The sequence below is a fragment of the Streptomyces cyaneofuscatus genome (assembly GCF_033109485.1).
Classification (GTDB): Bacteria; Actinomycetota; Actinomycetes; order Streptomycetales; family Streptomycetaceae; genus Streptomyces; species Streptomyces cyaneofuscatus.
Map to the genome: position 1 here is coordinate 2,869,494 of NZ_CP137002.1, position 54,172 is coordinate 2,923,665.

At 71.6% G+C, this 54,172-nt stretch carries 59 protein-coding genes (2 of these 59 only partly in view); 33 read left to right on the forward strand and 26 right to left on the reverse strand.

The genetic code is table 11. From position 1 onward, the window contains the following. The 6 genes from R2B67_RS12080 to R2B67_RS12105 all read left to right on the forward strand — a co-directional run. Window positions 1-581, forward strand: partial view of a DNA alkylation repair protein gene (locus R2B67_RS12080; RefSeq protein WP_317817829.1) — the 3' portion only. The gene continues 175 nt to the left of window position 1, outside the view; the window shows 581 of its 756 coding nt (coding positions 176-756); its start codon lies beyond the left edge, outside the window; the stop codon is at window positions 579-581. Next, on the forward strand, window positions 578-1,627 hold the full coding sequence (locus R2B67_RS12085; protein WP_317817831.1) for a BtrH N-terminal domain-containing protein: 1,050 nt from the start codon (window positions 578-580) through the stop codon (window positions 1,625-1,627). The genes R2B67_RS12080 and R2B67_RS12085 overlap by 4 nt, the downstream gene beginning before the upstream one ends. Next, a complete protein-coding gene (locus R2B67_RS12090; RefSeq protein WP_018510360.1) occupies window positions 1,627-2,019 on the forward strand; it encodes a pentapeptide repeat-containing protein in 393 nt (130 codons plus the stop codon). The genes R2B67_RS12085 and R2B67_RS12090 overlap by 1 nt, the downstream gene beginning before the upstream one ends. 97 nt (window positions 2,020-2,116) lie before the next feature. Then, window positions 2,117-3,904, forward strand: a complete 1,788-nt coding sequence (locus R2B67_RS12095) for a carbamoyltransferase family protein (protein ID WP_317817834.1) — start codon at window positions 2,117-2,119, stop codon at window positions 3,902-3,904. A 219-nt stretch (window positions 3,905-4,123) separates the two neighbouring features. Next, a complete protein-coding gene (locus R2B67_RS12100; RefSeq protein ID WP_317817836.1) occupies window positions 4,124-4,747 on the forward strand; it encodes a GyrI-like domain-containing protein in 624 nt (207 codons plus the stop codon). 200 nt (window positions 4,748-4,947) lie between these two features. Beyond that, entirely contained in the window at window positions 4,948-8,214 is a 3,267-nt protein-coding gene (locus R2B67_RS12105) for a tetratricopeptide repeat protein (protein ID WP_317817840.1), read from the forward strand. A 30-nt stretch (window positions 8,215-8,244) separates the two neighbouring features. On the opposite strand, the gene R2B67_RS12110 is transcribed toward R2B67_RS12105, so the two are convergent. Together R2B67_RS12110 and mca are read right to left on the reverse strand one after the other, a co-directional pair. Further along, window positions 8,245-8,469: a hypothetical protein gene (locus tag R2B67_RS12110; protein ID WP_317817841.1), complete on the reverse strand. Its 225-nt coding sequence runs from the start codon at window positions 8,467-8,469 to the stop codon at window positions 8,245-8,247. A gap of 1 nt (window position 8,470) precedes the next feature. Continuing rightward, entirely contained in the window at window positions 8,471-9,352 is an 882-nt protein-coding gene (mca, locus tag R2B67_RS12115; protein ID WP_026241164.1) for a mycothiol conjugate amidase Mca, read from the reverse strand. Between the two features lie 122 nt (window positions 9,353-9,474). On the opposite strand from mca, the gene R2B67_RS12120 reads away from it, so the two are divergent. Together R2B67_RS12120 and greA are read left to right on the forward strand one after the other, a co-directional pair. Continuing rightward, window positions 9,475-9,891: a DUF4307 domain-containing protein gene (locus R2B67_RS12120; protein ID WP_317817843.1), complete on the forward strand. Its 417-nt coding sequence runs from the start codon at window positions 9,475-9,477 to the stop codon at window positions 9,889-9,891. Between the two features lie 202 nt (window positions 9,892-10,093). Further along, window positions 10,094-10,591 (forward strand): transcription elongation factor GreA, encoded by a 498-nt coding sequence (gene greA / locus R2B67_RS12125; protein WP_030561462.1) that lies wholly within the window; start codon window positions 10,094-10,096, stop codon window positions 10,589-10,591. A gap of 83 nt (window positions 10,592-10,674) precedes the next feature. Here greA and R2B67_RS12130 read toward each other — a convergent pair whose 3' ends face one another. The 3 genes from R2B67_RS12130 to ilvA form a co-directional block, all read right to left on the reverse strand. Continuing rightward, window positions 10,675-11,538: an ABC transporter permease gene (locus tag R2B67_RS12130; protein WP_317817844.1), complete on the reverse strand. Its 864-nt coding sequence runs from the start codon at window positions 11,536-11,538 to the stop codon at window positions 10,675-10,677. Beyond that, window positions 11,535-12,506 carry an efflux ABC transporter ATPase subunit, DrrA-related gene (locus R2B67_RS12135; protein ID WP_317817845.1) on the reverse strand — a complete coding sequence of 324 codons (972 nt, stop codon included), beginning with the start codon at window positions 12,504-12,506 and terminating at the stop codon, window positions 11,535-11,537. Before R2B67_RS12135 ends, R2B67_RS12130 begins: the two co-directional genes overlap by 4 nt. 128 nt (window positions 12,507-12,634) lie before the next feature. Continuing rightward, window positions 12,635-13,864 carry a threonine ammonia-lyase gene (ilvA, locus tag R2B67_RS12140; RefSeq protein WP_317817846.1) on the reverse strand — a complete coding sequence of 410 codons (1,230 nt, stop codon included), beginning with the start codon at window positions 13,862-13,864 and terminating at the stop codon, window positions 12,635-12,637. Between the two features lie 157 nt (window positions 13,865-14,021). On the opposite strand from ilvA, the gene R2B67_RS12145 reads away from it, so the two are divergent. The 7 genes from R2B67_RS12145 to R2B67_RS12175 all read left to right on the forward strand — a co-directional run bounded on the left by R2B67_RS12145 (window position 14,022) and on the right by R2B67_RS12175 (window position 20,393). Next, window positions 14,022-14,552: a MarR family winged helix-turn-helix transcriptional regulator gene (locus R2B67_RS12145; RefSeq protein WP_317817847.1), complete on the forward strand. Its 531-nt coding sequence runs from the start codon at window positions 14,022-14,024 to the stop codon at window positions 14,550-14,552. A gap of 128 nt (window positions 14,553-14,680) precedes the next feature. Further along, window positions 14,681-15,532, forward strand: a complete 852-nt coding sequence (locus R2B67_RS12150) for an STAS domain-containing protein (RefSeq protein ID WP_317817848.1) — start codon at window positions 14,681-14,683, stop codon at window positions 15,530-15,532. After that, window positions 15,529-15,903: an STAS domain-containing protein gene (locus R2B67_RS12155; RefSeq protein ID WP_018510373.1), complete on the forward strand. Its 375-nt coding sequence runs from the start codon at window positions 15,529-15,531 to the stop codon at window positions 15,901-15,903. Before R2B67_RS12150 ends, R2B67_RS12155 begins: the two co-directional genes overlap by 4 nt. Then, on the forward strand, window positions 15,900-16,322 hold the full coding sequence (locus R2B67_RS12160) for an ATP-binding protein (protein ID WP_018510374.1): 423 nt from the start codon (window positions 15,900-15,902) through the stop codon (window positions 16,320-16,322). The genes R2B67_RS12155 and R2B67_RS12160 overlap by 4 nt, the downstream gene beginning before the upstream one ends. After that, window positions 16,319-17,404, forward strand: a complete 1,086-nt coding sequence (locus tag R2B67_RS12165) for an ATP-binding SpoIIE family protein phosphatase (protein ID WP_381074685.1) — start codon at window positions 16,319-16,321, stop codon at window positions 17,402-17,404. Before R2B67_RS12160 ends, R2B67_RS12165 begins: the two co-directional genes overlap by 4 nt. Next, window positions 17,401-18,783 carry a sensor histidine kinase gene (locus R2B67_RS12170; RefSeq protein ID WP_317817853.1) on the forward strand — a complete coding sequence of 461 codons (1,383 nt, stop codon included), beginning with the start codon at window positions 17,401-17,403 and terminating at the stop codon, window positions 18,781-18,783. Before R2B67_RS12165 ends, R2B67_RS12170 begins: the two co-directional genes overlap by 4 nt. Next, window positions 18,780-20,393 (forward strand): SpoIIE family protein phosphatase, encoded by a 1,614-nt coding sequence (locus R2B67_RS12175; RefSeq protein WP_317817854.1) that lies wholly within the window; start codon window positions 18,780-18,782, stop codon window positions 20,391-20,393. Before R2B67_RS12170 ends, R2B67_RS12175 begins: the two co-directional genes overlap by 4 nt. A 55-nt stretch (window positions 20,394-20,448) precedes the next feature. Here the strand turns inward: R2B67_RS12175 and R2B67_RS12180 are convergent, their stop codons facing one another. Then, entirely contained in the window at window positions 20,449-21,594 is a 1,146-nt protein-coding gene (locus R2B67_RS12180; RefSeq protein ID WP_018510378.1) for a cystathionine gamma-synthase, read from the reverse strand. Between the two features lie 66 nt (window positions 21,595-21,660). Here R2B67_RS12180 and R2B67_RS12185 point away from each other — a divergent pair, with 66 nt between their 5' ends. Together R2B67_RS12185 and R2B67_RS12190 are read left to right on the forward strand one after the other, a co-directional pair. Continuing rightward, window positions 21,661-22,764, forward strand: a complete 1,104-nt coding sequence (locus R2B67_RS12185) for a hypothetical protein (protein ID WP_317817855.1) — start codon at window positions 21,661-21,663, stop codon at window positions 22,762-22,764. 88 nt (window positions 22,765-22,852) lie between these two features. Next, window positions 22,853-23,668, forward strand: coding sequence for an alpha/beta fold hydrolase (locus R2B67_RS12190; RefSeq protein WP_317817856.1), 816 nt, complete (start codon window positions 22,853-22,855; stop codon window positions 23,666-23,668). Window positions 23,669-23,743: 75 nt separating this feature from the next. Here the strand turns inward: R2B67_RS12190 and R2B67_RS12195 are convergent, their stop codons facing one another. Next, window positions 23,744-24,952, reverse strand: coding sequence for an MFS transporter (locus tag R2B67_RS12195; RefSeq protein ID WP_317817857.1), 1,209 nt, complete (start codon window positions 24,950-24,952; stop codon window positions 23,744-23,746). Window positions 24,953-25,113: 161 nt separating this feature from the next. On the opposite strand from R2B67_RS12195, the gene R2B67_RS12200 reads away from it, so the two are divergent. Both R2B67_RS12200 and msrA read left to right on the forward strand, forming a co-directional pair. Beyond that, the gene (locus R2B67_RS12200; RefSeq protein WP_317817858.1) at window positions 25,114-26,010 is read left to right on the forward strand and encodes a LysR family transcriptional regulator; all 897 of its coding nucleotides are present in this window, start codon (window positions 25,114-25,116) and stop codon (window positions 26,008-26,010) included. 90 nt (window positions 26,011-26,100) lie between these two features. Beyond that, window positions 26,101-26,766 (forward strand): peptide-methionine (S)-S-oxide reductase MsrA, encoded by a 666-nt coding sequence (msrA, locus tag R2B67_RS12205; protein ID WP_018510383.1) that lies wholly within the window; start codon window positions 26,101-26,103, stop codon window positions 26,764-26,766. A 93-nt stretch (window positions 26,767-26,859) separates the two neighbouring features. Here the strand turns inward: msrA and R2B67_RS12210 are convergent, their stop codons facing one another. Beyond that, window positions 26,860-27,576: a TetR/AcrR family transcriptional regulator gene (locus R2B67_RS12210; protein WP_317817859.1), complete on the reverse strand. Its 717-nt coding sequence runs from the start codon at window positions 27,574-27,576 to the stop codon at window positions 26,860-26,862. Between the two features lie 104 nt (window positions 27,577-27,680). On the opposite strand from R2B67_RS12210, the gene R2B67_RS12215 reads away from it, so the two are divergent. Further along, window positions 27,681-28,595: an alpha/beta fold hydrolase gene (locus tag R2B67_RS12215; protein ID WP_317817860.1), complete on the forward strand. Its 915-nt coding sequence runs from the start codon at window positions 27,681-27,683 to the stop codon at window positions 28,593-28,595. A gap of 98 nt (window positions 28,596-28,693) precedes the next feature. Next, a complete protein-coding gene (locus R2B67_RS12220; protein WP_317817861.1) occupies window positions 28,694-29,128 on the forward strand; it encodes a VOC family protein in 435 nt (144 codons plus the stop codon). A gap of 57 nt (window positions 29,129-29,185) precedes the next feature. On the opposite strand, the gene R2B67_RS12225 is transcribed toward R2B67_RS12220, so the two are convergent. The 4 genes from R2B67_RS12225 to R2B67_RS12240 form a co-directional block, all read right to left on the reverse strand. Then, complete coding sequence (locus R2B67_RS12225; protein WP_317817862.1) at window positions 29,186-29,947, reverse strand: isocitrate lyase/PEP mutase family protein; 762 nt, start codon at window positions 29,945-29,947, stop codon at window positions 29,186-29,188. A gap of 38 nt (window positions 29,948-29,985) precedes the next feature. Next, window positions 29,986-30,378, reverse strand: coding sequence for a helix-turn-helix domain-containing protein (locus R2B67_RS12230; protein WP_317817863.1), 393 nt, complete (start codon window positions 30,376-30,378; stop codon window positions 29,986-29,988). Between the two features lie 152 nt (window positions 30,379-30,530). After that, complete coding sequence (gene gdhA / locus R2B67_RS12235) at window positions 30,531-31,922, reverse strand: NADP-specific glutamate dehydrogenase (protein ID WP_018510389.1); 1,392 nt, start codon at window positions 31,920-31,922, stop codon at window positions 30,531-30,533. A 188-nt stretch (window positions 31,923-32,110) separates the two neighbouring features. Next, window positions 32,111-32,464 (reverse strand): hypothetical protein, encoded by a 354-nt coding sequence (locus R2B67_RS12240; protein WP_317817864.1) that lies wholly within the window; start codon window positions 32,462-32,464, stop codon window positions 32,111-32,113. Window positions 32,465-32,728: 264 nt separating this feature from the next. Between R2B67_RS12240 and R2B67_RS12245 the strand changes: the two genes are divergently transcribed. Further along, window positions 32,729-33,214 carry an RDD family protein gene (locus R2B67_RS12245; protein ID WP_237329565.1) on the forward strand — a complete coding sequence of 162 codons (486 nt, stop codon included), beginning with the start codon at window positions 32,729-32,731 and terminating at the stop codon, window positions 33,212-33,214. On the opposite strand, the gene R2B67_RS12250 is transcribed toward R2B67_RS12245, so the two are convergent. Beyond that, complete coding sequence (locus R2B67_RS12250) at window positions 33,181-33,573, reverse strand: DUF1330 domain-containing protein (RefSeq protein ID WP_317817865.1); 393 nt, start codon at window positions 33,571-33,573, stop codon at window positions 33,181-33,183. The genes R2B67_RS12245 and R2B67_RS12250 overlap by 34 nt on opposite strands. Window positions 33,574-33,860: 287 nt before the next feature. Here R2B67_RS12250 and R2B67_RS12255 point away from each other — a divergent pair, with 287 nt between their 5' ends. Continuing rightward, window positions 33,861-34,376, forward strand: a complete 516-nt coding sequence (locus R2B67_RS12255; protein ID WP_317817866.1) for a GNAT family N-acetyltransferase — start codon at window positions 33,861-33,863, stop codon at window positions 34,374-34,376. Between the two features lie 82 nt (window positions 34,377-34,458). Beyond that, window positions 34,459-34,557 carry a divalent cation tolerance protein CutA gene (cutA, locus tag R2B67_RS35995; RefSeq protein ID WP_381074674.1) on the forward strand — a complete coding sequence of 33 codons (99 nt, stop codon included), beginning with the start codon at window positions 34,459-34,461 and terminating at the stop codon, window positions 34,555-34,557. A 119-nt stretch (window positions 34,558-34,676) separates the two neighbouring features. Here the strand turns inward: cutA and R2B67_RS12260 are convergent, their stop codons facing one another. The 3 genes from R2B67_RS12260 to amcB form a co-directional block, all read right to left on the reverse strand. Next, window positions 34,677-35,351, reverse strand: a complete 675-nt coding sequence (locus R2B67_RS12260; protein ID WP_317817868.1) for a pentapeptide repeat-containing protein — start codon at window positions 35,349-35,351, stop codon at window positions 34,677-34,679. 66 nt (window positions 35,352-35,417) lie between these two features. Then, on the reverse strand, window positions 35,418-35,681 hold the full coding sequence (gene amcA / locus R2B67_RS12265) for a multiple cyclophane-containing RiPP AmcA (RefSeq protein WP_317817869.1): 264 nt from the start codon (window positions 35,679-35,681) through the stop codon (window positions 35,418-35,420). Then, on the reverse strand, window positions 35,659-36,771 hold the full coding sequence (gene amcB / locus R2B67_RS12270; RefSeq protein ID WP_317817870.1) for a cyclophane-forming radical SAM peptide maturase AmcB: 1,113 nt from the start codon (window positions 36,769-36,771) through the stop codon (window positions 35,659-35,661). The genes amcA and amcB overlap by 23 nt, the downstream gene beginning before the upstream one ends. A gap of 240 nt (window positions 36,772-37,011) precedes the next feature. Here amcB and R2B67_RS12275 point away from each other — a divergent pair, with 240 nt between their 5' ends. Further along, window positions 37,012-38,232: a helix-turn-helix domain-containing protein gene (locus R2B67_RS12275; RefSeq protein WP_317817871.1), complete on the forward strand. Its 1,221-nt coding sequence runs from the start codon at window positions 37,012-37,014 to the stop codon at window positions 38,230-38,232. Between the two features lie 148 nt (window positions 38,233-38,380). Here the strand turns inward: R2B67_RS12275 and R2B67_RS12280 are convergent, their stop codons facing one another. Then, window positions 38,381-38,590, reverse strand: a complete 210-nt coding sequence (locus tag R2B67_RS12280) for a DUF397 domain-containing protein (RefSeq protein ID WP_317817872.1) — start codon at window positions 38,588-38,590, stop codon at window positions 38,381-38,383. Continuing rightward, the gene (locus R2B67_RS12285) at window positions 38,590-39,474 is read right to left on the reverse strand and encodes a helix-turn-helix domain-containing protein (RefSeq protein ID WP_317817873.1); all 885 of its coding nucleotides are present in this window, start codon (window positions 39,472-39,474) and stop codon (window positions 38,590-38,592) included. Before R2B67_RS12285 ends, R2B67_RS12280 begins: the two co-directional genes overlap by 1 nt. A 214-nt stretch (window positions 39,475-39,688) precedes the next feature. Here R2B67_RS12285 and R2B67_RS12290 point away from each other — a divergent pair, with 214 nt between their 5' ends. Next, window positions 39,689-40,009, forward strand: a complete 321-nt coding sequence (locus R2B67_RS12290; protein ID WP_317817875.1) for a recombinase family protein — start codon at window positions 39,689-39,691, stop codon at window positions 40,007-40,009. Beyond that, window positions 40,006-40,575, forward strand: a complete 570-nt coding sequence (locus R2B67_RS12295) for an ATP-binding protein (RefSeq protein WP_317817877.1) — start codon at window positions 40,006-40,008, stop codon at window positions 40,573-40,575. Before R2B67_RS12290 ends, R2B67_RS12295 begins: the two co-directional genes overlap by 4 nt. Window positions 40,576-40,662: 87 nt before the next feature. On the opposite strand, the gene R2B67_RS12300 is transcribed toward R2B67_RS12295, so the two are convergent. Both R2B67_RS12300 and R2B67_RS12305 read right to left on the reverse strand, forming a co-directional pair. After that, window positions 40,663-41,931, reverse strand: coding sequence for a L,D-transpeptidase (locus R2B67_RS12300; protein ID WP_317817878.1), 1,269 nt, complete (start codon window positions 41,929-41,931; stop codon window positions 40,663-40,665). A 236-nt stretch (window positions 41,932-42,167) separates the two neighbouring features. After that, window positions 42,168-42,572, reverse strand: a complete 405-nt coding sequence (locus R2B67_RS12305) for a hypothetical protein (RefSeq protein WP_317824829.1) — start codon at window positions 42,570-42,572, stop codon at window positions 42,168-42,170. 153 nt (window positions 42,573-42,725) lie between these two features. On the opposite strand from R2B67_RS12305, the gene R2B67_RS12310 reads away from it, so the two are divergent. Continuing rightward, complete coding sequence (locus R2B67_RS12310; protein ID WP_317817879.1) at window positions 42,726-43,046, forward strand: hypothetical protein; 321 nt, start codon at window positions 42,726-42,728, stop codon at window positions 43,044-43,046. 70 nt (window positions 43,047-43,116) lie between these two features. Here R2B67_RS12310 and hutH read toward each other — a convergent pair whose 3' ends face one another. The 5 genes from hutH to R2B67_RS12335 form a co-directional block, all read right to left on the reverse strand. Further along, window positions 43,117-44,667, reverse strand: coding sequence for a histidine ammonia-lyase (gene hutH / locus R2B67_RS12315; protein WP_317817880.1), 1,551 nt, complete (start codon window positions 44,665-44,667; stop codon window positions 43,117-43,119). A 78-nt stretch (window positions 44,668-44,745) separates the two neighbouring features. Next, the gene (locus R2B67_RS12320) at window positions 44,746-45,900 is read right to left on the reverse strand and encodes a GGDEF domain-containing protein (protein WP_317817881.1); all 1,155 of its coding nucleotides are present in this window, start codon (window positions 45,898-45,900) and stop codon (window positions 44,746-44,748) included. 91 nt (window positions 45,901-45,991) lie between these two features. After that, entirely contained in the window at window positions 45,992-46,804 is an 813-nt protein-coding gene (locus tag R2B67_RS12325) for an enoyl-CoA hydratase/isomerase family protein (RefSeq protein WP_073879011.1), read from the reverse strand. 113 nt (window positions 46,805-46,917) lie between these two features. After that, window positions 46,918-48,117 (reverse strand): adenylate/guanylate cyclase domain-containing protein, encoded by a 1,200-nt coding sequence (locus R2B67_RS12330; protein WP_317817883.1) that lies wholly within the window; start codon window positions 48,115-48,117, stop codon window positions 46,918-46,920. A 191-nt stretch (window positions 48,118-48,308) separates the two neighbouring features. Beyond that, window positions 48,309-49,220 (reverse strand): biotin--[acetyl-CoA-carboxylase] ligase, encoded by a 912-nt coding sequence (locus R2B67_RS12335; protein WP_018510401.1) that lies wholly within the window; start codon window positions 49,218-49,220, stop codon window positions 48,309-48,311. A gap of 220 nt (window positions 49,221-49,440) precedes the next feature. Between R2B67_RS12335 and R2B67_RS12340 the strand changes: the two genes are divergently transcribed. The 4 genes from R2B67_RS12340 to R2B67_RS12355 all read left to right on the forward strand — a co-directional run bounded on the left by R2B67_RS12340 (window position 49,441) and on the right by R2B67_RS12355 (window position 52,128). Next, window positions 49,441-51,021 (forward strand): acyl-CoA carboxylase subunit beta, encoded by a 1,581-nt coding sequence (locus R2B67_RS12340; protein WP_317817885.1) that lies wholly within the window; start codon window positions 49,441-49,443, stop codon window positions 51,019-51,021. A 33-nt stretch (window positions 51,022-51,054) separates the two neighbouring features. Continuing rightward, on the forward strand, window positions 51,055-51,261 hold the full coding sequence (locus R2B67_RS12345) for an acyl-CoA carboxylase epsilon subunit (RefSeq protein WP_018510403.1): 207 nt from the start codon (window positions 51,055-51,057) through the stop codon (window positions 51,259-51,261). A 77-nt stretch (window positions 51,262-51,338) separates the two neighbouring features. Continuing rightward, entirely contained in the window at window positions 51,339-51,467 is a 129-nt protein-coding gene (gene mmpB / locus R2B67_RS12350) for a morphogenic membrane protein MmpB (protein ID WP_018510404.1), read from the forward strand. Window positions 51,468-51,516: 49 nt separating this feature from the next. Next, a complete protein-coding gene (locus R2B67_RS12355; protein WP_026241174.1) occupies window positions 51,517-52,128 on the forward strand; it encodes a nucleoside triphosphate pyrophosphatase in 612 nt (203 codons plus the stop codon). Window positions 52,129-52,158: 30 nt separating this feature from the next. Here R2B67_RS12355 and R2B67_RS12360 read toward each other — a convergent pair whose 3' ends face one another. After that, a complete protein-coding gene (locus R2B67_RS12360) occupies window positions 52,159-52,596 on the reverse strand; it encodes a hypothetical protein (RefSeq protein ID WP_317824830.1) in 438 nt (145 codons plus the stop codon). 354 nt (window positions 52,597-52,950) lie between these two features. Between R2B67_RS12360 and R2B67_RS12365 the strand changes: the two genes are divergently transcribed. After that, on the forward strand, window positions 52,951-54,172 hold the 5' portion of the coding sequence (locus tag R2B67_RS12365; RefSeq protein WP_317817888.1) for an acetyl/propionyl/methylcrotonyl-CoA carboxylase subunit alpha. It continues 533 nt past the right edge of the window; only the first 1,222 of its 1,755 coding nucleotides appear in the window; the start codon lies at window positions 52,951-52,953; its stop codon lies beyond the right edge, outside the window.

The following is a 54,172-nucleotide window of genomic DNA, read 5'->3' on the forward strand; positions in this document are numbered from 1 at the left end:
CGCCCGTGGACCGGCTGGCGATCGCCCACACCCTCGTCGAGCAGTCGAAGCACCACGAGGAGACCCTCGCGGGTTACGCCCTTCTGTACGGGATCGCCGGACGCCGGCTGGGCGGGGAGCTCCTCGACCACGCCCGCGTCTGGCTCGACCTCCATGTGACGAACTGGGCGCAGTGCGACGACCTGTGCCTCAAGCTGCTCCACCCCTACCTCCTCGGTCATCTCGACGAGATCCCCCGCACCCGCGAGTGGCTCGACGGCGGCCCGTGGGCGAGACGGGCGGCGAACGTGGCACTGGTCAAGCTGGTGCGCCGCCGGGTGGGCAAGGAGGTCTACGAACTGCCGCTCACGCATGTGTTCGACAACTGCACGGTGCTGATGGCGGACGACGAACACTACGTCCAGAAGGGCGTCGGCTGGCTGCTCAAGGTCACCGCACGGGAACACCCGCGGGCCGTAGGGGAGTTCCTGAGAGCCTGGCACCCGCGGATGCGGCGCGACACCTTCCGGTACGCCCTCGAAGGAATGGGCGCCGACGACCGGCGTGCCCTCATGGCTCTCTACGGAGGTGCGCGCGCATGAGCGACGGCAACGGCTATGTGCACCGGGCCGGTATCCACAGCGAGAGCGCCTGCCAGCGCAACGTCCTGGCCGCCCTCGGGCACGACATCGACGAGCACGTCGTGTTCGGCCTGGACGGCGGCTTCGGCTTCTCGTACTTCCCGACCCGGGGCAACACGCCCGACATCATCGTGGGGAAACAGGTGGTCATGCCGCTCAGGGCGGCCCGGCTCCTCGGTGTCGCGGTCCACGCGCACACTCCGCGGTCCGCCGCGGGGCTGGCGGAGATCCTCGGCACCGTACCGGCCGCCACCACGCGGGTCGACATCGGACTCCTGCCGTACTGGGGTCTGGCGGGCCGGGCCTCCTTCGGCGGGTACTTCGTCAACGTCGTCCGTGCCACCGGACAGGGCGAGTTCGAGGTCTCCGACCCGGCTCGCGACAGCACGGTGCTGGTCCGCGCCGACGACCTCACCGCGGCCCGGGGCAGTCGCAACTCGCCGCCCCTGAACCCCAACTGGCGGGTCTACACCTTCGGTTCGCCGCGCAACTCGCCCCGGCTCGACCTGGTCGCCCCGGTCGCGGTGTGTACCCTGAGCCGGGAGGTCCTCAAACCGGGCAGCCGGAGCCTCGGGATCCCCGCCATGAAGGTCCTGACGGCGACCGCCCCGTCCTGGGCGACCACCAAGCGGGGCGAGGTGGAGGACGTCGACCTCCAGGGCAACGTGATCACCACGACCGCGCTGGCCCGTCAACTCCTGCACCTGGGACGGCAGATCGAGTCCTTCGGCACCGGGGGCGGGATGTTCCGTCCCATGATCGCGCGCTTCCTCACCACCCTCTTCGAGCACTGCGACAACCCCGGGTACGCCGAGGCCGCCGACCTCTTCGAACAGAGCGCGGAGCACTGGACCGGGCTCGGGAAGGCGCTCCTCGCCCGAAGTGCCTGCGCCGACGACTCCGAGCTGGCGGGGCTCGTCGACGCGGTCGTCACCTCGGTGCGCGCGTCCATGGAGCTGGAGAAGCGGGCCCTGGCCGGACTGACCGCCATCCAGGGGAGAGGCTGATGGAGACGGACGAAGCGGTCCTGCGGAAGGGCCCCGCGGAGTGGAACGCGTACGTACGGCTCCGCAAGGCCGAGGGCGTACGCGCGGACCTCCGCGACGCGGACCTGTCGGGCGCGGACCTGAGCGGGGCGGACCTGACACACGCCGATCTGCGGGGGGCCGTGCTCACCGGGTCGTACCTGATGTCCGCCGATCTGCGCGGGGCGGACCTCGACGGCGCCGATCTGAGCGAGGCGTACCTCATCCTGGCGGATCTGGCGAACTCCCGGCTGGTCGGCGCGGTTCTGGAGGGTGCGGACCTCAGCGGGGCCGACCTCACGGGGGCGTGTCTCGATCCGTCGTTCGCACGGTCGCAGGTCATCTCGGACATCCTCACCATCTGGCCGGACTGAGCGGCCCTCGCGGCCGCCCGCCGCGCTCACGCCCGTCTTCCCCGGCCCGTCCTCCCCGGCCCGCCACCCCGGCCCGTCCACAGACAAGGAGTTCCCCATGATCGTCCTGGGCTACAACGGATTCGGTAAGGCCGCGGAACTCTTCGCCCGGCTCTACCGGGCCACCGGCATCGACCGCCATCTGCTGTTCGGCCACGACTCCGCCGCGGCCCTGATCGTCGACGGCTCGCTGGTGGCGGCGGTGGAGGAGGAGCGCCTCAACCGGGAGAAGAAGACGTCGAAGTTCCCCTCGAACGCGCTGAACTGGTGTCTGGAATCGGGGGGCCTCACGCTCGACGACGTCGACGTGTTCGCCTTCTCCTGGCAGTTCTCCGACGACGTCATGGGCCGGATGATCGCCGAGATCACCGAGGACGCGTCGGCGAGCGCGGCGGAGAAGCTCTCCCGGCTCGGCCGGCTCGCCGAGACCCACGCGGCCCTGTTCGGCCGGGAGGCGATCCTGGCCGACTTCCACGAGCACACCGGTCACCACCTCGACCCCGGCAAGCTGACCCAGGTGCCCCACCACCTCGCCCACCTCATGACCGGCTACCACCTGGCCGGCGGCCACGACACCGCCTTCCTGGTCAGCGACGGCCGCGCCGAGTGGCTGTCGGCGATCGCGGGCGAGGTCCGGGGCGGCGAGATACGGATCTTCGACGAGCTGAGCATCGACTCCCGGCACTCCCTCGCGATGCTCTTCTCGGTGGTGACCCGCTACCTCGGGTTCGTACCGAACAACGACGAGTACAAGGTCATGGCGCTGGCCGGCTACGCACCACCCCCGCAGGCCAATCCCCTGCTCGACCACGTGGTCACCGTGCGGCCCGACGGCACCTACGAGATCCCCTACCCCGCGAGCGCCGTGCCCGCCTACTACGCGCTGTTCGACCGCGTCTTCGACGGCGCCCCCGACCGGCGCGAGGACTTCGCGTTCCGCGTGCGCGTCGCCGGTGCCGCGCAGCAGATGATCGAGGTCCTGACGGCCGCGCACCTGGGCGCGGTGGAGCGCCGCAGCGACGAGTCCCGGCTGGTCTTCGAGGGCGGGCTCGCCCTGAACTGCGTGAACAACACCAAGCTCCTGGAGGGCTCCCGTTTCACCGCCATGGACGTCAGCTTCGGCGCGTCCGACGTCGGGGTGGCGCTCGGTGCCGCCCTGTACGCCTCCCGGGAGGCCGGTGACACACCCCGTACGGGCAAGTCTCCCTATCTGGGGCCGGAATTCAGCCGTGAGGACATCCTCGCCGCCCTCGACAAGTTCTCGCAGCAGGTCGAGTGGCGGGAGGTCGAACCGGGCCGGGTTCCCGCCGAGACCGCCGCGCTGCTCCAGGACGAGAGCGTCGTCGGCTGGTTCCAGGGCCGGATGGAGTACGGGCCGCGCGCCCTCGGCAACCGCAGCATCCTCGCCAACCCGCGCTTCCCCGGCATGAAGGACCTGATCAACGAGCGGATCAAACAGCGCGAACCGTTCCGGCCCTTCGCACCCGTCGTCCTGGAGGAACTCGCCCCTGAGGTCTTCGAGACCGGCAAGAAGGACGACTCGCCCTACATGACCTTCGTGTTCCCGGTGCGTCCCGCGTACCAGGAGCTCATCCAGGGCGCCTGCCACGTGGACGCCACGGCCCGCATCCAGACGGTCACCGACGAGAGCAACCCGCAGCTGGCACAACTGCTGCGCCGGTTCAACGAGTTGACCGGAGTGCCCTGCCTGATCAACACCTCGTTCAACGTGGCCGGGGAGCCGATCGTCTGCTCACCGGTGGACGCGCTGGCCTGCTTCCTGAACACGGACATGGATCATCTGGTCCTCGGCTCCTTCCTCGTGCGGAGAACGACGGACTCCTGAGGGCCCGTACAGGTGGTCGGCGCGGTGCGTCCGTACAGGGTTTCGAGCGCACCCCCTTCGGGGCGGATCCGCGCACAGCCCCGCCCTCCGGAAAGGGGCGCGTGACATCCTGAGGATTCCCCCTACGGTGGTGGCCGAACCAGCTTCACCGGTGCGGTCATCGGCTCGGACCCGTGCCCGCCGCCGCCTGTCGTCTCCCGGGAGCGGAGTCCTCACCCCATGCAGAACTACGACGTCAAGAAAGATCTGCGGAGCTTCTTCACCGCGAAGAAGGACTTCGAGGTCGTCGACGTACCCGCCATGAACTTCCTCATGGCGGACGGCGAGGGCAGCCCGAACACGTCACAGCTCTACAAGGACGTCGTCCAGGCGCTGTACGCCACCTCCTACGCCGTCCGCGCCCTCGCCATCGAGCAGCTCGGCAGGAAACACACCGTCGGGCCGCTCGAAGGGCTCTGGTGGTCCGACGACCTGAGCGCCTTCACCACCTCGCGCGACGAGGACTCCTGGCGGTGGCGCCTCATGATCGTCCAGCCCGAGTGGATCACCGACGAGCTCTTCGCGGAGGGGCTCAAGCGCGCGATCGACAAGAAGGACCCCGCCGCCGCCCACCTGGTCCGCTTCGACGCGTTCCACGAGGGCCGCTCCGTCCAGGTCCTCCACATCGGCCGCTACGACCAGGAAGCCCCCACCATCGCCCGCATGCACGACGAGTACATGCCCGAACACGACCTCAAACCCCGCGGCACCCACCACGAGATCTACCTCTCCGACGCCCGCCGCACCGACCCGGCCCGCCTGCGCACCATCCTCCGCCAGCCGGTCGAACCGACGGACGCCTGAACCGGACCGCAAGCCCCCGGCCCCGACCCGGCGGGCGGCGGCGACATGGCCGACCGAGCCCGCACCCCCTTCCTTGACCGTCCCCTTGCCCGGTGGCCCTCGCGTCGAGACGTCGTACGCAGGACACTTGGTCCTGCCGCCGGAGTCACCGACGCCCGGCGCGGGACGACTTCGGACGCGGCTCTCGGAGGGGGACACACATGCGGGACAGCCATCGGGCGGACGGCGAAAGGCTGTTGGTGCGGGCCGTGGAGGAGGAGGCGCGCCGCACGGGCGGCCGGAGCGACTCCGGTGTGCTGCTGGCGCGGGCGCGGGCGGCGTTCGACACCATCGCGGCGGGCGCGAGCGAGGAGTACGCCGCGTACACACAGGCGCTCGACGCGGCGGCGGCCGGTGACCGGCCCCTGGCGGAGCGGCTCAGCCGGGAGAATCTGTCGACGCCCCTGCTGGTGACGGGAGTTGCGGCCGTCGCCGCGTTCGGGGCGGACCTGGCGTTCGGCACGGCCACCGGTCCCGCCCTCGGCGCGGGCGCGGTCGTCGCGGTGGCCGGCGCCGCGACGACGGTGGCGAAGGTGACCGCCTCGCACTGGCCCGCCGCCCACCGCCGCGCCGCGGCGGCCGGACAGCCGGGCGGCGCCGAGCAGTTGCGCCTCCAGTGGCTGACCGCGCTGGAGGTACGGGGCATCCGCCCGTACCTCGACCAGCAGCGGATGCTGACCCCCGCCACCCGCACCCCGAAGAAGCAGGCCGCCCCGGTGGTACGGCAGTTGCGCGGCGGCGACCGCAGTGCGGCGGCCCGCACCCGGGTGGTGCTGGAGCAGTCCTTCGGCCAACTGCCTAGTGTGGACGGACCGTTCACCGGACGCCGGGCCGAACTCGCCAAGGTCGCCCAGTGGGTGCACGCCGCACGCGCCGCCACGCAGACCCGGCCGGTCGTCGTCGTGCTGCACGGCGAGCCGGGGTCCGGGCGCACCACGCTCGCGGTGCGGGCGGCGCACGCGCTCAAGGACCAGTTCAAGGGCGCCTGCGTGGTCGACCTGCGGGGCCAGGTCGGCGGGGAGGGCCCGCTGCCGACCCGGGACGCCCTGCTGCACCTCCTCAACCGCCTGGGCGCCCCCCGCGAGCAGCTCCTCTTCCGGGACGGGACCACCCCGGGGGCCGCCGGCGGTACGCAGCCGCAGCCGTACGGGAAGTCCGCCGCCGAGCAGCATGTGCGGCGCCTCGGCGAGCTGTACCACCAGCACCTCACCGGCACCCCCGTCACGATCGTCCTCGACGACGCGACCGACGCCGAGCAGGTCCGCACCCTGATCCCGGAGCGCTCCGACAGCCTGGTGATCGTCACCGCCCGGGAGCCGCTGGAGCTGCCGGAGGGCGTCCCGGCCTGGGTCCACCACCTGCCGGTCGGCCCGCTGGACGCGGCGGGCGCCGAGGAGCTGCTGCGCGAGGTGGCCGGGGGCGAGGAGGCGGGGCCGTACGACTACCCGGCCACCGACGCCGTCGTGGAGCTGTGCGGCGGGCTGCCGCTGGCGCTGCGGGTGGCCGCGTCCTCGCTCGGGGAACGTACGCGCAGCGCGCTCGCGGAGGATCTGCGCGCGTACGGTCCGGTCTCCCCGGTGGACCGGGCCCTGTGGCTGCGCTACACCGACCAGCACGAGGCGGCCCGCCGGCTGCTGCGGCGGCTCGCGCTGGCGGGCCGGGCCAGCCTCGGCGCCGCGGCCGCCGCCGCCCTGCTGGCCGCCGACGAGCAGGAGGCCGGGCGACGGCTGGAGGAGCTGACCCGGGCCGGGCTGCTCACCCACGTACGGGGCTCGCGCTACCGGCTCCACGACCTCGTCCGCGGCTTCGCCCTGGCCCGGCTGCTCGACGAGGAGGAGCCCGCGGAGCGGGCCGCCGCCCATGAGCGGCTGCTGACCAACTACGCCGAGCTGGCGAACGCCGTGATCCGCATGGTCGACGGGAAGATGTCGACCCGGGCCGGCCAGTTCGGCGCGCACGGCTTCGGCTCGCTGGACTCGGCGCTGCGCTGGCTGGACGACGAGTCCAGCTTCATCACCTCCGCGCTGCGCCACAGCGAGGGCGTCGACCAGTCCACCGTCCTGAACCTCCTGGGCGCCCTGTGCGACTACTGCCTGCTGCGCGGCGACCTCTACCGGCTGGGCGAGATCAGCGAGCTGACCCGCTCCGTCGACCAGGGGCTCCTCGAGCGGTCGGTGCAGTGGCGTACGGGAATCGCGGCCCGGCAGCTCGGTGAGCTGGACAAGGCCCGCACCACGCTCTCCTCGGTGGTCGGCCTCTACCAGGAGGCGCACAACGACGCGGGCGCGGCGCTCGCCCTCTGCTCGCTCGGCATCACCCTGCACCACCAGGGCAACCTCACCGAGGCCGCCGCACGGCTCGGCGAGGCGCTGGAGCTCCAGGCCTCCGACGCGCAGGCCGAGGACCGGGCCTGGACCCTGCACGCCCTGGCGGCGGTCGAGCGCGACCGGGGCAACCTGGCCCGCGCCCTCACCCTGCTGGACACCGCGCTCGCCCTGCACCGCGAGGGCGAGTCGCTGCACGGGGAGGCCTGGACGCGCTTCCAGCTCGGCCAGGTCCGCCTGCGTACGGGAGAGGTCGCGGCGGCCGAGGAGGCCCTCTCCACCGCCCTGGAGCTGTACGGCCGCACCCGCGACGGCCGCGGCGAGGCGTGGGCCATCACCCAGCTCGCCCGCGCCCGGCTGCTGGACGGCGACCCGGGGGCCGCCCTGGAGCAGCTCCGCGACGCGCTGGCCCGGCACCGGGACAACGAGGACGCGCGCGGTGAGGCGTGGACGCTGTACTACCTGGGCCAGGCGCTGGAGGAGGACGGCGACGCGGTGGAGGCCGTACGGGAGCTGGAGCGGGCCCGGACGATGTTCTCCCGGATGCGCGACGTGTACGGGCTGGCCTGCGCCCGCCACCACTCGGGCCGGGTCACCCGCGACCAGCGGGCCGCGCAGACGGGGAACCTGCGCAATTCCGGCTTCGCCCGGCAGCTCCTGATGGACGCGCGGGCGGACTTCCGGCGGATCGGGGTGGCGCACGGCGAGGCGTGGGCCTGCCTGGAGCTGGCGCTGATCGACGCGGGCAACGGCCGGGCGGCCCAGGCGCTGGCGCTGTGCGGCGAGGCGGCGGAGCTGTTCGCCTCGTACGGGGACGAGCGCGGGCGCGACTGGGCCCGGTTCCTGCGGTGCACGCTGCTGCCGTACGCCTCACCGGGCGGCAGCGAGGTGGGCACGGTGGTGGCGCAGCAGGAACTGACGGAGCTCGCCGCCGCCCACCACCCGTCCCGGGACCCCGGTCTTGAGCGGTGCGCGGAGGCGTTCGCGGTGGTCCTGGGCCGGGGCGTGGACCTGGAGGACGGCTGGCAGGCCTGGCGCCTGGGCCTGACCCCCACCCGCCACTCGCGAGAGGTGATGGGCCACCCCAGCCCGTCCGGCGTTTGAGGACGGAAGCCCGCGCCCCGGGGCCCCGGGCTACTTCTCGGCCGGAGCCCCGGAGGTCCCACTCTTGGCGGCCGGGTCAGGGGCCTCCTCGAAGTTCACCCGCCCCATGTGCCGGTTCATCGACTTCATCAGCTGCCACACGCCGACGGCGAGGGCCGCGAAGACGAGGAAGCCGAGAACACCGGGGGTGACCTTGTTCTTGTCGAGCTCGGCGGCGAGCGGGACGACGTGCGTCAGTGCCTGGGTCGCGTACATATCAGGCATTGTCGCGGATGCCCGCGAAGAGGTCGCTCTCGGGGAGGGAGGTATCGACCAGAGACTTCGCCAGCTCGTACTCCTCGGTCGGCCAGACCTCCCGCTGGACCTCCATCGGAACGCGGAACCAGCCGCCCTCCGGATCGATCTGCGTGGCGTGCGCGATCAGCGCCTTGTCACGGATCTCGAAGAACTCGTCGCAGGGAACGTGCGTGGTCAGCGTGCGCTCGACCCGCTCGAACTCCTTCCACCGCTCCAGCCATTCCCCGTACGGCGACTCCAGCCCCCGCGCGAGCAGCGCCTCGTGCAGCGCGACGGTGCGCGGCCGGTTGAAGCCCTGGTTGTAGTAGAGCTTCTTCGGCTCCCAGACCGGCCCGAACTCGTCCTCCGGGAAGGCCTCCGCGTCCGCCGCACCGTCGAACGCGATCATCGAGATCGTGTGCGTCATGATGTGGTCGGGGTGCGGGTAGCCGCCGTTCTCGTCGTACGTGGTGATGACCTGCGGCCGGAACGCGCGGATCTTCGCCACCAGCCGGCCCGCCCCGACCTGCGGGTCCTCCAGGGCGAAGCAGCCCTCGGGCAGCGGCGGCAGCGGGTCGCCCTCCGGAAGCCCGGAGTCCACGAAGCCGAGCCACTCCTGCTGGACGCCCAGGATCTCCCGGGCCTCGTCCATCTCCTTCTTGCGCACCTCGTGGATGTTCTTCTCGATGTACGCGTCGCCCTGGAGCTTCGGGTTGAGGATGGAGCCGCGCTCGCCTCCCGTGCAGGTCACGACCAGCACGTCCACCCCCTCGGACACGTACTTGGCCATGGTGGCCGCGCCCTTGCTCGACTCGTCGTCGGGGTGGGCGTGAACGGCCATCAGTCGCAGCTGCTCAGTCAAAGCTCGATCCTCAGTGATGTGGTCGCGATGTGGGGCGCGGTCGGATGACGCACGGGCGACTTCTATAGTGACCGAACGGGAAGGTGGAAAATTCCTCGTTGCCCGGACCGGAGGGAAAGATCATGACGGCGGTTCGCGAAGCCACGCCCGAGGGGCGGTACGGCAGGAGCGATGATCAGCGGGCGGACCGCAAGCTGAAGATCGTCGGTTCGGTGCTGGGCGTCGCGCTGCTCGGTGTGGTCGGCTGGATCGGCTGGGGTTACGTCACCGGCGAGGGCATCAGCGCCGAGCTGATCAAGTTCGACATCGTCTCCGACACGCGGACCGAGGCCCACCTCGAAGTGCGCAAGGGCAGCGAGACCGACGGCTACTGCACCGTACGGGCGCTGAGCAAGGACGGCAGCGAGGTCGGCCGCAAGGAGACCCGCTTCGCCCCGGGCGCGAGCCGGATCGACGAGCTGGTGGTGATGCGGACCCGGGACCGGGCCACCGCCGTCGAGCTGACCGGCTGCACGGCCGGCGACTCTCCCGCCGGCTGACTTCTTTCCGCGTCTCTCCCCCTCCGCACCCGCTCCGACCTGCGCTCCTACGGCGCCGACGCGGCCCACCCGGACGTGTGACGGTTTACCTTCTCCCCCTTTTCCTGGGGAATTGTTAGGCTCGTGGTTTCGCCCACCCGAGGAAGCACATGCTTCCGGGTAGGGCGATGCTTTGTATTCCCAGTACCGACGAGGAGCACCTGTGACCCAGACCAGCGAAAACGTCACCTGGCTCACGCAGGAGGCGTACAACCAGCTCAAGGCCGAGCTGGAGTACCTGTCTGGTCCCGCGCGCACGGAGATCGCCGTCAAGATCGCGGCGGCCCGTGAGGAGGGTGACCTCCGGGAGAACGGCGGGTACCACGCGGCCAAGGAGGAGCAGGGCAAGATGGAGCTGCGCGTGCGCCAGCTCACCCAGCTCCTGGAGCACGCGAAGGTCGGCGAGGCGCCGGCCGACGACGGCGTGGTCGAGCCCGGCATGGTCGTGACGATCGCCTTCGACGGCGACGAGGACGACACGACGACGTTCCTGCTCGCCTCCCGCGAGTACGCCAGTGGGGACATCGAGACGTACTCCCCGCAGTCCCCGCTCGGTATCGGCGTGAACGGCAAGCGGACCGGCGACAACGCGGAGTACGAGCTGCCGAACGGCAAGACGGCCACGGTGAAGATCCTGGCGGCGAAGCCGTACACGGGCTGACGCCCGCCCCACCACGACGGAGCGACATACAGGAGCCCCGGCCCTCATCGAGAGGGCCGGGGCTCTTGCATGCCGGCGGTGCCTCAGGCGGTCGCCGAGCGGTACTTGCGGACGGCCAGGGTCCGGAAGACCACGATGATCAGGATCGACCAGAGGACCGAGGCGAGGACCGGGTGCTCCATCGGCCAGGCGCCGGTGACCGACTTCGGCACGCCGGGCATCGTGTTCCCGAAGAGCTCACGGGCGCCCGCCACCGTGGCGCTGAAGGGGTTCCACTCGGCGACGTGCTGGAGGAACGTCGGCATGTTGTTGACCGGCACGAAGGCGTTCGAGATGAACGTCAGCGGGAAGAGCCAGATCAGCCCGCCGGAGGTGGCCGCCTCCGGGGTCCGTACGGAGAGGCCGATCAGCGCGCCGATCCAGGAGAACGCGTAGCCGAGCAGGAGCAGCAGCAGGAAGCCGCAGATCACCTTGCCGAGGTTCTCGTGGGTCCGCCAGCCGACGAGCAGCGCGACGCCCGCGAGGACGACGAGCGTGAGCGTGGTCTGGACGAGGTCGGCGAGCGTCCGTCCGGTGAGGACGGCGCCCCGGGCCATCGGCAGCGACCGGAAGCGGTCGATGAGCCCCTTGTGCATGTCGTCGGCGATGCCCGCGCCGGCGCCTGCGGTGGCGAAGGTGACGGTCTGGGCGAAGATGCCCGCCATCAGGAATTCCTTGTACAGCTGCGGGTCGGTGGAGCCGCCGATGCTGATCGAGCCGCCGAAGACGTAGGTGAACAGCACCACGAACATGATCGGCTGGATCAGCCCGAAGATCACCATCTCGGGGATCCGGGCCATCCTGATCAGGTTCCGCTTGGCGACGACGAGCGAGTCCTTGACCGACTGGACCACGCCCCCGGAGGGGCGGGGGGTCAGGACGGGGGCGTCCTTGGTGGTGGCGCTCACGGGGTCTCCTCCTTGTCCTGCTCGTCCGCCTCGGCCGCGTGGCCGGTGAGCGAGAGGAAGACGTCGTCCAGGGTCGGGCGGCGCAGCGCGATGTCGTCGATCTCCACGCCGCTGCCGTCCAGCTCGCGGATGATCTCGGCGAGCAGCTTGGCCCCGCCGCTCACCGGGACGGTCAGCTTGCGGGAGAGCCGTACGACGGTGACCTCGCCCTTGCCGAGGGTGGTCAGCACGGACCGGGCGCGCTCGATCTCGTCCGGGCGGTGCACGACGACCTCGACGCGCTCGCCGCCGGTGCGGGCCTTGAGCTCGTCGGAGGTGCCGCGGGCGATGACCTTGCCGTGGTCGATGACGCAGATGTCGTTGGCGAGGCGGTCGGCCTCTTCCAGGTACTGCGTGGTCAGCAGCAGCGTCGTACCGCCGGCCACCAGGTCCTCGATGACGTCCCAGAGCTGCTGCCGGTTGCGCGGGTCGAGGCCGGTCGTCGGCTCGTCCATGAACATCACGGGCGGCGAGACGACCAGGGCGGCCGCGAGGTCGAGGCGGCGGCGCATACCGCCGGAGTACGTCTTGGCCGTACGGTCGGCGGCGTCGGCGAGGTTGAACCGCTCCAGCAGGACGCCCGCCCGGGCCTTCGCGTCGCGGGCGCTCATCTGGTAGAGCTGCCCGACCATCTGGAGGTTCTCGCGGCCGGTCAGATACTCGTCGACGGCGGCGAACTGTCCGGAGAGCCCGATGGAGCGGCGTACCTCGTTGGGCTTCTTCAGGACGTCGATCCCGGCCACGAGCGCGGTGCCGCTGTCGGGGCGCAGGAGGGTGGTGAGGACCCGTACGGCGGTCGTCTTGCCCGCGCCGTTGGGTCCCAGGAGCCCGAGGACGGTGCCCTCGGGGACATCGAGGTCGACTCCGTCCAGGGCTCGTACGTCACCGAAGGTCTTCACCAGACCTTCGGCATGGATGGCACCTGGCATAGAGGGACTCCCCCGTCGCTCGCTCGCGGTACGTGCTTGTCACGTGGTTTCGGGAGCGATCCTAGGATCGGCGGGGCCTCACCGCGCGGTGAATATCGAGATCCGGCCACGCGTCGGGAACCGGACGGTCAGCCGATGACTCGGTACCCCTCCGCGCGCAGCGCCGCCTCGACCTCTTCGCAGTGGCGGGGGCCCTTGGTCTCCAGATGGAGGTCGACCTCCACCTCGGTCAGGCCGAGGCGCGGGTCGGTGCGCACATGGCCGATATCCAGCACATTGGCGTCGGCGACGGTCAGTGCCGCCAGCAGGGTGGCCAGCGCCCCCGGCCGGTCGGTGAGCCGCAGCCGGAGGCTGAGGTAGCGGCCGGCGGCGGACATGCCGTGGCGCAGGACGCGCTGCATGAGCAGCGGGTCCACGTTGCCGCCCGACAGCACCGCCACCACGGGCCCCCGGAACGCCTCCGGGGTGCTGAGCAGTGCGGCCACCGGGCTCGCCCCGGCCGGTTCCACCACGAGCTTGGCCCGCTCCAGGCAGAGCAGCAGGGCGCTGGAGAGCTCGTTCTCGGTGACCGTGCGGACTTCGTCGACCAGCTCCTCGATCACCGCGAACGGGACATCGCCGGGGCGCCCCACCTTGATGCCGTCGGCCATGGTGACCGGGTTGTCGAGGGAGACCGGGTGGCCGGCGGCGAGCGAGGGCGGGTAGGCGGCGGCGCCCTCGGCCTGGACGCCGACGATCCGGATGTCGGGGCGCAGCGCCTTCACCGCGACGGCGATCCCGGCCGCGAGGCCTCCGCCGCCGAGGCCGACGACGATGGTGCGGACCTCCGGGCACTGCTCCAGGATCTCCAGGCCGACCGTGCCCTGGCCCGCGATGATGTCGGGGTGGTCGAACGGGTGGATGAAGACCGCGCCGGTCCGGTCCGCGTACTCCTGGGCGGCGGCCAGTGTCTCGTCGACGACCTGTCCGTGCAGCCGCACCTCGGCCCCGTACTCCTGGGTCGCGGCGACCTTGGGGAGCGGGGCGCCGACGGGCATGAAGACGGTGGAGCGGACACCGAGGAGGGAGGAGGCCAGCGCGACGCCCTGGGCGTGGTTCCCGGCGCTGGCGGCGACGACCCCGGCCGCCCGCTCCACCGGGGAGAGGCCAGAGATACGGACGTACGCGCCGCGCAGTTTGAAGGAGCCGGTGCGCTGGAGGTTCTCGCACTTGAGGTGGACGGGGGCGCCGATCAGCTCGCTCAGGTGCCGGCTGCCCTCCAGGGCGGTCACTCTGGCCACCCCGGACAGCATTTTCTGCGCGCCCCGGACATCGTCGAGGATCAGGGCCGGGTGTCGAACGGTCGCGCGGAACGTCATGCCCGCAAGTCTTGCAGCTCGGGGCGGTCGCGGCAGACTTGTCTCATGGCGGCCTGCGGTGGTGTCCGCAGGTTTGTGCGGCACTGGTACGCGTTGCCCCGGGGCCGCGTACTCTGTCCCCCACCTATCCGACACCGCACGAAGAGAGCTTCCAGCCATGCCCCCTCAGGACATGACGACTGCTGCGTCTCCTTCCGGGGGCGCCGCCCCCGAACACCCGGGCCCCGACCACCTGCTGGACTCCCTCCAGCACCAGGTGGCGGTCTTCGCCCGCCGTGCCGAGCAGACGCGCCTCGGCGGTGTCGGCCAGGTCCGCAACTCGATGGACCGGGCGGCGTACCTGCTGCTGAACCGCCTGGACAAGGAAGGCCCGATGGGCGTCAAGGCGCTCGCCGCGGGCATGGGGATCGACTCCTCGACCGTGACCCGGCAGGTGGCCCCGCTCGTCGACACCGGGCTGGTCAAGCGGACCTCGCACCCGGAGGACGGCCGGGCCGTCGTGCTCCAGCTCTCCCCGCGCGGGCAGGCCCGCCTGGAGGAGGTCCGCGCCTCGCGCCGTGAGCTGATGTCGCAGGTGACGGACGGCTGGACGCAGGAGGAGCGGGACACCTTCTGTGCGCTGCTCACCCGGTTCAACGGTTCGCTGGCCGCCCGTCAGGCCGCGTACCAGCCGATGCAGAGCGACTGACCCTTTTCCTTACGCATCCCTTACGCTTCCCTGAGGCCCCTGTCCCCGCCGGGCGGCAGGGGCCTTGCCGTACGCTTCGCCAAGAGTTGCCACATGGATACTTTTTACCTCCCAAGGAGTGCCTGACCATGGCGAAGCAGGACAGAACGAGCGACCTGGTGGGACTTCTGTCCGCCGACCGCGAGCGGGTCGAGAGCGAGTGGATCGACGGCGTCGCGGGATCGCTCAAGGGCCGCATCAGCAAGGCCGAGGTCGACCGGGAGCTGCGTGAGCTGTACGCGGCGCTGGTGGAGGCCCTCGCCTCGGGCGGGGAGGACGCCCGCGGTGACAACCTCTCCGAGACCCGGGCGCTGCTGACCGAGCTGTCGCGCAACCGGGCCCGCCAGGGCTTCACGCCCAGCGAGACGGCGATCAGCGTGCTCGCGCTCAAGAAGGCGCTCGAACCGGCGCTGGCGGACGGATCGGCCCAGGACACCGCCGGGTACCTGCGGCTGAGCCGCGTCCTCGACGACCTGGCCCTCTTCACCATCGAGACGTACACCCGCGCCCGCGAGGAGATCATCAGCTCGCAGGCCGCCCAGCTCATGGAGCTGTCGACCCCCGTGGTGAAGCTCTGGGACGGGGTCATAGCCGTGCCCCTCGTGGGCACCCTCGACTCGGCCCGCACCCAGGTGGTGATGGAGAAGCTCCTCCAGGCGCTGGTGGACACCGGCTCCGAGCAGGCCATCATCGACATCACCGGTGTCCCCGCCGTCGACACCCAGGTCGCGCAGCACCTGCTCAAGACGGTCGTGGCGGCCCGGCTGATGGGCGCGGAGTGCACGGTCTCCGGCATCCGTCCGCAGATCGCGCAGACCATCGTGGCGCTGGGCATCGAGTTCGGTGACATCGTCACCAAGGCGACCCTCGCCGACGCCCTCCAGCACGCGCTGAAGAAGTCCGGCGTCGACCTCGTCGCGCACCAGGGCGGCGGACGATGACCGAGCGGGTTCCGGTCCTGCGGATCGGTGACATCCTCCTCGTCTCGATCCAGGTGGACCTGGAGGACCAGACGGTGCTGGACCTCCAGGAGGACCTGGCCGAGCAGATCGTCGCGCGGGCGGCCCGCGGGGTCGTCATCGACATCACCGCGGTCGAGATCGTCGACTCTTTCGTCGGCCGCATGCTGGCCACGATCGCCTCCATATCCCGCCTCCTCGACGCCGAGACGGTGGTCGTGGGCATGCGGCCCGCCGTGGCCATCACCCTCGTCGAGCTGGGACTGTCGCTCGGCGGCGTCCGTACCGCACTCGACCTGGAGAAGGGACTCGCGCTGCTGCGCCGGTCTACGACCGGTGCGGAACTGCTGTGATCGTCCCCTGGGCGGTGGAGGCACCACCGCAGACGCAGCCGATCACGCAGAACGACGACGTCGTCCGCTCCCGCCAGCAGGTCCGCACGTTCGCGCAGGCGTGCCGGCTCTCCCTGGTCGACCAGACGAAGTTCATCACCGCCGCCAGCGAACTCGCCCGCAACACCCTGGTGTACGGCGGCGGTGGCGAGATGCGGGCCGGAGCGGTGGAACGGCACGGGCGGCGCGGGGTCGCGGCCGTCTTCGCGGACTCCGGGCCCGGCATTCCCGACACCGAACTGGCCCTCACCGACGGCTGGACCTCCGGCGGCGGGCTCGGTCTCGGGCTGAGCGGGGCGCGGCGGCTGGTCGACGAGTTCTTCCTCGACACCGAGGTGGGCCGCGGCACCACCGTCACCATCATCAAGTGGGCGCGATGACGGCGCTGACGGTCCTGGACCACGAGAACGTGGAGTGGTTCCGGGCCGCCGACGAGATGCCCTCGGCGGCCCGCGGCGCCGCCGCCACCCTGGCCCGGCGCATCGGCCTGGACGCCTACCGGTCCTCCGAGGTCGCCCTCGCGGTCACCGAGGCCGCGACCAACCTCCAGCGCCACGCGAGCGACGGTGCGCTGCTGCTCCGCGTCCTGCGCACCCCGGAGCAGGCGGGCGTCGAGTTCGTCACCGTGGACACCGGCCCCGGCATGGCCGACGTGGAGGCGGCGCTGTCGGACGGCGCGTCCTCCGCGGGGACGCTGGGCATCGGGCTCGGCGCGGTGGCCCGGCTCGCCGACGCCTTCGACATCCACTCCCTGCCGGGCCGGGGCACGGTCGTGGCCGCGCAGTTCTGGGCGCGCGCGGCCGGGGCGGCGCCCACCGGCGGTGTGCCGTCGGTGGCCTCGGGGCTGACCCGGCCCATCAGCGGCGAGACGAGTTGCGGCGACGCCTGGGCCGTACGCGTGGACGAAGGCGGTACGGAGGGGTCGCGCCCGTCCCCGGGCGGCTCCGCCCCGTCCGCCGACCCGGCGATCCTGGCCATGCTCTGCGACGGGCTGGGGCACGGACCGCTCGCCGCGCTCGCCTCCGAGGCGGCGGTCACCGCGTTCCGACGGAGCGCGGCCCGCCACCCGGAGGGCCTGCTGCGCGACATCCACGCGGCGCTGCGCGGCACCCGGGGCGGCGCGGTGGCGGTGGCCCGGATCGAGCCGGGCCGGGGGCGGCTCCTGTACTGCGGCATCGGCAATGTGAGCGGCGTCCTGCTCGGCCCGGAGTCGCGCAACGGCCTGCTCTCCGCGCCGGGCATCGTCGGGCAGCAGATGCGGAGCCTGCGCACCTTCGAGCTGCCGCTGAAGCCGGGCGGCGCGCTGGTCATGCACTCCGACGGGCTGACCGAGCGGTGGAAGGCCGACGACCTGCCCGGTCTGCTCCGGCACACCCCGGCCGTGATGGCGGGCCAGCTGCTGCGCGAGGCCGGGGTACGCCGCGACGACGCGGGGATCCTGGTCGTCAAGGGGGCCTGGTGAACGCGGGCGTACCGGACCCGGCCACCCTCGCGGCGTACGAACTCACCACCGCGCAGGACGTCTTCGCCCTGCGCCGCACCGGTCAGAGCGCGGCGGCGGCCCTGGGCATGGACCGCCAGGACCAGGTGCGCATCGCCACCGCGCTGAGCGAGCTGGGCCGCGACCGGCTCGGCTGCACGGGCCTGACCGTCTCCTTCGCCGTGCCGGCGGGCCGCGAAGGGGTGCTGTCGGTCGTCTTCGCGTGGACGGGCGGTACGAAGGCGGATCCCGATCTCGAACCGGCCGCCCGGCTCCTGCACCGCGTCCGCCACGAGCCCGCCGCTCCCGGCGGGCGGATCGTCGCCGAGCACCCGCTGCCCACGAGCTGGTCAGACGGCCCGGACGCGCGGCGCGGGGTGCGGGAGGCGCTGAGCCGGCACGCCTCCCCGACCCTCGCCGACGACCTGCGCTCCCAGACCCGCGACCTGATCGCCACCCTGGAGGAGACCCGGGCCCAGCGCGAGGAGATGCGCCGGCTCAACGAGGAGCTGGAGGAGACCAACCGCGGCGTCCTGGCTCTCTACACCGAGCTGTCGCAGGAGCTGGAGGAGACCAACAGCGGGGTCGTGGCCCTCCACGCCGAGCTGGAGGAGAAGTCCGCACGGCTGCGCGAGACCAGCGAGGCCAAGACGCGGTTCTGGCGCAACATCAGCCATGAGCTGCGCACCCCGGTGAACGCGGTGGTGGCCCTCACCCGGCTGCTGTTGGCCCCCGGCTCCGCCCCGCTCACCGACGAGCAGCGCCGCCAGCTCTCCCTCATCGACACCTCCGGGCAGTCCCTGCTCTCGCTGGTCGGCGACCTGCTGGACGTGGCGAAGGCGGAGGCGGGCCAGCTGGAGATCAGCGCGGCGCCGACCGACCTGCGGGCGCTGCTGGCCCAGTCAGGTGCCGTGATGCGCGGTACGGGAGCGCCCGGCGTCGCCCTGCTGATGCCCGAGCCCACCTCCTTGCCGGTGGCGGTCACCGACGAGGCCCTGCTGACGCGGATCCTGCGCAACCTGCTCTCCAACGCCCTGAAGTTCACCGAGGAGGGCGAGGTCCGGCTGGAGTTCCGGGTGGACCCGCCGTGGATGGCCTTCACCGTCACCGACACCGGTGTCGGTATCCCCGAGGACGAACTGGCCCGGGTGTTCGAGGAGTTCTACCAGGTACGCGGGCCGCTCCAGCGGGTCCACCGGGGCACCGGCCTCGGGCTCCCGTACGCCCGGACCCTCACCGAACTCCTCGGCGGCACCCTCCGGTTGTCGAGCACCCCGGGAGCGGGTACCCGGGTGGAGGTCGAGCTGCCCTTCGTGCCCGCCCCCTTGACGTCCGCACCCGCACCGGAGACCGCCCCGTGACCGAGACCGCCCGCGTCGACAGTGCGCCAGGAACCGTCCTGGTGATCGACGACGACGAGACCAACCGCTACATCCTCACGAGCTGGCTCACCCGCGCCGGGCACACGGTCGTCGGCGCGGCCGACGGCACCGAGGGGCTGGCCCTGCTCACCTCGGCCGGCTGCCCGCTGCCGGAAGCGGCCGTCATCGACGTACAGCTCCCCGACATGACCGGCTTCGAGGTCTGCGAGCGGATCAAGGCCGACGCGCGCACCGCCTATCTGCCGGTCATCCACGTCTCGGCCGTCGCCGTGAACGCCGAGGACCACACGGAGGGGCTCAGCCGCGGCGCGGACGCCTATCTGGACCAGCCCATCGACCCGGACGAGTTCCTGGCGACCGTCACGGCCGCGCTGCGCTACGCGCGGGCCCGGCGCCGGGCGGAGCAGCTGACCCTGCGGCTGGCCGCGCTGAACCGGGCGACCCTGGACGTCTACCGGGCCGTCGGCTTCCACTCCTTCAGCGCCGCGGCGACCGGTGGCGCCGCCGCCCTGATGTCCGCGCCCGCCACCGCGGTCTTCCTGAGCCCGCAGGGCCAGCCGGTGCACAGCCACGCCTCAGGACCCGACGCGGCCCCGCTCTCCGGGCCGGCGGGCGCAGAGCTGCTGGACCGGCTGGCCTCGTACACCCTCGGCAGCGACACCGGGGCCGAGGTGCGGGTGATGCCGCACAGCCAGTGGAAGGCGCTGCTCCCCCTCGACCCGATCGAGGGTGACGTCGTCCTGGTGGTGGCCCGGACCAAGCGCAACCGGCCGCCCGTCTGCGTCGCCGTACCCGCCGGCGCGGCCGGCGGCACCGACGAGCGCGAGCTCCTCCAGCAGCTCGTCAACGCCTGTGCGCTGGCCCTGGAGGCGCTGCGCACCTTCAACGAGGAGCACGCCCTCGCGCTCGCCCTCCAGCGCACCTTCCTGCCGGACCGGCTGCCGTCGGTGCCGGGCGTCTCGCTCGCCGTGCGCTACCTCCCGGCCTCCGACCACGCGGAGATCGGCGGCGACTTCTACGAGGCCCTGGAGACGCCGGACGGGCTGCTCCTGGCCATCGGGGACGTGGCCGGGCACTCGCTGGTGGCCGCGACGGTCATGGGCGAGATCCGGCACGCGCTGCGCGCCTACGCCCTGGAGGGCCACCCGCCGCACCACGTGCTGGAGCGGCTCGACGCCCTCCTCGCCCACACCCGGCCCGGCCTCACCGTGACGCTCTGCCTCGTCCTGGTCGACCCGGACGGCAGCCGGATCCACGTCGCCAACGCCGGTCACATCCCGCCCCTGCTGCTCGCCCCCGACGGCGCCGCCGCCTACCTCCACGAGCACGGCCCGCTGCTGGGCCTCCGCCTCCCGCACCCGCCCGCGCGCGTCCACCCGGTCACCCCGGGCACCCGCGTGCTGCTGATCACCGACGGCCTGGTGGAGGTGCGCACCCAGAACCTCGACGACAGCCTGGCGGCGTTCCGCTCCGCGACGCTGGAGGGCCCCCGGGAGCTGGAGGCGCTCTGCGACGCCCTCCTCGGCTCGTTCGGCGAGGACAAGGAGGACGACATCGCGCTGCTCGCCCTCCAGCTGGAGGAGCGGTGAAAGGTGCCGGGGGCCCACCCTGCGCCGAGCGGGCCCCCGGGGTTCTGTCTCCCGGTCAGCCCAGGGCCTGGGTGAGGTCGGCGAGCAGGTCGTCGCCGTTCTCGATGCCGACGGAGAGGCGGACCAGGTCGGCCGGGACCTCAAGCAGGGAGCCCGCCACGGAGGCGTGCGTCATCCGGCCGGGGTGCTCGATCAGCGACTCGACGCCGCCGAGGGACTCACCCAGCGTGAAGAGCCTGGCCCGGTTGCAGACCTCGACCGCCGCCTCCTCGCCGCCCGCGACGCGGAAGGAGACCATGCCGCCGAAGGACTTCATCTGCTTGGCGGCGACCTCGTGGCCGGGGTGCTCGGGGAGCCCCGGGTAGAGGACCTGGGAGACCTTGGGGTGCCGGGTCAGCAGGTCGGCGACCTTGGTGGCGTTCTCGGTGTGGCGGTCCATGCGGACGGCGAGGGTCTTGATGCCGCGCAGCACGAGCCAGGCGTCGAAGGGGCCGGAGACCGCGCCCATGGCGTTCTGGTGGAACGCCAGCTCCTCGGCCAGTCCCGGGTCGCTGACGACGAGCGCGCCGCCGACGACGTCGGAGTGGCCGCCCATGTACTTGGTGGTGGAGTGCACGATGACGTCCGCGCCGAGCGCCAGCGGCTGCTGGAGGTAGGGCGAGGCGAAGGTGTTGTCGACGACGAGGCGCGCCCCGGCCTGGTGGGCGACCTGGGCGACGGCGGCGATGTCGGTGATGCCCAGCAGCGGGTTGGAGGGGGTCTCCACCCAGACCGCCTTGGTGCGCGGGGTGATCGCCGCCCGCACCGCCGCCACGTCCGAGGTGTCGGCGACCGAGAACTCCACGCCCCAGCGCGCGGCAACCTTCGCGAACAGCCGGAAGGTGCCACCGTAGGCGTCGTTCGGGATGACCACGTGGTCACCGGGGGTCAGCAGCGTACGCAGGAGGCAGTCCTCGGCGGCGAGGCCGGAGGCGAAGGCGAGACCGCGTCGGCCGCCTTCGAGGGCCGCGAGGTTCTCCTCCAGGGCGGTACGGGTCGGGTTGGCGCTGCGGCTGTACTCGTAACCGCCGCGCAGTCCGCCCACGCCGTCCTGCTTGTACGTGGACACCTGGTAGATGGGCGGAACCACCGCGCCGGTGAGGGGGTCGGCGGTGTTCCCCGCGTGGATCGCGAGGGTCTCGAAGCTGTGCTGGTCGCTCATGGTCCCGAGCGTAGTTCGTCGCGAGGGCCCTTACCGGCCACTCACCGCTCCGGGGACAATGGGTCCATGGAGATTCTGTTGTTCCTGCTCGCGATGTGCATGCTCGCCGCGATCGTCGGCCCGTGGGTGATGCGGCGGCGGGGCGGTATCCGCCAGGTCGCCCCGGGTTCGCCGGACGCGGCCGACCCCGATACGTACGGCTTCGCCCGCCAGGAGGAGCTGGACGTCCGGATGCCGGGCCCGGACCAGGACCTCCTGGACGTCCTCGACGTGGTCCAGGCCACCCAGGACTGGCGGGCCGCGTCCCAGCTGCTTTCCGGTACGCCGAAGGAGGGCGAGGTCCGCTGGCAGCGGGTGCAGGCCTTCGCGGGCGCGGCCTCGCTGGAGCTGGCCCAGCAGCCGGGCAAGGGCGGCTCATGGCTGCGCGCCTGGCGGGCGGAGGCCCCGAAGGACGCGGGCGGGGCGGCGGTGCACGCGGAGTTCCTGGTGCAGCAGGCGTGGCGCTCCTCGTCGGCGGGGACCGACGACTTCCGGATCATCCTGGAGGAGGCCCGTACGGTCTGCGGCGAGGCGGCCCTGCTCGCCCCCGGCGACCCGGTGCCGTACATCGTGGAGCTGGCGGTGGCCCGCGGCCTGAACTACACCCCCGAGCAGTTCGACCAGCTCTGGGCCAAGATCATCGACCGGGCCCCGGCCCACATGGGCGCGCACATCGCGGCGCTGCACTTCCACTGCGAGAAGTGGCACGGCTCCCGCAAGGACGCCGACGCCTTCGCCACGGCCGCCGCCGCCCGCGCCCCGCAGGGCTCGCTGCTGGCCGCGCTGCCGCTGTTCGCGGTGTACGAGCACCTGCCGGAGGTCAACCTGGTGCAGGGCTTCTACCGCGGCCAGGTGGTGACGAAGGCGGTCGAGGGCGCGATGTTCGCGGTCCACGCGGCCCGCCCGGACGACCCGATGCTCGCCCACGTACGCCACCTGCTGGTCCTCTTCCTGGTCCACATGGAGCGCTGGTCGGAGGCGATGCACCAGCTGGTCCTCATCGACGGCCACGTGGGCGCGCTGCCGTGGACGGCGGATGCGGACCCGGCCGCGCAGTACACGGTGTACCGGGCGCTGGCGGTCGCCGGCTACGAGGCGAACGGCGGCTCCCCGGCGACGCTGCCGCACTGAGGGGCGCTGCCGAAGGGGTTCTCGCCGGCTTTTCACTCCTGGGGAGTTCACCGGGACTCCCTAGGATCTCGGCATGGACTTTCACGGCATGGACTTTCTCGCAGACGCGATTCCCGATCCACTGAGACGCGGCGAAGGACCGGGTCTCCTCCTCGCCCATGGTGCGGGGAGCGATATCCAGGACAGTTACGGGCCGGTGATCGAGCGGCTCGCCGCGGTCTGCACCGTTGTCGGCCCCGACCTCCCCGGGTCCGGGAACTGCCCCTTACCGCAGGGCCCGCTCACCCTCGACGGAACAGCGGATCACCTGGTGGCGAGCGCGGTGCGCGCGGGCGTCGAATCCTTCGCGATATCCGGATTCTCGATGGGGACGGCCGTGGCCGTACGAGCCGCCGCCCGCCATCCCGAACGGGTCACCGGACTCATCCTGTCAGCGGGTTTCGCCTGTCCGAACTCCCGGCTCCGCCTCGTCATCGACACCTGGCGCGCGCTCCTGCGGGACACCGGGAATTCCAGGACCCTCGCGTCCTATCTCTCCCTCGTCGTGGGTGGCCCGCAGTGGCTCGACGAGCGCACTCCGGAAGAGATCGAGGAGCAGCTGGCCCAGTTCGCCACCGGGATGCCGGCCGGGGCCGACGCACAGCTGGCGCTGTTCGACCACATCGACGTGCGGGAGGATCTGCGCTCGATCACCGTTCCCACCCTCGTGGTCTCCCCCTCGGCGGACCTGATCGCCACCCCCGCCCACTCACGGCAATTCACCGACGGCATCCCGCACGCCGAGCTGGTCACGCTGGACTGCGGCCACGCCATCGCGGCGGAGCGCCCGGAGGCGTGGGCCGACGCGATGACGAAGTTCCTCACCGCCCTGCCCGTCGCCGGGGACCCGGCCGGCCGGCTGTAGCGCGGACCGGGGACCGCGCCCGCCACCGGGCCCTTCCTGTACGGGGGCCCGGTGGCTCCCCGTACACCCGGCCGGTCAGGCCCCGACAGCCGGTGCGGGGGCCCGGCCGGCCGCCGTGGTCACCAGCGCGCCCACCGCGAGCGCTCCGCCCACCCACATCACCGCCGTGGTGCCGATGCCGTCCGCCGCGAGCCCGCCGACCAGCGCGCCCAGCGCGATGGCTCCGTTGAACACCCCGACGAACAGCGAGGAGGCCGCCTCGCGGGCGTCCGGGGCGGCGAGCAGGATCCAGGTCTGGGTGCTGACCGAGACACCTCCGTAGCTCAGGCCCCAGACCGCCATCAGCACGGCGGCGAGGGCCACCGACCCGCCCAGCCACGGCAGGGCGGTCACGGTGGCCGCCAGGACCGCGGTGATCACCAGCAGCGTCCTGCGCGGCGAGCGGGCCGCCCCGGCCCCGGCCAGGAAGTTCCCGGCCACACCGGCGGCCCCGTACACCAGGAGCAGCGTGCCGACCGTTCCCGCGCCGACGCCGGAGACGTCCTCCAGCACCGGCCTGATGTAGGTGTACGCGGCGAAGTGACCGGTCACCACGAAGCCGACGACGACGAGCCCCGTACGCACCCGGGCGTCGCCGATCAGCCCCATCACCCCGCCGATCGGAATCGCGCGCTCCGCCGGCAGCCGGGGCAGCAGGACCGCCGCCGCGACCAGCACCACCAGTCCGAGCCCGGCGGCCGCGAGGAACGCGGACCGCCAGCCGGCCGCCGCTCCCAGGTACGTCCCGGCCGGAACGCCCAGTACGGACGCCACGGCAATGCCGCTGAAGACCAGCGAGGTGGCGGGGCCGGCCGACTTCGCCGGCACCAGCCGCACGGCGAGGCCGGCCGCGACGGCCCAGACGCCGCCCATGCCGATGCCGACCAGGACGCGGGCCGCGACCATGAACCCGAAGTCCGGAGCCCAGGCCGCGCCCAGGTTGCCGATCACCAGCACGGCGACCAGCACACAGAGCGCCGTCCGGCGGTCGGCCCTGCCCAGCAGCGGGACGAGCACCGGGGCCGAGACGGCCGCGACCAGCCCGGTGATCGTCAGCGTGAGGCCGGCCACCCCCTCGGAGACCCCGAGCGACGCTCCCATCGGGGTCAGCAGCCCGACGGGCAGCATTTCGGACGTGACCACCGTGAACGTGCCCAGCGCCAGGGCCGCCACGCCCGGCCAGCCGCCGCGCGGTGGCCTCTGGCGGGCGGACGGTGTGCCGGTGGATTCCTCGACCTGTGTCATGCCTCCAGCCAACGGGCCACAGGACGGGGGAACAACGGCCGATCTCTCATCCTTCTATGAGCGGGGCTCATCGATGGACCGGCCACCCGCGAACACCGGTGCTGCCGCGACCCTTTTTTTGGGGGGAACACATGATGGGGAAACGCATGATGGGGGGACATATGAGCAGTCTGGACGCCCGCGAGCTGGAGGCCTTCCTCGCACTGGCCGACGAACTCCACTTCGGGCGGGCGGGGGAACGCCTGTACGTCTCGCAGAGCCGCGTCAGCCAACTGCTGCGGTCCCTGGAGAGCAAGGTCGGCGCCCGGCTCGTCGACCGCACCAGCCGCCGGGTCGGGCTCACGCCGCTCGGCGAGCAGCTCCTCGCGGGGCTGCGCCCGGCCTTCGACACCATCGTGGAGACGCTCGACGAGGTACGGGAGGTGGCGCGGGGTGTCGGGGGGCTGCTCCGGATCGGCTTCCAGGGCACGGCCGACGACCAGATCATGAACGCCGTCGCGCTCTTCCAGAGCCGGTATCCGGACTGTGCCACGGAGATCGTGGAGATCCCCTTCTCCGACCCCTTCGGACCGTTGCGGCGGCGGGAGGTCGACACGGCGGTGGTGCTGATGCCGGTCCAGGAGAGCGAGCTGGTGGTGGGCCAGGTCTTCTCCCGGCAGCCGCAGTCGCTCGCCGTGTCCGCCCGGCACCCCTTCGCGAGGCGCGATGCGCTGGACGCCGAGGACCTGGCGGCCTGCTCGCTCATCGGCGTCCACGGCGCGGCCCCGGAGTACTGGCGCCGCGCCCAGGCTCCCGCCGCCACCCCCGGGGGCGTCCCCATCGCCACCGGCCCCTCGGTGAGCACCCTCCAGGAGGGCCTGGCACTGGTCCAGGCGGACCGGGGGGCGATGCTGCTGTGCCACCCCACCGCCGACTACTACGGCCGCCGCGCGGTCACCTTCGTCCCCGTCACCGGCCTCCAGGACTCCTCGCTCGCCCTCGTGTGGCACCGCCACCACGAGACCGCCCGGACCCGCGCCTTCTCCCAGGCCCTCGCGGCCGTCGCCGACGCGGGGTGAGCGGCCCGCCGACGTCGGCGGGCGCGGAATCCGGGCGGCCGTTCCCTTGTTGTACGTACCGAACCCCGACCGATCCGGAGGAGCCCCCGCATGTTCCTGAACCGCCGCACCCCCGAGCTCCCCACCCCGGAGCAGGCCCTGCGCGGCCGCCCCGTCCCCGAATTCACCGTCCCCTCCCGCCACACGGTCCTGGGCAACCCGCTGGTGGGCCCGTACCCGGAGGGCCTGGAGGTGGCGGACTTCGCGCTCGGCTGCTTCTGGGGCGCGGAGCGCAAGTTCTGGCAGACCGAGGGCGTCTGGACGACGCTGGTCGGCTACCAGGGCGGCTACACGGAGAACCCGACGTACGAGGAGGCCTGCTCGGGCCTGACCGGCCACACGGAGGCGGTCCGCGTCGTCTTCGACCCGGCTGTGGTGTCGTACGAGGAGCTGCTGAAGCTGTTCTGGGAGTCCCACAACCCGACCCAGGGCTTCCGCCAGGGCAACGATGTGGGCACCCAGTACCGCTCGGCGGTCTACACCCACTCCCCCGCCCAGGCAGCGGCGGCGGACGCCTCCCGTGAGGCGTACCAGAAGGTCCTGACGGCCTCGGGCCACAAGGAGATCACCACGGAGATCCTCCCGGCCGAGGGCCGCCCGTTCTGGCCGGCGGAGGCGTACCACCAGCAGTACCTGGACAAGAACCCGGGCGGCTACTGCGGGATCGGCGGTACGGGGGTGTCCTGCCCGATCGGTGTGGCACCGGTCGAGGGCTGAGCGGCCCTTCCCCCTCGGGGCGGCGGCCGACCGTACCCCTCGGGGGGCGGCCGACCATACGCCTTGGGGCGGCGGCCGACCGGCGCGCGGACCTCAGCCGAGCATCGCGGGCAGCAGCCGGCGCAGCAAGCGCTCGAACAGGGCGTCCCGCTCGGCCGGGCCCGCCGGAGGTGGCGGGCCCGCCGTCGCGAGGGCGGCCAGCAGGTGCGGATGGCGGCCCTCGGCCGCGACGGCGGCCAGGTGGGCCGCCTGGGCGGGCGGGTCGCCGGCACCGGAGCCCTCGCCGGCGGCCGCCATGGCCTCGCGGCGGGCGAACAGCGTGGCCAGGCCGCCCAGGAGGCCGATCGCCTCCAGCTTCTGCCGGCTCGTACCGGGTGCGGGGGCCAGCACCGCCAAGGCGTGGTCCAGGTAGTCGATCGCGTGCGGGCCGAGCGCCTCGCCCCGGCGGTCGTTCAGCTCCGGGAGCCAGGGGTGGCGGGTGTGGGCGGCCTTGGACTGGAGGGCCAGACCGACGAGATCGCCGAGCCAGTCACCGCTGGGAGCGGCGGAGAGGTCCAGCTCGCCCGCGACCGCGTCGGCCATGAGGTCCAGCAGCTCGTCACGGCTCCCCACATAGCGGTAGAGCGAGGCGGGCCCGGTACCGAGCCGCTGCGCGACTGCCCGCATCGACACGGCCGCCAGCCCTTCGGCGTCCGCCAGGGCGAGAGCGGCGGCGGTGATCTCGTACCGGCTCCGCTCGGGTGCGGGTCCGCGCGCGCCCCGCTCGGGGCGTGACCACACGGTTGTCGGCCGGGTCTCGCGGTCGGCCACGCCCCACCACCTTCCCTCGCACCTCAGCTCGTCAGCTCTTCGGACGGCTGTAGTCTAATACTGCGAACATCGATCGCAGTAAATTGTCGCCCGAGGAGCCCGCCATGACCTGGACCGAACGCCGCTTCGCCCGCAACGGTGCGGTCGAGCTCGCCCACGACCGGCTTCAGGAGGGCACGGACGGCGAGCCGCTGCTCCTGGTGATGGGGCTGGCCGTCTCCCGGCACTGGTGGCCCGGGGAGCTGTGCGCGGCCTTCGCCGACGCCGGGTTCGCCGTCGCCCGCTACGACCAGCGCGACGCGGGCGAGTCCACCCGGCTGCCGAAGCCCGCCGCCCGGGGCAACCCCTTCGCCGCCCTGGCCGCCGGCCGTGGTGCTGCCTACACCGCCGAGGACATGGCCGACGACGCCGTAGCCGTCATGGACGCGCTCGGCTGGGAGTCGGCGCACCTCTTCGGGCACTCGCTCGGCGGGGTCGTCGCCCAGCGGGTCGCGCTGCGCCATCCGGACCGGGTGCGCACGCTCACGTCGTCCGCCGCGCTGCCGAGCGACGTCGGCGGGCTCGGCGCGTTCCGCCATCTGCGCCTGCCGACCCTCGCGAAGTTCGCCCGCCTCAAGCCCGCCGGGGACCGGGAGGGCCGGATCGCGGCGGGGCTCGCGGTGGCGCGGCTCTGCGCGTCGCCGGGCTACCCGTTCGACGAGGCGGAGGCTCGGGAGCGGATCACCGCCGACGTGGACACCGGCATCGCCGACCCGGACGCGCAGTCCCGCCAGATCGGCGCCCGCTGGAGCGGCCCGCCCCTGTCCGAACTGCGCGTCCCCACCGTGGTGTTGCACGGTACGGACGACCCGCTGCTCAAGCCCTCCGCAGGGCGGGCCACCGCCGCGGCGATCCGCGACGCCCGGCTCGTACTCCAGCCGGGCGTCGGCCACGACATCCCGCGCGAGCGCCACGCGGCGGTCGCGGCAGAGGTGCGGGCGCTCGCGGACCGGGCGAGGGCGGCGGGCGGACGCCCGTAGAGGTACGGGCGCTCGCGGACCGGGCAAGCGCGGGCGCCGCGACCGTCGGGCGGGAAAACCGGATGCCGTGGGCCGACTCGCGCCACTACGGTGCCCGGATGGCAACGCTCAGAAAAGTCCAGGTCACCTTCGACTGCGCGCAGCCCGGGCGCCTCGCCCGGTTCTGGTGCGAGGTGCTGGGGTACGAAGTTCCGCCGGTGCCGGAAGGGTTCGCGACCTGGGACGACTACAACAGCTCGCTGCCGCCGGAGGACCGGGACGCGTGGTCCGCCTGCGCCGATCCGTCGGGCGTGGGCCCGCGCCTGTTCTTCCAGCGCGTCCCCGAAGGCAAGGTCGTCAAGAACCGGGTCCACCTCGACGTGCGGGCCGGCACCGGGCTCGTGGGTGCGGAGCGGCTCGCCACGCTGGAGGCCGAGCGCGACCGGCTGGTGGCGCTCGGCGCGGTGTGTGAGCGCGTGATGCTCGCCGACGAGGAGAACGAGTCGTGCATCGTGATGCAGGACATCGAGGGCAACGAGTTCTGCCTCGACTGATCCGGGTGCCGTCGGCGCAGGGCCTTTCCGGGCCCTGCGCCGACGGCTGGTGTCGCCCTACCGCGCCCAGGGGCCGAGCATGTCCCTCATCGCGTCCGTCAGCGCCATCTGGAGCAGCGGGCCGTAGGTGATCCGGCCGACGCCGAGGCGGCGGAAGCGCTCCAGATCGTGCTTGACGGGGTGGGCCGTGGAGTTGACGGGTACGGAGACGGCGGCCGTCACCGCCGCGAGCAGCTCGTCGTTGTCCTGGATCTTCACCGGGTAGACGCTGTCCGCACCGGCCTGCTCCAGGGCCCGCAGCCGTTCGATCGCCTCGTCGAGGACGGCGGCGGCGTCCTCCGCGTGCGCGAAGAGGTCGGTGCGTCCGTTGATCCAGACCGGGACGCCCGCGTCGTCGGCCGCCGCGCGCAGGCCCGCGATGTAGCTCGCGTGCTCCTGCGTGGTGCGCACCCGTCCGCCCTCCGAGTGGACGGTGTCCTCGATGTTGAGGCCGACGCCACCGACCTCGATGAGCCCGGCGATGAGGTCCGCGGGCTTCTGCCCGTACCCGGCCTCCAGGTCCACGGAGACGGGGATGTCGACCGACGCGACGATCGGCCGGACGGCGGCGAGCACCTCCTCGAAGGTCTGCCCCTCCTGGTCCTCGGCCCCCCGGGAGTCGGCGAGCGGATGGCTGCCGACCGTCAGCGCGGAGAACCCGGCGGCGGCCGCCGTCCGGGCCGACCAGGCGTCCCAGACGGTCGGCAGCACGAGCGGCTGGTGGTCGGCGTGCAGTTGCTTGAGGCGCTCAGCGCGCTCGACTGTGGTGCGAAAGTCCATGCCGAGGACCGTACCCGCAGATCGGCCCGGGCATCCGCTCAAGCGGCCAGCCGTACCGTGCCCAGCGGACCTGCCGGACGCTCGTGCCGGCGGGTGGAGCGGGAGCGCGCCCCGGAGAGCCGGATCAACTCCCCCTGGGCCAGCGCGAGGACATCGGCCAGGCTCAGCCCGAGCGCCCGCGCGGCGGCCGCCAGCACCTCGGACGAGGCCTCCTTGCGGCCACGCTCCACCTCGGAGAGGTAGGCCATCGAGATCCGTGCGGCGTCGGCCACGTCCTTCAATGTCCGCTCCTGGGACAGCCGTTCTCTCCGCAGTACGTCCCCGACGAGGTCACGCCAGAGCGGCTCCCGGGCCGGAGCGGGCCCGGGCGTCGGGAACGGGCGCAGCGGAATGACGCGGGCGCGGGGCTGGTTCGTCGCTCGGATGGTCACCGCTCCAGCCTAGGAGCAGCGCGCCCGGCAGGCACGGGGCGGGCGTTGCGCTCCGGGCGGATCTGCTGAGGGCGAAGTGGCGTGACAGAGCGGCCACGGAGGAGAGGCACCGGCCGGCGTTCCCGCACGCGCCGGCGCCTCTCCTCCGTGGGTCAGATCAGCCCCTGCGCCAGCATCGCGTCCGCCACCAGCTCGAAGCCCGCGATGTTCGCGCCCACCACGTAGTTGCCCGGGCTGCCGTACCGCTCGGCGGTCGTGTAGCAGGAGTCGTGGATGTGGCGCATGATCTCGGCGAGGCGCTCCTCGGTGTGCGAGAAGGTCCAGGAGTCCCGGGAGGCGTTCTGCTGCATCTCCAGGGCGCTCGTCGCGACCCCGCCCGCGTTGGCCGCCTTGCCGGGCGCGAAGGCGACGCCCGCGCTTTGGAAGACCTGGACCGCTTCCGGAGTGGTGGGCATGTTGGCGCCTTCGGCGACCGCCTTGACCCCGTTGCGTACGAGTTCGAGCGCGTCGGCCTCGTGGAGCTCGTTCTGGGTGGCGCAGGGCAGGGCGACGTCCACGGGGACCGACCACACCCCCGTACCGGGCACGAACCGGGCGTGCGCGCCGCGCCGTTCCGCGTACTCGGAGACCCGGCCCCGGCCCGCCTCCTTGATCTCCTTGAGGAGGGCGAGGTCGATGCCCTTCTCGTCGACGACGTAGCCGCCGGAGTCCGAGCAGGTGATGACGGTCGCGCCGAGCTGCTGGGCCTTCTCGATGGCGTAGACGGCCACGTTGCCGGAGCCGGAGACCGCGATGGTCTGGCCCTCCAGCGACTCGCCCCGGCTGCGCAGCATCTCGGCGGTGAACAGGACCGTGCCGTAGCCGGTGGCCTCCGTACGGGCCTGGGCGCCGCCCCAGCCGAGGCCCTTGCCGGTGAGGACGCCGGACTCGTACCGGTTGGTGATCCGCTTGTACTGGCCGAAGAGGTAGCCGATCTCGCGGCCGCCCACGCCGATGTCGCCGGCGGGGACGTCGGTGTACTCGCCCAGGTGGCGGTGGAGCTCGGTCATGAAGGACTGGCAGAACCGCATGATCTCGGCGTCGGAGCGGCCCTTGGGGTCGAAGTCCGCCCCGCCCTTGCCGCCGCCGATGGGCATGCCGGTGAGGGCGTTCTTGAAGATCTGCTCGAAGCCGAGGAACTTCACGATGCCGAGGTTGACGGAGGGGTGGAAGCGCAGACCGCCCTTGTAGGGGCCGAGCGAGCTGGAGAACTCGACCCGGAAGCCGCGGTTGACGTGGATGTCGCCGGAGTCGTCCGCCCACGGCACCCGGAAGATCAGCTGGCGCTCCGGCTCGCATATGCGCTCGATGATGCGGGCGTCCACGAACTCGGGGCGCTGCGTCAGCACGGGACCGAGGGTCTCCAGGACCTCGCGGACCGCCTGGTGGAACTCCTGCTCGCCCTGGTTGCGCCGCAGGATCTCGGCGTAGAGCGGCTCGATGACCCGGTTCGCCGCATCGTGCGCGTGAACGGAGTCGCGGGCGGAGTCGGGGGTGAGCGGCATCTGATCAAGCCCTTCCGTGGGTCGGCTCGTGCGCGTCGGCGCCCCCGTCCCGGAGGGCACCGACGCCCTGATTGTCCCGCGTCACCCGATGATCTTCGACACCCATCCACATGCTGGCCGCCCGGGCCCTTGGAGGCCCACTGGAGCGCTTCCTGGAGCCCTCCCTAGAGCTCCTCCTGGACCCCTCCCTAGAGCCCCTCCTCGGAGAACGGGGTGTCGCTCCACCGGAACCAGGCCCGGTCACCCTGGATGTGCAGCAGGAACTCGGCGACGGCCTTCCCCTCCGGACCGGTCAGGACGAGCGTGCGGTTCACCTCGCAGCAGACCCCCTCCCACGCCTCCGCGCTCTCGTCGCTCTCGTCCTCGTCCAGCCGCTCCATGAGGGCCAGCTCACGGTCGAAGAGCTCGCGGGTCCCCGCGTCGTAGGCCGGGCCGGGGATGAACCGGCCGTGCAGCCAGGGGAAGTCGAGGTCGTCGACGGCGATCTCCCCGACGAGTTCCGTGCCGCGCCGCAGCCTCCATATGGTGCCGTCGCGTCCCATCGCCGCCCCCGTGCGTACTCGTGCGTCTGTTCCCGTCACGGTAAGGGATTGGTGAAGGCCGGCCGGGGCAAGGGGGTTACCCGTCAGGAACCACGACACCTCGCCTGACGATCAGTCATGATGCTCCCCATGACGAAGCCGCGGGGGCGTCGGAGAGCGCAATCTCCTTATCAGCCAAGGTTGTTGTACGGATCCGGCCGGACCGCCGCCGCTCCTGCGCGGCCGCAGCCACCGCCGTACGGAGCACCCGGCCGGCCGCCCCGTATCCCCAAGGGCACCGGGGAGACGCGCCGCTACCTGGCGGTCGGGCTCGACTGCTATCTGTGCCTGCTGGTCGTCGGCCTGCTGGTGCACTCCTGCCTGGGCCCGGCGGGCGCGGGAGCGGGCCGGACGGCCGCGGTGCTCATCGGTCACCTCACCCTGCTGTCCTTCGCCAACCAGGTGCTGCTGACGATGGCCGTACGGGCGAGCGCCGGAAAGCTGATCATGGGCGTACGGGTGATCCGCCTGCCCGACGCGGGCCGCCCGGAGTTCCGCCGCCTGGTCCTGCGCTGGCTCTACGGCCTGTTCTGGCTCCCCCTCCAGCCCTGGCACCACCTCCGCCGAGGAGCCACCGCCGAGCCACCGCCCCGCGAACGCCTGGGCGGCGGCCCCCCGACCGCCCCGCACACGGACCTGGCGGGGGTCCGCCAGGTCCACCGCAGCGACCTGCGGTATTACCGGGAGGCGGTGGAGGGGCGGACGGGGTGACCCTGGTCGGCGCGGTCCCGGGCCGCCCGCATCGCCGCAGCCGTGGCCGACGCGTCGTACTCCGGGCCGACGCCCGGGACGATGATCACGTCACCGTCGATGTGCCGGGTGCGCAGCGGCAGGATCTCCTGGTAGGCGGGGGACGCGTACCAGGCGCGGATCTCCTCGGTGCCGGGGAAAGCAATGACGACCAGCGCACCGGGCCACTCCCCCTCCACCACCTCCACCTCGGCCCCATGCACCAGGAATCGGCCTCCGTAGGGCTCCATGGTGGCCTGGATGCGCTCGATGTAGCTCAGCACCTCGTCCGGGACGGGGCCGTCGGCGGGGCGCAGGTGGGCAAGGGCGTACGCGGTCATGGTCCGGTCCTCCGGGGTGCGGCGTGGCGTGGTCCTTCGGTACGTCTCCGATGCTGCCGGGCGGGGCGGAGGGCGTCGATTACCCCGGAGGTCATGACGGCGGCCCGTACGGTTAAACGCCCGGCCGCGACAACTGACCGGGCCCTCTTGCGACCGCGTGCAGGGCCCGTCCACCGGAGCGGAGAAGATCGTTCGTCAGGCGTCGCCCTCGTCAGCGGAGGCATGGAGGCACCGACGGCAGGGGAAAGCAGTTCGTCCCGAGATACCTGTCCCCTTACGGTGGCGCGATGGTGCACGTGCGGGAGATGAATGCGGCCGACATCGAGGCCGTTTCGACAATCCGAGTCCGAGGATGGCAGGCGGCGTACGCCGGGATCGTTCCCCAGACGTATTTGGACGCCATGACAGTGGAAGGTGATGCCGGCCAACGGCGGCAGTGGTTCTCCCGGCCCGGACGAAAGTCGCGAGATCTTGTGGCGCTCGGTGACCGTGGCCCGGTGGGGTGGATCTGCTTCGGGCCGTGTCGAAGTGAGATGCCCGGTCTGAGTCGGGTCGGTGAGGTCTACGCCCTCTACGTCTCACCGGATCTGATCGGCCAGGGCATCGGCCGGATCCTCCTGGGTGAGGCTCATTCCCAAATGAAGGGCCGGGGTTTCGAGGCGTCAGCCTTGTGGGTTCTCTGTGACAACCAACGAGCCCAGCGCTTCTACGAGCGGGCCGGCTACCAGGCTGACGGCGCGGCTCAGGACGACGTCTACGACGGGAACACGCTCACCGAGCGCCGCTACCAGCGCGTGCTTTGAGCCGAGCAGGGAAGCGAGTATCAGGTGACGTTCTGCACGACCGGCGACCGGCGACCGGCGCGAGGCACTGGGGAAACACCTGGTGGACAACCACCCCTACGACTCGCCAGAGGTGATCGCGTTCACGATCGATGCCGGCCGTGCCGAGCACCTGGACTGGATCACCCGAGCCAACCGCTAGCCCTTCGCGCGCCCCAGTAGCGCGCTGACCGGGGCGTGGGACCGGTGGGGCTCCAACCGCTTGGCCATCAGCCGGGCCCGCGCCATCGGTCTGATCGACGCAAGTGCCGGTCCTCCTGGTCAATCGTCTCCGAGGGTGATGCAGAGTTCGCTCACGAGTGCCTGGGCCAGGTCCGTCTGCTGGCCGGGGTCGATGCGGACCTCGGCCAAGTTGGCGATGCCCCGGATCTGCGAGAGGTCGTTCCCGCGGAGATCGACCTCCCGGTACCGGCCCCCACCGAATTCGGTCAGTTTGAGCCCGCAGTCGGAGAATACGGCGTCGGAGAGGTCGCAGCCGGTGAACGTGGCCTCGGTGAAGGTACAGTCGGCGAAGACCACGGGGCCGGTGGCGCGTACCTTCTCGAAGCTGGCGTAGTCGAGACGGCATTTCTCGAACAGCACGTCGTCCAGGACCACGCGGTCCAGCGCGGCGCCCATGAGCTTGCAGTCGCGGAAGTGGACCCGGGTGAGCTTGCTCCCGCTCCAGCGGGCCGAGCCGAGATCACTGCTGGTGATCTCGATACCGTGGAGATTCACCGAATCGAACTCGACTTGCTGCGCGCGGATATCGGCGATCCGGCCCGTGACGAGTTGGATTCCGGTGAGGGCGAGCGAGCGCAGGTCCACGTCCCTGTACGTGAAGTCCTGAACAGAGCCGCGAGGGCTGTCCAGGGTCTCGACCACGGACAGGTACAGGCCGGGCTCATCAAGGTCGGGGGTGGTCACGGTGGTGTGGCCGAAGGTACGGCTGGCCATGGTGCTCCTTCAACGCGGTGCCGGTGCGGTCCTGCTGGTGTCGCCAGCAGGGCCGCCCCGTCCGGGCTACTTGTTCTTCCAGTTGTCCCAGGTGGGACGGTTGTCGAACGCGGGCGTGGGGTTGTCCCAGGTAGGCCGGTTGTCGAACGTGCCGATGGCATGCTGGCCGTGCACCGCCTCCGTGGCATGGCGGTCGCCCTGGCCGGCGTCGGTCCAGGCCTTCTCCCGGCGGGCGACGGTCGTGGTGCCCACGGCCTCCAAGAGGGACGCAAACCCCGGAGCCGAGTCCATCACGAGCGCGGTGGCGTCAGGGGCGATGTTCACGGACATGTCGTGTCACTCCTTCGAGTAGGGCGATCTTGGCGGTGGTGCAGTACCGGGTCCTGGTGCCGTCGAACCGACCGCCGTGCTCGAAGTACCGGTTGGCCGCATGGGCGCCTCCGCAGAACGCGAAGGTGGGGCAGGTGGCGCGGCAGGCGTCCACCCCGTTCCAGAACTCGGTGATCCAGGGGGTTCGCTCCTCGGCCTCGGCCACGAGGACGTCCAGGCCGGTGCGGAGCACGCTACCGGTGGCGAAGTCGCCGAACCGGCTGTCGTTGAACCCGGCCAGCTCCGGGGACAGCATGATCACGCTGCCGTCGTGGGCAACGGTGGGCAACGGGTCCCAAGGAGCGGAGATCGGCAGCGGGTCCGTGGCATGACCGCTCAGGACAGCCCCCGCAAAGTTGAGCACGCGTTGCACCTCGCGCAGCCGGACGACCGGGTTCGCCCGCCAGGCATCCGCGAGAGCAGTCCAGAATTCCTCGGCCTGTACGAGGTCGGCGTCTTTGGCGCCCAGGTTGACGCCTTCTTCCTCCTCCACGTTGACGCCAAGGGTGGTCACGCCCAGATCGGCGAAGAAGTCGTAGAAGCGACTGGCCTTGTTCGGGTCGGGGTGGGAAACAACCGCGATGGCGGAGATCGGTATCCCATGCCGACGCAGGCGGTCAATACCTCGCATGATCACGCGGAACCCAGGGCGGCCGGCGAGGGTGAGGCGGTGGGTGTTCATGTCCTCGGGCCCGTCGATGCTGACGCCCACGCGAACCTTGTGCTCCAGCAGGAACTCGCACCACGCGTCATCGACAAGAACCGCGTTGGTCTGCACGGAGTGCTTCACATCCTTGAACGGCGCCATGAGCGCGGCCAGGTGCTCGCGCCCGGCCGCAAGCGGCTCCCCGCCGTGCCAGACGACCTCGAACCTCTGGTTCGCCGTGGCCCACTCGTTGACGGAGCCGGCGACGGCCTGGGCCACCTCCACCGGCATGAGGCGCTTCATCTTGCGGAAGGGCAGGTAGCAGTACGTGCAGTCCATGGGCAGGCACTGCGTGGTCGGCTGCATGATCACCGAACTGGGGATGCGGGCGAGCCGGGTATGCATCGCGCTCCTCTCGATGCTGGGTGCTGTCAGGCGGGGCGACGTTGTTGACTGCCGTCGTCCACTCCCATTCCGCCGGGCGGTGCAGCGGCCCGCAGGTGAGCCAGGGAACGGCCTGCGGCCCACTGGAAGGGGGAGGCACTACCCGAAGTCATCTGTGCTCCGGGGTGCGTTGACCACTCTGGCGGCCTCGGAACCTTGCGGCCACTGCGGCGTCCTATAGGGCCGTCCTATATTTCAGGGATGGAGCCGGAGCCGGACGTGTGGGCACACCCTGAGCTGCGCGCAGCTATGGCGGCGGAGGACTGGTCGACGCTGCTGAAGACATGGCGAAGGCTGACGCGCAGCAACCAGAGCAAGCTCGGCGCCCTCGTCGGCCTGGCGCAGCCGGACATCTCCGCGATCGAGAACCGGCGACGCGCGGTGACATCCGTCGAAGTGCGCCAGCGGATCGTTCATGGCCTTGGCGTCCCCCTTGAACTGCTGGACGCTCGGCACAAGGAGCTTCCCCTGCCGTCCCTCGTGCTGCCTGATGTGGTGTCGGAGACCGACGCGGAGCGCCTGATCGCCGTGAAACGGGGCGGCCTGCGCTTGGATTCCGCCTCTCTGGACGCGATGGACGCCTTGCTGGCCGCGCATCGACGCGCGGAGGACACCATCGGCTCACGCGCTATCACCCCGCTCGTGACTGCCCAGTTCAAGGAAGTGGCCGGCCTCTACGACCAAGCTCGTGGCCCGCTGGCGGACCGCGTTGTCAAACTCCTGGCCGAGTACGCACAGTTCCTCGCCTGGATGGCGCAGGATCAGGACAACGCCCCTGTGGCGCTGGGATGGTTCGATCGGTCCTATGACTGGGCGCTGGAATCCGGGTACGGCGACATGGCGGCTACCACCATGAGCATGAAGGCACACCTGGCGTGGTCGCAGGGGCAGGGGCGGCGATGCGTCCGGCTGGGTGAGGCAGCGGCATCAACAACCGGAGTGAGCGAGGCCACGAGAGCCATGGCCGTTCAGATGGCCGGGCGCGGGCACGCCCTCGAAGGCGATGCCGATGACGCGTACCGCAAGCTGGACGAGGCGCAGGAGATCATCGCAACTGCTGCGGACGCGCCGCCGTGGCTGTACTTCTACGGCGAGTCGTGGTTCGCCGCACAGCGCGGGATGGCCGACCTTCACCTCAAGGAATGGTCGAGCGCAGCCGAGAACTTGGTGATGGGGTTGGCGGCCTTCGCTCCGTCCTTCCGCAGGGACCGGGCCTGGTACGGGTCCTGCCTGGCCCACGCGTACGCGGGCTCCGGGGAGGCGGAGGCTGCGCTGGAAACCTCCCTGAGTGTGATCACCGACGCCTCCGAGATCGGCCGCCCTCACGCATGGCAGGAGCTGCACAGGGTGGCGGCGATACTGATGCGTGGCAGGGCCCCTGAGGGGCGATCGCTGTTCGATGCCTTGGCAGCGCTGGACTGATCCCTGCACGAGGCGGCACGACCGAGCATCGGTGCTCCCCCGAGGCGAGAGCCAAGCGCACGGCTCCACCCGTATCCGTCGATCAATGCGCCGGTGCCCGGCCAGGACGACTGGCCGGGCACCGTGGCGACCACTTGTCGGGCTCGCCCTACGACCGCCCGAACTCGCCGTCCACGACGCCGCCTTCGAACGCCGCCCACTCGCCGGAGGTGAAGACGAGAGCGGGCCCGTTGCCCTGGTCCTTGGAGTCGCGCATGGCCACGCGGCCGTCACCGAGAAAGGCGACCTCGACGCAGGTGGCGTTGTTCTGTGAGCGGCTGGACTTACGCCATGCCGCGCCTGTCAGATCCGCGCTCATCATCGGGAAAACTCCTTTGCCGCTTGCCGAAGGATGTTCTGGGTGCCCTTGTGATCCAGGGCAGCACCCCAGATGGAAGTGAACGCCTGGTCGTACCGCTCGATCTCCTGCGCCTTGTCAAGGTACAAATCGCCGGTGAAGCCCTCCATGTAGACGGTGGGCGGCTCCATCGGTTGTCCGTCGCCGCTGACGGGGAAGCGCAAGAGCGTGAACGGCCCCGACACGAGGCCGTAGTGCAGGCCCGCCGAGAACGGTACGACCCGCAGTGAGACGTTCGGCAGGTCCATCGTCTCTGCCAGGCGGTGCAACTGGCGAGCCATTACTTCACCTCCGCCGACCGGCTGGCGGAGCACCGCTTCACCAAGCGCCAGCTCCAAAGTGGGCGGGCTGGTCACCCTGGTCAGCAACTCCTGGCGCGCCATGCGGACGTGCACACGTCGTTCGATCTCGTCGCGGTCCACGTCATGGGTACCCTCCCGGATCAGCGCTCGGGCATAGTCCTCTGTCTGCACGAGACCCGGCACCAGGTCCTTGATGTACTGACGCAGACTCGCTGCCGCCCCTTCCAGTCCGATGAAGAGGTCGAAGCCCTCCGGGATCACGTCACCGTAGGCGTGCCACCACCCCCGGTTCTTGGTTTCCTTGGCGAGCCCCATCAGGCCCTTGGTCAACTCGGCGTCAGCGCCGTACGCACGACACATCGCCTCGACGTCCAGGCTGCGCATGGATGTTTGGCCCGTCTCGATACGCCAGATCTTCTGATCCGACCACTCCAGGGCCGTCGATGCCGCGCGCACGGTCAGTCGCGCGCGATTACGCAGCTCACGCAGGTGTCGCCCCAGTTGACGGCGGGGCACGGTCGAACCACTTGCCGATTCCACCACTTGGTGTTCCTCCGATCTGCAACCCAACTTACATCCGAAATGGAATACCGAGTATCCCCGGCATGGAATAGGGGATATCTGTTCGAGAAGGCGAATTCCAGATTTCCAATCTGGAGTGTTGCACATTCGAATAATCCAGTGCTTCACTCGGTGACCCACAGGACTCCTGCGAACACTCCACGTGATCACAGGCGGGCGAGGGGACCCAAGTGCGATGAACCCACTGATCTTTGGCTACCTGCGCGTGCCCGACGACATGAGCGACGAGGAGGCGAAGCAGAAGCAGGTCGCCCTCTCCACGTACGCCGAGAAGAACGGCTTCCACCTGGCGGCCGTGTTCTACGAGTACGTTCCGGGGGCGCATGCGGCGTTCACGGAGTTGGTGGCGGCCGTCCGGCACGCCGAGGCCAAGCACGTGGTCGTGCCCTCCTACCGGGAGCTGGCGCTGAACCGGTCGCTCCAGAACGCCATGCTCACGCACCTGTTCCACACCACCGGCGGCGCGGAAGTCATCAGCCTGGACGACCGGTCATGACGGCCCAGGGGGTGCCGTACCACACCCGGCATGTGCGCTTCGTCGACCAACTCTCCCTTGTCGCCGCGCAGTCGGCCGTCCGCACCTCGCGTCACTTCCTGCAGTTCGCCCTCGCCAAGTGGCAGGCCACCCTCATCGAGGACGACGTCCTACTCGTCGCCTCGGAGCTGGTCACCAACGCCATCGCCGTCACCGGAGTGGTGGCAGCGAAGCCGACGTGGGGCGAGCTGGAGCGGCTCGACCTCGTCCACGTCCGCCTCGTCGGCTTACGGGACAGCGTCGTCGTCGAAGTGTGGGACGTGTCGGACGAACCGCCCCGGCTCCAGCGCGTCGGCGATGACTCCGAGGAAGGGCGCGGCCTCTTCCTCGTACAGGAGCTGGCGGCGCGCTGGGGTTCCTACCGCACTGCGGGCGGAAAGGCGGTATGGGCACAGATGACGGTCCGGCCGCCGTTGCCGCGGCGGCCCGGGGGCGGCGAGGGTCGTGGGGGCCGCCCGGCCACCCCGCCGGGGCCCGATGCCGCGTTCCTCCGACGCGTCCGGGCGGGGCTGGATGCGGCGCTGTAGAGGCCCCGCACACGCCGAAGGCGGCGGCACCCCGGAAGGTTCCGGGGTGCCGCCGCCTTCAAGAGGGGGACGGGGGTGGAGCGAGGGTCAGGCGGCGGAGCCGGCCTTCCACTGGGACCAGTCCATGTTCCAGCCGTTGAGGCCGTTGTCCGGCTTGATGGTCTTGTCCGGGGAGTTCTTGACGATGACCACGTCGCCGATGAGCGAGTTGTCGTAGAACCAGGCGCCGGGGGCGCTCGGGTCGTTGGCGCCCTTCACGTCGGCGAGGCCCACGCAGCCGTGGCTGGTGTTGGCGGTGCCGAAGATGCCCTTGCCCCAGTAGTTGCCGTGGATGAAGGTGCCCGAGGTGGACAGGCGCATCGCGTGCGGCACGTCCTTGATGTCGTACTCGCCCTTGCCGTCGTCATCGGTGAAGCCCACGGTGGCGCCGTTCATCCGGGTCTCCTTGTGCTTCTCGGAGATCACCATCTCGCCGTTGTACGTGGGGTTCTCGGGCGCGCCCGCGGAGATCGGGATGGTCTTGATCGTCTTGCCGTCGCGGGTGACCGTCATCATCTTGGTCTTCGCGTCGACGGTCGAGACCTGGTTGCGGCCGACCTTGAACGTCACGGTCTTCTGCTGCACACCGAAGACGCCGTCCGCGCCCTCGACGCCGTCCAGCGCGAGCTTCAGGGTGACGGTGGAGCCGCCCTGCCAGTAGTCCTCCGGGCGGAAGTCCAGGCGCTGGCCGTTGAACCAGTGGCCGACGACCTCCTGGCCGCTGCTGGAGGACACGGTGATGCCGTCCTGGACGGCCTTCTTGTCCGTGATCGGCTTGTTGAAGTTGATCGAGACGGGCATCCCGACGCCGACGGTGGAGCCGTCCTCGGGGGTGAAGTTCCCGATGAAGCTGTTGTCGGGCGAGACGGTGGTGAAGGAGCTGTTCTCGTGGGCTTTGCGGCCCTTCGCGTCCTCGGCCGTGGCGTCGATCTTGTACGTGGTGGAGCGTTCGAGCTGGTCGGCGGGCTTCCAGCTGGAGCCGTCGGCCGCCAGGGTGCCCTCGACCGCCTTGCCGTCCGCCGTGGTCATGACGACCTCGGTCAGCTTGCCCTTGGTGACGGAGACCTGGGCGGCGTTGTTGATGCTGGCATTGGTGGCGCCGTTCTCCGGCTTGATCGCTATCTGTGCCTCGGACGCGTCCTCGGCCGCGGCCTTGTCGACCTCCTGCGCCTGGGACGACTCCGAGCTTCCGGCGCCCGTCTTCTTGTCGCCGCCGTCGTCGGTACAGGCCGAAAGCACCAGCACGCCGCCGAGCAGTGCGGACACGGCCGCGAGGCCCCTGCGCCGCTTGCTGTCCGTCATCACACGCTTCTCCATCGTTGCCGATTCCCCAAAATCCCCGAACGGGGCTGCCAGGCGGCGATTCCCCGTCAATGTTCCAAGAACACCCGGAACGGGTGCTCCGTTCCACATCCGCCAGGGATGTGGGGAACACCACTCATCGACGCGGCTGCGCCTGCGGTGGTTCCCGCTGTCGGGCCCGGACACGGAACCGCCGCACAGCACGGCCCCGGTCCGCGGTGAAGCGAGGCCGGGGCCGGTGTTCTCACACGTCAGACCCGCTGCGCGAGGTCACCGTCCTCGCCGTCGTTCCTCCCATTGTGCGCGACCGCGTCGCCGTACCCCTCCTCGTCGTCCTCGATCTCGGCCACGAACGGGCCGTCCTCGTCGCCCTCGTCGTCGTCCCAGCCCTCCGCGTCGGGGTCGTGGTCGACGCTCTCGCTGCTCCAGGAGGCCTGCGCGAGCTCGACCCCGGGCACCTCGCTGACCAGGTCGAACGGATCGATCAGCGAGGCGAGGGCCTCTGCTCCGTCTGCCCGGACGGTGGCCTCGGCATGCATCCGCTCCTCGGCGGTGTCGCTCTCGGTGATACCCGAGACCGGCTCCCCGTACTCGGCGGCGATGGATTCCAGCGCGGTGCCGGTGAGGGCGTCGAGGTCCGTGACCTCCAGCACCATTTCCACGCGAACGCGAACAAACCTGGATGTCTCTTCTGTGCTCATACTCCGGAGCGTATGGCTCATCCCGGCCACGACTTTCCTCCGACCCGCTGCTTTGCTTAGCATCGGCCCACGGGGCTAACTCATGGTTGTCGCAAGGGGATCGAAACTGTGTCCGTCACTCGCCGCACACTCCTGACCGCCACCGCCGCGGGAACGCTGCTGGCCGCTCTCTGGTTCGTCCCGTCGGCCAACGCGACCGTCGAAACCGCCTCGCAGAGCGGTATAACCACCCCCTCCGGCCCCGCGTCGGGCCAGGGGGCGCAGCCTGCCGCCGAGGACTCCGCGCCGCAGCTCGCCGAGACCGGACCGGGCGTGGACACCACCCCGTATCTGATCGGCGGCACAGCGCTGCTGGGGCTCGGCGCCGGCTTCGTGACCTACTCCGTACGCCGTTCCGGAGACGGAGGCGGAGCCCGCCCGGCGCTCTGACCCCGTACCCGCGAAAAGGGCTGCCACACCCCCCGGTGCGGCAGCCCTTCGTGTACGTACGGGACCCGGCTCAGGCCAGCGGCCCCGTGACCGGCTCCACGGCCGCGACCAGGCGCCCCTCCCGTACGAACGTGTCCGCGGCGGCCAGGTCCGGCGCCAGGAAGCGGTCCGGGCCCGGCCCCTCGGCGCCGGCGGCCCGCAGCGCGGCCACGGCGGCCTGCGAGGCGGGGGCCGGGACCAGGCCCTCGGCGGCCCGGATCTCGACGGCGCGGGTCGCCGCGTACAGCTCCACGGCGACGATCCGGGCCAGGTTGTCCACGGCGGTACGGAGCTTGCGCGCCGCCGACCAGCCCATGGAGACGTGGTCCTCCTGCATCGCGGAGGACGGGATGGAGTCGGCGGAGGCGGGGACCGCGAGCCGCTTCATCTCGCTGACCAGGGCGGCCTGGGTGTACTGGGCGATCATCAGGCCCGAGTCCACCCCGGCGTCGTCCGCGAGGAACGGCGGCAGCCCGTGCGAGCGGTTCTTGTCGAGGAGGCGGTCGGTGCGGCGCTCGCAGATCGAGCCGAGGTCGGCGGCGACGATGGCGAGGAAGTCCAGGACGTACGCGACGGGCGCGCCGTGGAAGTTGCCGTTGGACTCGACCCGGCCGTCGGGGAGCACCACCGGGTTGTCGACCGACGAGGCCAGCTCGCGGCCCGCGACCACGGCCGCGTAGTCCAGGGTGTCGCGGCCCGCGCCGTTGACCTGGGGGGCGCAGCGTACGGAGTAGGCGTCCTGCACCCGGGGCGCGTCGTCCTGGTGATGGCCCGTCAACCCCGAACCGGCCAGCACCCGCAGCATGTTGTCCGCGCTGACCCCCTGGCCGGGGTGCGGGCGGATGGCGTGCAGCTCGGGGGCGAGGACCTTGTCCGTGCCGAGCAGCGCCTCCAGGGAGAGGGCGGCGGTGATGTCGGCGGAGGTGTAGAGGTTACGCAGGTCGGCGAGGGCCATGACCAGCATGCCGAGCATGCCGTCGGTGCCGTTGAGAAGGGCCAGGCCCTCCTTCTCGCGCAGCTCCACCGGGGTGATCCCGTGCGCGGCGAGCAGCTCGCCCGCCGGGCGGACGGTGCCGTCGGGGCCCTCCGCGTCGCCCTCGCCCATCAGGGTGAGCGCGCAGTGGGAGAGCGGGGCGAGGTCGCCGGAGCAGCCGAGCGAACCGTACTCGTGGACGACGGGCGTGATCCCCGCGTTGAGCACGTCCGCCATGGTCTGCGCGACCTCCGGGCGTACGCCGGTGTGGCCGGAGGCGACCGTCTTGAGCCGCAGGAACATCAGCGCGCGCACGACCTCGCGCTCCACGCGGGGGCCCATGCCCGCCGCGTGCGAGCGGACGATGTTGCGCTGGAGCTGGGCGCGCAGCTCGGTGCTGATGTGGCGGCTGGCGAGGGCGCCGAAGCCGGTGGAGACGCCGTAGACCGGCTCCGGCTTGGCTGCGAGCGCGTCCACGATGAGGCGGGAGGCGGCCAGCGCGTCCACGGCGGCGGAGGAGAGCTCCACCCGGGCGCCGTGGCGGGCCACGGCGACGACGTCCTCGGCGGTGGTTCCGGACGTCCCCACCACGACAGTGTGCATATCCATATTCAGCAGCGTACGGATTGAAACCCGCTATGTCACTAGCCGTTGAGGAGAGAGACCCTTACCGCCTTGCCCGTACGGTCACGGGCGGTTGCCGCGCAGCCTGCGGCGGTCGTGCGCCGACTTCGGCGGGGAGTCCGCGAGCCGGATGACCTCGCCGTCCCGCCCGGCCACCACCGGCCGCAGCGAGCGGGCGGCCTTGGCCCGGTACTGGGCGGCGTCCGCGAGCCGGAACAGCCGTCGGGCCGAGCGCACCGGGCCGATCGGGTCGCCGGTCGACGCGACCCCGCAGGCCACCCCGTTGCCGAGCTCGATCACCGCCGCCCGGTCGCAGAGCTCGGTGGCCACCCCGACCACGTCGTCCGCCTCGGGCCCGTCCGCCACCAGGCAGAACTCGTCGCCGCCGAGGCGGGCGGCCAGGGCGTCCGGGAGCATCGCCCCGCAGAGGGAGAGCACCGAGCCGAAACGTTCCAGCAGACGGTCGCCGACGGCGTGCCCGTGGGTGTCGTTCACCGCTTTCAGGCCGTTGAGGTCGCAGACGACGAGGCTGACGACGACCCCGGCCGTGCGGTGCGCCTCCACCGCCTCGTCCAGCCGGATGTCGACGGCCCGGCGGTTGGCAAGGCCGGTCAGCGGGTCGGTGAAGGCCAGCTTGCGGACCTCCTCCAGCCGCTCGGTCTGGGCGATCCCGGAGGCCACGACGGCGGCGAGCACGGTCGCGAAGTTCGCGTCGTCCCGGTCGAACACCGGCTTCCCGGCCTGCCGCGCCACATACAGCTCGCCCCAGGCCCGCCCGTGCAGCACGATCGGCGCGACCACACAGCAGCCCCGGCCGCGCCGCCGCAGCGCCGCCACCCGCTGGTGGCAGTACGGGCGGGCGCCGCGCGCCGGGCCGCCCGCGCCGGGCAGGCCGTCGGCGGTCTCCACCCAGGCGTCGGGCTCACCGCCACCGGCCCAGCGCTCGTGCAGGAACTCGGTGATCTCCGGGAACTCGTGGACCGGGTAGGCCTCCTCCTCGGGGAACTCCTCCTCCCCCTCGGCCCGCTGCCCCGCGTTGACCAGGACCCGCAGCCTGCCCCGGCCCCGCTCCCACACCGACAGTGCGGCGAAGCTGCCGCCCAGCGCCTCGCAGGCCCCCAGCGCGGCCGCCCGCCACGAATCGCGCGGCGTGTAGGCCGCGGCCATCGTCTGCGCCAGCGAAACCACGGCCCGCAGCCGAGCATCGTCTTCACCCATTTATCCAGCTTATGTAGATTTGTTCCCTTTTGATCAGTTTGATGCGCAACTAATTTTCGGCGTCACGCGGCGGGCGGAAAAGCTGGAGGCGTCACTCACCCGGCCACTGCGGGCTCCGCTTCTCGTTGAAGGCGGCCACGCCCTCCGCCCGGTCCCCGGAGAAGGCCACCGACCGCCAGGCCGCGTCCTCCACCTCCAGGCCCGCCCGCAGGTCCAGCCCGTGCCCCAGCCGGAGCGCCTTCTTGGCCGCCCGCAGCCCGACCGGCGAGTTGGCGGCCATCCGGGCGCCCAGCGCGAGGGCCTCCTCCCGGTCCCGCCCCGCCGCCACCAGCTCGTCCACGAGCCCCAGCTCCCGCGCCTCGGCCGCCTCCACCCGCCGGGCGGTGAAGACCAGCTCGGCGGCGCGGGCCGCCCCCACCCGGCGCGGCAGCAGCTGCGTACCGCCGCCGCCGGGGATGACGCCCACGGACACCTCGGGCAGCCCGACCACGGCGGTGGCGTCGGCCACGATCACATCGCAGGCGAGGGCCAGCTCGAAGCCGCCGCCGAGGGCGAAGCCGTGCACGGCGGCGATCGTCGGCATCGGCAGCTCCAGGACACCGGTGTAGGCGGCCCGGGCGGTAGGCCGCTGACGTACCAGCTCGGCGTCCGTGAAGGAGTTCCGCTCCTTGAGGTCGGCGCCCACACAGAAGGCCCGCTCATGGCTGGAGGTGAGGACGGTGACGCGGACGTCCCGGTCGGCGCCGAGCGCCTCGCAGGCGGCGGCGATGGAGCGGGCCATGTCGGTGGAGACGGCGTTCATGGCCTTCGGCCGGTCGAGGACCAGCTCGGCCACGTGCTCCTGGCCCGCGTGGCGCCGTACGGCGACGAACTCCCCGAACCGCTGCTCGGACGTGACGGTCATGACTGCACCCCTGTCGCTGGATCCCTGTTAACGAGCGTTATCGACAGGGATCCTAGACAGGGCGTACGGGGAACCGACAGGGCGAGCCGGACCCGACCACGTAAAGGTGCGGCTCAGGAACCGGTCTTGCCGCGCCGCGCCAGCAGCCACGGCTCCACCACGCCCAGCCCGCGCACCGGCCGCTGCCACATCGGCTGGAGCCCGAAGCGGTACGTGGGCAGGGGCGGCTCCTCGACCACCTCGCGGCCCTCCTTCTCGGCCAGCCGGGCCCGCTCGGCGGCCGCCGCGACCTCCTCGGCGGCCTGGGCCTCCGACTCCGGGGCGTCCCCGTGCCGGACCAGCTCCTTGGCGAACGCCCCGTCCACGAGGACGGCGTCCTTCGGAGCTATCGAGGTGAGCCGGCTGGCCAGGTTCACCGTGGTGCCGAAGACGTCGCCCATGCGCGTGGTGACCGTGCCGAAGGCGATCCCGACGCGCAGGGCGGGCATCGCCTCGTCCTGGGACATGGCCTCGATCAGCCGGAGCGCTATCTCGGACGCCGTGCCCGCGTCGTCGGCGGCGAAGAGGACTTCGTCGCCGAGGGTCTTGATGAGCCGTCCGCCGTGCGCGGCGACCAGGTCGGCGGCGGTCGTCTCGAAGGACTCGACCAGCTCGCCGAGCTCCTCCTCCTCAAGACGCCGGGTCAGCCGGGTGAAGCCGACGAGGTCCGCGAAGCCGACGGCCAGGCGCCGGTCCACCATCTCGTCGTCGTCCGCCGCCTGCACGACCCGCCCGGTCGCGGCGGCCAGCTGGCGCCGCCACACGTAGACGAGGAACTCCTGGAGCTCCGGCAGCAACAGCTCGACCAGCGGATACGTGACTTCCGTCCGGGTCATGCCCGGCTCGGGCGGCTCGGTCAGCCCCTCCAGGAACGAGTCGATCTGCCACTCCGCCAGCCGCGCGGTGGTCTGCCCGGTCGAGCGGGCCACCTGGATCGCCATCGGCTCGCTGAGCAGCCCGGCCTCCACCAGACCGGCGAGCCGGCGCAGGGCCAGCACGTCGGCCTCGGTGAGCGCCTTGGCCTGGCCGATGTCGGCGAAGCCCATGGCCCGCCAGAACCGGGAGGCCAGGTCCATGGAGACCCCGGCGGTGCGGGCGGCCTGGAAGGGGGTGTAGCGGCGGTCGGCCCCGAGGATCAGCGCTTCGAGGCGGATCGCGAGGGGGTCGTCGGTCGGTTCGGCCGTGTGGTCTACCTCGTGATGCGGGGTGGCATGGACCGAGGAGTCCGACGGGCGCTCCTCGCCCGCGCCGGACGTCGTGTCGCCGACGGTCACCAGCCGCCTCCTGCCCGTTCCCTGCGCACTGCCTGCCGATCTGTCGCTGATCGCCCCAACAGTGATCTGTCGCTGGATCGCCTCAACAATACGGCAGGTGTGCCCTAGCTCACGTCCTTGGTTGCCCGATACGGGTGCGTCGCGCGTGACATCTACTGATTACGCGGTATCCACACCGTCTCAGGCCCTCCTCAGGTCAGCCCGCCCGCCGCGCCCCGCAGGTGCACGATGTCCCCGGCCGAGACCGGCTGCTGGAGCCCGTCCTCGGTGGAGAGCACCAGACGCCCGTCGCCGTCGATCGCGACGGCCTGCCCGACCAGGGAGTTCCCGCCCGGCAACTCGGCCCGTACGGTCCGGTCCAGGGTCGCGCACCCGGCCGCGTACGCCGCCTGGAGCCCGCTCGCGGCCGCGTCACCGCCCGCGCCCTTCCACTCCCCGTACCAGTGCTCCAGGGAGCGCAGGACGGCCCGGAGCAGGGTCTCCCGGTCGGTGGAGACGGCTCCGGCGAGCGCCAGGGACCCGGCGGTGGGGGCGGGCAGCTCATCCGCGCGCAGCGAGACGTTGATGCCGAGGCCGACCACGATGCCGTCCCCGGCGAACTCCCCGAGGATGCCGGCGGCCTTGCGCTCCTCGCCCGGTGGGGTCTCCCCTGCGCGGAGCTTGTCGGAGCCCTTGGGGACGGTGACCAGCAGGTCGTTGGGCCATTTGAGTGCCGTGTCGACGCCCGCCGCCTTGGCGAGGCCGGTCGCCGCGGCCACCCCGGCGAGCAGCGGCACCCACCCCCACCGCTCCACGGGCACGTCGTCGCCGGGCTCCAGGTAGACCGAGAAGAACAGCCCGGAGCGGGGCGGCGCGGTCCAGCTCCGCTCCAGCCGGCCGCGCCCGGCGGTCTGCTCCTCGGCGACCAGGACCGTGCCCTCGGCCAGGCCACCGGAGCGGGCCCGCTCCGCGAGGTCGGAGTTGGTCGATCCGGTGGCCTCCACGACCTCCAGCTCGCTCCAGAGCGACTCGGGCCGCAGCAGCCCGCGGCGCAGTGCGGTCACGTTCAGGGGCGGCCGGTCCAGGTCCGACCAGCGGTTCTGTGGCGCATCCGGTGGTGTCATGCAAGCCACCCTAGGTGTGGCAAAGGACGCACTGCCTTTCCGGAGACGCGCCGATACCCTACGAGTCAGTAGCCGGAGCGTTGCGTACGAGCATGACGTACGAGCGTTGCGTGACCAGAAGTTACGAGCCAGTAGCCGCAGAGTCGGACAGACGACCGGTCGTCCCCCCGTGACCGTCACCGTTCGTCGTCCCCGTGACCAGGCAGGGAGCCGCCCCCCGATGTCCGAGCCGCAGAGCGACATCCACACCACCGCGGGCAAGCTCGCGGACCTGAGCCGCCGTATCGAGGAGGCGACGCACGCGGGTTCGGCCCGCGCCGTCGAGAAGCAGCACGCCAAGGGCAAGCTGACGGCCCGTGAGCGAGTCGATCTCCTGCTGGACGAGGGCTCCTTCGTGGAGCTCGACGAGTTCGCCCGGCACCGCTCCACCAACTTCGGCATCGAGAAGAACCGCCCGTACGGCGACGGTGTCGTCACCGGGTACGGCACGGTCGACGGCCGCCCGGTCTGCGTGTACTCGCAGGACTTCACCATCTTCGGTGGCTCGCTCGGCGAGGTCTACGGCGAGAAGATCGTCAAGGTCATGGACTTCGCGCTGAAGACCGGCTGTCCGGTCATCGGCATCAACGACGGCGGCGGCGCGCGCATCCAGGAGGGTGTGGCCGCGCTCGGCCTCTTCGCCGAGATCTTCCGCCGCAATGTGCACGCCTCCGGGGTGATCCCGCAGATCTCGCTGATCGTCGGCCCGTGCGCCGGCGGCGCCGTCTACTCCCCCGCCATCACCGACTTCACGGTGATGGTCGACCAGACCTCGCACATGTTCATCACCGGCCCCGACGTCATCAAGACGGTCACCGGCGAGGACGTCGGCTTCGAGGAGCTGGGCGGAGCCCGTACGCACAACACCACCTCCGGGGTGGCGCACCACCTGGCGGGCGACGAGAAGGACGCCATCGAGTACGTCAAGTCCCTTCTCTCCTACCTCCCTTCGAACAACCTCTCCGAGGCCCCGGCCTTCCCGGAGGAGGCGGACCTCGCCACCACGGACGAGGACCGGGAGCTGGACACGCTGATCCCGGACTCGGCGAACCAGCCGTACGACATGCACACCGCGATCGAGCACGTGCTGGACGACGCCGAATTCCTGGAGACCCAGGCCCTGTTCGCGCCGAACATCATCACCGGCTTCGGGCGGGTGGAGGGCCACCCGGTCGGGATCGTCGCCAACCAGCCGATGCAGTTCGCCGGCTGCCTGGACATCGACGCGAGCGAGAAGGCGGCGCGCTTCGTCCGGACCTGCGACGCGTTCAACGTGCCGGTCATTACCTTCGTCGACGTGCCGGGCTTCCTGCCGGGCGTGGACCAGGAGTACGGCGGCATCATCCGGCGCGGCGCCAAGCTGATCTACGCGTACGCGGAGGCGACGGTCCCGCTGATCACCGTCATCACCCGCAAGGCGTTCGGCGGCGCGTACGACGTGATGGGCTCCAAGCACCTGGGCGCCGACCTGAACGTGGCCTGGCCGACCGCCCAGATCGCCGTCATGGGCGCCCAGGGCGCGGTGAACATCCTGCACCGCCGCACCATCGCCGCCGCCGAGGACCCGGACGCCACGCGCGCCGAGCTGATGACGGCGTACGAGGACGCGCTGCTCAACCCGTACGTGGCCGCCGAGCGAGGCTACGTCGACGCGGTGATCATGCCGTCCGACACCCGGGCCCACATCGTCAAGGGCCTGCGTCAACTCCGTACAAAGCGGGAATCCCTTCCCCCGAAGAAGCACGGCAACATCCCGCTGTAGCCCGTTCCCGTTCCCGGAGAAAGGAGCCCGCCCATGATCAGGGTCGTACGGGGCAACCCGACCCCCGAGGAGCTGGCCGCCGCCCTGGCGGTGGTCCAGGCCCGCGCCGCGGCGAGCGCCGCCGTGTCGTCCGGCGCGCCCGTCCCGCCCGAGCAGTGGTCCGACCCGGGCCGCATCGCCCGTACGGGCCGCCTGCGGCCGGGCCCCCGGGCCTGGGCCAGGACGTACTGGCCGGCCTGAGCCGGAACCGGGCGCCGCTGCCTCTTGAGTACCCGTACTCAGGCGCATCGGCGCCCGGCGCGGGCAGGATCGGAAGCATGCTGTGGTCCGACCCCGAGAACAAGCCGCCGAAGGAACTGCGCGACGCCCAGGACATGATGCGCAGAGCGGGCGTCCTGCTCGCGCTGGCGATGCTGGTCGCGATGTTCGTGCTCGGCACCCGCTGAACCCTGACAAGGTCCACAGGGTCCATCGAGGGCGCGGGCCCCTTCTACGATGGCCGGTATGACTGATCAGCGCCGCCTCGTCCTCGCCTCCGCCTCCCCCGCCCGCCTCGGCCTGCTGCGCCAGGCGGGTTTCGCCCCCGAGGTGATCGTCAGCGGGGTGGACGAGGACGCCCTGTCCGCCCCCACCCCCGCCGAGCTGGCCCTGGTGCTGGCCCGGGCCAAGGCGGCGGCGGTCGCGGAGCGCCCCGAGGCGGCCGGGGCCCTGGTCATCGGCTGCGACTCGGTCCTCGAACTGGACGGCGAGGCGCTCGGCAAGCCGGCCGACGCCGAGGAGGCCACCGCCCGCTGGAAGGCGATGCGCGGCCGCTCCGGCATCCTGCAGACCGGCCACAGCGTCATCGACACCGCCTCGGGCCGCCACGCCTCGGCGACGGCGTCCACCGTCGTACGGTTCGGCGAGCCGAGCGACGCCGAGGTAGCCGCGTACGTGGCATCGGGCGAGCCGCTGCACGTGGCCGGGGCCTTCACGCTGGACGGCCGGTCGGCACCGTTCGTCGACTCCATCGAGGGCGACCACGGCAACGTGATCGGCCTCTCGCTGCCGCTGCTGCGCCGCCTGCTGGGCGAACTGGACATCTCGGTGACGGAGTTGTGGGTCTGAGACTCACGCGAGTCCCGGGAGGGCGGCGGCTCAGACGGCCGCCGGGGCCGCCTCGTCACTCACCCGGTCCTCGCCACGGCCCTCGGGCCCGTACGCGAGCAGGGTGAACACCAGCAGGGCCAGCACCACCATCATGAAGGCGAACGCGGCCCAGCCCACCAGCCCCACGGTCACCGCCCCGAGCACCCCGTGCACCACCGTGCAGCCGATCAGCGCGATCCGCCCGAACCGCCCCGGCGAGCGGTCCCGGACCCCGGCCAGCAGCGCGATCAGCCCGCACCCGACCAGCAGCGCGGCGGAGACCCCGCCCATCACCCAGGTCCCGGTGGACATGGCCTTCGGGTCCATCCCGGCCAGTGACATGTTCTGGTTCTCGGCGACCGTGGCGAGGACGGCGTTGACGGCGAAGATGCCCACCGCCTCCCCGAACAACACGAGCGCGGTCACGATCGCCACCGGTCTGCGCAGCAAGGCGCCACCCCCTGTTACTTGCGGTACGTGCGTGTCGCGGACCTTACTCACCGGTATTACTCCGGACAAGGGGTCGGGCCGCCTCGTACGCCACGCAAAGAATCCCCCGGCCGTTCGTAGGGAGTCCACAAAGAAACGCCGTGAGGCGTTGACCTTCAGGACAGAGACCTGCACCACACCGGGTAGTTACTGTGCGGTTGTAGAACCCGGCGTACCGTGGTGCCACAAGGGATTTCACTACTGGGGCAAGCCTCGAATCACACTCCGTGTGGGCAAGCTCACCATTGGGGACGGGTCGTAGCGCCGTGTCGGTAGTCCCTAAACTCAGCTTGTTTCCAGGAGGGAGTCATCGTGCGCAAGGTGCTCATCGCCAACCGTGGCGAAATCGCTGTCCGCGTTGCTCGGGCGTGCCGGGACGCGGGGATCGCGAGTGTCGCGGTCTACGCCGATCCGGACCGGGACGCGTTGCACGTCCGGGCCGCCGACGAGGCGTTCGCGTTGGGCGGTGACACCCCGGCCGCCAGCTATCTGGACATGGCCAAGGTGCTCCAGGCCGCCGCGGACTCGGGTGCGGACGCCATCCACCCCGGGTACGGGTTCCTGTCGGAGAACGCCGAGTTCGCCCAGGCCGTCCTGGACGCCGGGCTCACCTGGATCGGCCCGCCGCCGCAGGCCATCCGCGACCTGGGTGACAAGGTCGCCGCCCGCCACATCGCGCAGCGCGCCGGCGCGCCGCTGGTGGCCGGCACCCCCGACCCGGTCGCCGGTTCGGCGGAGGTCGTGGCGTTCGCCGAGGCCAACGGGCTGCCCATCGCGATCAAGGCCGCCTTCGGTGGTGGCGGGCGCGGGCTGAAGGTGGCCCGCACGCTGGAGGAGATCCCGGAGCTGTACGACTCCGCCGTCCGCGAGGCCGTCGCCGCGTTCGGGCGGGGCGAGTGCTTCGTGGAGCGCTACCTGGACAAGCCGCGCCACGTGGAGACCCAGTGCCTGGCCGACCAGCACGGCAACGTGGTCGTCGTCTCCACCCGTGACTGCTCGCTCCAGCGCCGCCACCAGAAGCTGGTGGAGGAGGCCCCGGCCCCCTTCCTCTCCGAGGCGCAGAACGCGGAGCTGTACGCGGCGTCCAAGGCGATCCTGAAGGAAGCCGGCTACGTCGGCGCGGGCACGGTCGAGTTCCTCGTCGGATCCGACGGGACGATCTCGTTCCTGGAGGTCAACACCCGCCTCCAGGTCGAGCACCCCGTCACCGAAGAGGTCACCGGCATCGACCTCGTACGCGAGATGTTCCGCATCGCCGACGGCGAGGAGCTCGGTTACGGCGACCCGGCCGTGCGCGGGCACTCCTTCGAGTTCCGCATCAACGGCGAGGACCCCGGCCGCGGCTTCCTCCCCGCCCCCGGCACCGTCACCGCCTTCGCGCCGCCGACCGGCCCGGGTGTCCGCCTGGACGCGGGCGTCGAGTCCGGCTCCGTGATCGGCCCGGCCTGGGACTCCCTCCTGGCCAAGCTGATCGTCACCGGCGCCACCCGCGAGCAGGCGCTCCAGCGCGCCGCGCGTGCGCTGGCCGAGTTCC

Coding starts and splice junctions, on each gene's coding strand:
- R2B67_RS12085 (WP_317817831.1), top strand. CDS start 578: ATGAGCGACGGCAACGGCTATGTGCACCGGGCCGGTATCCACAGCGAG.
- R2B67_RS12090 (WP_018510360.1), top strand. CDS start 1,627: ATGGAGACGGACGAAGCGGTCCTGCGGAAGGGCCCCGCGGAGTGGAAC.
- R2B67_RS12095 (WP_317817834.1), top strand. CDS start 2,117: ATGATCGTCCTGGGCTACAACGGATTCGGTAAGGCCGCGGAACTCTTC.
- R2B67_RS12100 (WP_317817836.1), top strand. CDS start 4,124: ATGCAGAACTACGACGTCAAGAAAGATCTGCGGAGCTTCTTCACCGCG.
- R2B67_RS12105 (WP_317817840.1), top strand. CDS start 4,948: ATGCGGGACAGCCATCGGGCGGACGGCGAAAGGCTGTTGGTGCGGGCC.
- R2B67_RS12110 (WP_317817841.1), bottom strand. CDS start 8,469: ATGTACGCGACCCAGGCACTGACGCACGTCGTCCCGCTCGCCGCCGAG.
- R2B67_RS12120 (WP_317817843.1), top strand. CDS start 9,475: ATGACGGCGGTTCGCGAAGCCACGCCCGAGGGGCGGTACGGCAGGAGC.
- R2B67_RS12135 (WP_317817845.1), bottom strand. CDS start 12,506: ATGCCAGGTGCCATCCATGCCGAAGGTCTGGTGAAGACCTTCGGTGAC.
- ilvA (WP_317817846.1), bottom strand. CDS start 13,864: ATGACGTTCCGCGCGACCGTTCGACACCCGGCCCTGATCCTCGACGAT.
- R2B67_RS12145 (WP_317817847.1), top strand. CDS start 14,022: ATGCCCCCTCAGGACATGACGACTGCTGCGTCTCCTTCCGGGGGCGCC.
- R2B67_RS12150 (WP_317817848.1), top strand. CDS start 14,681: ATGGCGAAGCAGGACAGAACGAGCGACCTGGTGGGACTTCTGTCCGCC.
- R2B67_RS12155 (WP_018510373.1), top strand. CDS start 15,529: ATGACCGAGCGGGTTCCGGTCCTGCGGATCGGTGACATCCTCCTCGTC.
- R2B67_RS12165 (WP_381074685.1), top strand. CDS start 16,319: ATGACGGCGCTGACGGTCCTGGACCACGAGAACGTGGAGTGGTTCCGG.
- R2B67_RS12180 (WP_018510378.1), bottom strand. CDS start 21,594: ATGAGCGACCAGCACAGCTTCGAGACCCTCGCGATCCACGCGGGGAAC.
- R2B67_RS12185 (WP_317817855.1), top strand. CDS start 21,661: ATGGAGATTCTGTTGTTCCTGCTCGCGATGTGCATGCTCGCCGCGATC.
- R2B67_RS12190 (WP_317817856.1), top strand. CDS start 22,853: ATGGACTTTCTCGCAGACGCGATTCCCGATCCACTGAGACGCGGCGAA.
- R2B67_RS12195 (WP_317817857.1), bottom strand. CDS start 24,952: ATGACACAGGTCGAGGAATCCACCGGCACACCGTCCGCCCGCCAGAGG.
- R2B67_RS12200 (WP_317817858.1), top strand. CDS start 25,114: ATGAGCAGTCTGGACGCCCGCGAGCTGGAGGCCTTCCTCGCACTGGCC.
- msrA (WP_018510383.1), top strand. CDS start 26,101: ATGTTCCTGAACCGCCGCACCCCCGAGCTCCCCACCCCGGAGCAGGCC.
- R2B67_RS12215 (WP_317817860.1), top strand. CDS start 27,681: ATGACCTGGACCGAACGCCGCTTCGCCCGCAACGGTGCGGTCGAGCTC.
- R2B67_RS12220 (WP_317817861.1), top strand. CDS start 28,694: ATGGCAACGCTCAGAAAAGTCCAGGTCACCTTCGACTGCGCGCAGCCC.
- R2B67_RS12225 (WP_317817862.1), bottom strand. CDS start 29,947: ATGGACTTTCGCACCACAGTCGAGCGCGCTGAGCGCCTCAAGCAACTG.
- gdhA (WP_018510389.1), bottom strand. CDS start 31,922: ATGCCGCTCACCCCCGACTCCGCCCGCGACTCCGTTCACGCGCACGAT.
- R2B67_RS12240 (WP_317817864.1), bottom strand. CDS start 32,464: ATGGGACGCGACGGCACCATATGGAGGCTGCGGCGCGGCACGGAACTC.
- R2B67_RS12250 (WP_317817865.1), bottom strand. CDS start 33,573: ATGACCGCGTACGCCCTTGCCCACCTGCGCCCCGCCGACGGCCCCGTC.
- R2B67_RS12255 (WP_317817866.1), top strand. CDS start 33,861: ATGGTGCACGTGCGGGAGATGAATGCGGCCGACATCGAGGCCGTTTCG.
- R2B67_RS12260 (WP_317817868.1), bottom strand. CDS start 35,351: ATGGCCAGCCGTACCTTCGGCCACACCACCGTGACCACCCCCGACCTT.
- amcA (WP_317817869.1), bottom strand. CDS start 35,681: ATGTCCGTGAACATCGCCCCTGACGCCACCGCGCTCGTGATGGACTCG.
- amcB (WP_317817870.1), bottom strand. CDS start 36,771: ATGCATACCCGGCTCGCCCGCATCCCCAGTTCGGTGATCATGCAGCCG.
- R2B67_RS12275 (WP_317817871.1), top strand. CDS start 37,012: ATGGAGCCGGAGCCGGACGTGTGGGCACACCCTGAGCTGCGCGCAGCT.
- R2B67_RS12280 (WP_317817872.1), bottom strand. CDS start 38,590: ATGAGCGCGGATCTGACAGGCGCGGCATGGCGTAAGTCCAGCCGCTCA.
- R2B67_RS12290 (WP_317817875.1), top strand. CDS start 39,689: ATGAACCCACTGATCTTTGGCTACCTGCGCGTGCCCGACGACATGAGC.
- R2B67_RS12295 (WP_317817877.1), top strand. CDS start 40,006: ATGACGGCCCAGGGGGTGCCGTACCACACCCGGCATGTGCGCTTCGTC.
- R2B67_RS12300 (WP_317817878.1), bottom strand. CDS start 41,931: ATGGAGAAGCGTGTGATGACGGACAGCAAGCGGCGCAGGGGCCTCGCG.
- R2B67_RS12305 (WP_317824829.1), bottom strand. CDS start 42,572: ATGGTGCTGGAGGTCACGGACCTCGACGCCCTCACCGGCACCGCGCTG.
- hutH (WP_317817880.1), bottom strand. CDS start 44,667: ATGGATATGCACACTGTCGTGGTGGGGACGTCCGGAACCACCGCCGAG.
- R2B67_RS12320 (WP_317817881.1), bottom strand. CDS start 45,900: ATGGGTGAAGACGATGCTCGGCTGCGGGCCGTGGTTTCGCTGGCGCAG.
- R2B67_RS12325 (WP_073879011.1), bottom strand. CDS start 46,804: ATGACCGTCACGTCCGAGCAGCGGTTCGGGGAGTTCGTCGCCGTACGG.
- R2B67_RS12335 (WP_018510401.1), bottom strand. CDS start 49,220: ATGACACCACCGGATGCGCCACAGAACCGCTGGTCGGACCTGGACCGG.
- R2B67_RS12340 (WP_317817885.1), top strand. CDS start 49,441: ATGTCCGAGCCGCAGAGCGACATCCACACCACCGCGGGCAAGCTCGCG.
- R2B67_RS12345 (WP_018510403.1), top strand. CDS start 51,055: ATGATCAGGGTCGTACGGGGCAACCCGACCCCCGAGGAGCTGGCCGCC.
- mmpB (WP_018510404.1), top strand. CDS start 51,339: ATGCTGTGGTCCGACCCCGAGAACAAGCCGCCGAAGGAACTGCGCGAC.
- R2B67_RS12355 (WP_026241174.1), top strand. CDS start 51,517: ATGGCCGGTATGACTGATCAGCGCCGCCTCGTCCTCGCCTCCGCCTCC.